Here is a 57,671-nt window from a genome sequence, read left to right on the forward strand (position 1 = left end):
GGTCGGTCACGACAAGCTGCCCGGCCGGACCGATGATGGTGATCTCACCGCGATGGTGCAACCGATGATGAAAAGGACACAACAAGATCAAATTGTCCAGCTCGGTCGCCCCGCCATGCTCCCAATGCACCAGATGATGCGCATGCAACCCACGCGTGGCCCCACACCCAGGCACCCGACACGTCGGGTCCCGATGCTCCAACGCCCGACGCAACCGCCGACTGATCGTGCGCGTGGCCCGACCCGCCCCGATCGGAACACCGTGACGCTGCAACCACACCTCACACGTGGCATCACAAAGCAACAACTGACGCTCCGCATCAGAGAGCACCGGACCCAAATGCAGCGCCGCCGAACGCTTGTCGGCGTCATAATGCACCACCACCGTGGTGCGCGCCCCATGCGGGCGCGCCGCCACATCGGCATCCCAGCCGGCCTCGATCACACTCATGAACGCATCCACATTGTCCGGGAACGGTGCCGCCGGATCGGCCGGCAACCCCGTATCAACCTCGACCCGGTCGGTGGCGGCCTCACGCACCTGCTGGGCCTCGCGGTCGCGCGTCCAGCCCGCCACCAACGCGTCCTTGTGAGGCCAGCGCGGCATCAACCTTGGCCGCCTCCAACTTCGGCAACCGGATCTTGTAGGTGGTGTACCCGTCACGCTCCCAGCTGGAAAACGACCGCTTCGGCTCCCGCTCGGGCTCCTTGTCCGGGCGCGGTTCCTGCCTGACCGCGGTCCGCAACTGCGTCACCGTGGCGGTCTTGGCCAACTCGGCATAGTGATCATCGGAGCCATCGGCGGCATGCTCGGCGATCACCCCGAACTGATCGATCGACAACTGCCCCTCCCGCAGACTCGCAGCCAACCGGGGAAACACCTCCAAACGCTGCGCGATCGCCACCACCACCTCGGCGTTACGCGGTGACATACCGAACCGCCACGCCACCAACTCCCCCAACGACCGACACCCGGTATGACCCCACAGCGAAGGACCCGCCCCGCCATCGATCTCGGCCACGATCTCCACCAACCGGCCATCCACGGCGTTACGTTGGCCGATCAGCTCAGCGGCCTCGTCATACAACCGCAACAACCGATCCGACACCGCATCGACCACATCAGCCGCGTATGGCGTTGTCGGAGGAGGCATATCACCATCCTAAAGAGGAGGTCCGACAAGTAGTCGCGCCGAGAATCCGCCCTGCCAGATGAGAATTCGCTCATCTTCAGCTCCGCACCTTCTCATCTGATCGCGTCAAGGTGGAACCTATCCGAACACGAGGAGACACCATGAAGACCATCGCCAAACTCGCGATCCTGGGCGCCACAGTCGGCGGGATGAGCATCGCCGGTGCTGCGACCGCCGTCGCCGAGCCGAAGACGGTGAACATGACCACCGTCTCGACCGACGCCCCGTTCGACGACTTCGACGATTACGTGCGCGGCGAGATCCACCAGCACATCGCGGGTTGGCCGGGTTGGCACCACAATTGGCATCCCGGCGAGTGGCGCGATGACGACTGGAACGACGACTGGGATGACGACGGCTGGGACGACTAGTGGCGGGAAACCGTCAGTGTCGTCGACGGGATGCCGTCAGCTGGTCGGCGGCTCGTACGGCACCTCGGGGTGCTCGCGATGCCAATCCTGTTCGCGCTCTTTGACCTTGCGGTGTGTGCGGTTCAGCCACGTCAGACCGCCACCGATCAGCAGCAGGGCAAGTATGACCGCGACGATACCGGTGGCGGTGCTCCCGTTGGCGAACGAGAACAGTCCGATCACCATGGCGAGCACGCCCAAGCCCACCGAGACGATGCCCGGCGCGTTCTTCCCGGCTTTCATCGCCTCGCCGGCATGCTGCCGGTAGGTACGAGCGTGATCGACTGGGTCTCCTGAATGGTCAGGCATGACGGCCTCCCTCACGTTATTGATAAGCCGGATACTGGGACTGCTTCAGCACGCGCGCCAGATGCACCGCGTTGCGCGCCGCGGCAGCGGTGGTGGATGCCACCTGTTCGGGGATCTCGTCGAGGTCGTTGAAGTCCTCGGATCCCATTGCCGGGCCGGTCCAATACGTGCAGCCCTGCGCGGGAATGCTGAAGCCCACATCGTTGAGACCCTGGAAGACGTCGGCGACCACCTTGTGCGCGCCGTCCTCGTTACCGACGACGCTGACCAAAGCCACCTTGCCGACCATGGCCGGCCGGCCCTGATCATCGGTGGTGGACAGATCCGCGTCCAGGCGTTCGAGCACCCGCTGCGTCACCGAGGATGGATGCCCCAGCCAGATCGGCGTGCTGAGCAACAGGATGTCGGCCGCGAGGACCTTATCCCGGATCTGCGGCCACTGGTCGCTGTCACCCATATCGACCTCCACACCGGGAGCGATGTGGAAGTCCACGCAGCGCACCAGCTCACATTCGGCGCCCTCTTTGCGCAGGTTCTCGAAGACGTGCTCGGCCATCGCCTGGCTGCTCGACGGTCCCGGGCTGGGTTTCAGGCTGCATACCAGGGCGATCGCGCGAACGGGCGTGGCCTCGACATTGGTCATGGTTGCGAGATACCCGCTGCGGAGCCACCCAAACGGGCGGGACCGTTTCACGGCAGGCGAGGCGGGTATGCCCTCTGACAGCGCGGCCGCACAGCCACGTGCTGCGCACAGCCCAACAAACCACTGCAGTAGGGAGATTCGTCATGACTGCACCTGCCATCAATACCGCCGGCGACGTCGTCGAGTACCTCCGAAGCCAGCACCAGACGATTCGGGACCTGTTCACCGAAACCCTGGACGCCGCGGACGCCGAAACTCGGGAAGCGGCCTTCACCAAGCTGCGCACCATGCTCGCGGTGCACGAGACCGCCGAGGAAATGGTGGTCCACCCCCGTGTCCGTCGCAAGGTCGACGGCGGGGAACAGATCGTCGAGGCGCGGCTGGCCGAAGAGCACGACGCCAAGGTGTTGCTGCGGGATATCGAGGAGCTCCCCCGCGACAGCGCCGAGTTCAGCAAGGCGCTGATCCACCTTCAGGCGGCGGTGCTCAAGCACGCCGAGGCCGAGGAGAAATTGGAGTTCACGGAGCTGGAGGCCGAGCTCGACAAGGAGGAGCTCGCCAAACTGGCCCAGGCCGTCGAGGTCGCCGAGCGCATCGCGCCCACCCACCCGCATCCGGGTGTCGAATCCGGCGCCGCCAACTTCGCCGCGGGCCCGTTCGCCTCGGTCCTGGATCGGGCGCGTGACGCGCTCAGCGGCGCCGTCGGCAACCGGTCCTGACCGCCACCGGCCTCACGCCGTCGGCGCCTCCCAGACCGAGGCGTCGACCGGCGTGCCGGTGACCATCTCGACGGCCTGGAAGATGAACTCGTCCTCGGTCATGCCACCGTCGGTGGCGACCTGCGACAACGCCTCGTTGATCAGCGGAAAACCGGCGGCCAGATCGAATGTCCAGCCCGCCGGGGTCCGGACGAACTCCCAGTCCGCACCGGCGGGCTCGCCTTCCACCAGCATCGGGGCGTACGCCCGGTCGCCTTCGATGCGCACCTCGCCAAGGGTGTTGCCCTCCAGTGCGGCGGCGTCGATCATGCCCTCGTTCACGCCGTAGGACAGCAGCCCGGCCCCGTCCATGGTGTCGAAGTCCGGCGGTGTCTCCACCCGCATCCTGGCGATCATCAGCCGGTCCATCACACCGGCCTGCGCGACCTCCGCGGGCCCCGCGGTACGCGCCAGATTCACCACCGTGTCGTAGTGCTCGATGGTCGCGAGGCTGATCAGGGCCGGCACCGCCGCTCCGTTCTGGGCCCCCGCCTCGACGCGGTACTGCTCGAAGACCGACTTCACGGCCTCGGCGTCGGCCGCGGGATCGACCGCTTGTTCGGTACTGGCGGGACTGACCGGTGCCCCGTCCAGTTCACGCTCCCCTGCACATCCGCTGAGCAGCGCTGTCATTGCCAAGAATCCCGCCGCCAGGTGCAGACGCACCGGATCACCTCCGCGTCACAAAGTCGTTGTCATCGCAAACTGTAACCCGAGGCTCACAGGCGCGCCGGGCCCAGCGTCACCGCCGGCCGGGGCAACCGCCACCGGGCACAACCGTCGTCGAGGGCGTCCTCCACCGCCGAAGCGACCGTGGTCAACTCCTGTTTGTCGCAACGTAACCATGCCGTCGCCGAGCCGCCGACGAGGCCGATCCGCATCACCTCCACACCCTGGCTGCGCATACCGGCGATGCGGCCGAGCAGTCGACCGGTCGCCGCCGCCCACGCCTCGGGTCCCGAATCGCCTACCTCGCAATGCATCCCGACGACGTCCACAGTGGCGGGCTGCGCCGGCGCCCGGCAGGCGAGGTCGACGTGCACCGAAGCCGCGCCGCCGGGGACCGCGGCCAGGTGCCGGAGGTGGTGTTCCTGGGAGACGACGAACCGACTGACCCCATTTGCCAGAGCGCCCGAGATGTTCACCGCGGTCGCTCCGCAGCGCCACACGACCTGTTCGGCGGGCACCCCGCACCCGCGGACGAGTCCCAGCTCGGCGAACCCATCCGCGTGCACCGTCACGCCGTGTGCGCGCACCCACGCCGCCACCATCGGATCGACCAGTACCGCCGCAGGCAGTCCGCATCCGGCCCGCGGCAACACCCTCCGCATCGTCCGCACCGCAGCAGGTAACCGGTGCGGTCGAGTCGTGTGCACATCCAGAACCGTCATGGCTTCCGGTGTACGCACGCAGGCTGGCCGCCACCTGTGCGTAGCCGGAGATCACGTTCAGAAACCTCCTCGCATGGACTCCGTAAAGATGACGTCGATGGGCGTCAAGGAACCATCAACGCCCAGTTCACGGGCCGAATTCGGTCGTAGTTTGGCGTTCGCCACCGCTGCGGAACCGGGCGGGGTGCCAACTTGAGCAGGAGAGCTGATTCCGTCGTGACGACCATCGTGTCCGCCGCCGTCTTCCTCGCGCTGACCATCGCAATCTTCGCGTTGCTCGGCCTGGTGCAGAGGTTGGTCGAGCGGCTGTGAATTTCGCCAACAGTGCCGGCCTCGTGCTGGCCATCCTCATCACGCTGTTCCTGTTCGCTGCGCTGCTGTTCCCGGAGAGGTTCTAGTGTCCGCGACCACCGCGGGGGTTCTGTTCCTCGCCGCACTCGTCACCGCGCTGGCCGTCACCCATGTGCCGCTCGGTGACTACATGTACCGGGTGTACAACGCCCCGAACGACTCTCGCATCGAACGCGGCATCTACCGCCTGATCGGGGCCGATCCGAAGGCCGAACAGAGCTGGGGTTCGTATGCCCGCAGCGTGCTGGCCTTCTCCGCCGTGAGCATCGTGTTCCTGTTCATCTTCCAACTGGTGCAGGGCAAACTACCGCTGCACCTGAACGATCCGGGCACCGAGATGACCCCGGCGCTGGCCTGGAACACCGCCGTCAGCTTCGTGACGAACACCAACTGGCAGGCCTATTCCGGCGAGTCGACCCAGGGCCACCTGGTGCAGATGGCCGGACTGGCGGTGCAGAACTTCGTCTCGGCCGCCGTCGGCATGGCCGTGGCCATCGCGTTCGTGCGGGGTCTGGTCCGGCGCAGCACCGGCGATCTGGGCAACTTCTGGGTCGACCTGGTGCGCGGCTGTCTGCGAATCCTGTTGCCACTGTCGGTCATCGGCGCGATCGTGCTGATCGCCGGCGGGGTGATCCAGAACTTCTCGGTCCACGATCAGGTGATCGACACGATCACCGGTGGCCGGCAGACCCTTCCGGGCGGGCCGGTGGCCAGCCAGGAGGTCATCAAGGAACTGGGCACCAACGGCGGCGGCTTCTACAACGCCAACTCCGCGCATCCGTTCGAGAACCCGACGGCATGGACCAACTGGGTCGAGATCCTGCTCATCTGCCTGATCCCGTTCGCGCTGCCGCGCACCTTCGGCCGGATGGTCGGCAGCAGGCGTCAGGGTTACGCGATCGTCGCCGCGATGACGACGATCGCCACCGTCAGCGTCAGCCTGCTGATGCTGTTCCAGCTGCAGGCCCACGGCACGGTGCCGACCGCGGTGGGATCAGCCATGGAAGGTGTCGAACAGCGCTTCGGCGTGGCCAACTCGGCGGTGTTCGCCGCCGCGACCACGCTGACCTCGACCGGGGCGGTGGACTCGTTCCACGACTCCTACACCAGCCTCGGTGGCCTGATCACGATGTTCAACATGCAACTGGGCGAGGTCGCCCCCGGCGGTGTCGGCTCCGGTCTGTACGGCATGCTGATCCTGGCCATCATCACCGTGTTCGTCGCCGGGCTGATGGTCGGGCGCACCCCGGAGTATCTGGGCAAGAAGATCACCCCGCGCGAGATCAAGTTCGCCGCAACGTACTTCCTGATCACCCCGCTGCTGGTGCTCACCGGGACGGCGACGGCGATGGCCATGCCGGGCCAGCGGGAAAGCATGTTGAACACCGGCCCGCACGGGCTCTCCGAGGTGCTCTACGCGTTCACCTCGGCATCCAACAACAACGGCTCGGCCTTCGCCGGCATCAGCGTCAACACCGAGTGGTACAACACCGCACTCGGGCTGGCCATGGTGTTCGGCCGGTTCCTACCGATCATCCTGGTGCTGGCGCTGGCGGGTTCGTTTGCCGCCCAGCCCAAGACGCCCGAGTCCGTCGGCACACTGCCCACCCACCGCCCGCAGTTCGTCGGGTTGGTCGTCGGGGTCACCGTCGTCCTGGTCGCCCTGACCTTCCTGCCCATGCTCGCGCTCGGTCCACTCGCTGAAGGAATTCACTGATGTCCACCGCCACCGTCGACGCGACTGCCCCCACACAGCCGCGCACCCCGAAGAACACCGTGCAGGGCGGACTGCTGGACCCGCACATGCTGTGGAAGTCCCTGCCCGACGCGCTAAGCAAACTCGATCCCCGCGCGTTGTGGCGCAACCCGGTGGTGTTCATCGTCGAGATCGGCGCCGCCTGGAGCACCGTGCTGGCGGTCACCGACCCGTCGTGGTTCGCCTGGCTGATCGTCGGATGGCTGTGGCTGACCGTCATCTTCGCCAACCTGGCCGAGGCGGTCGCCGAGGGACGGGGCAAGGCGCAGGCCGACAGTCTGCGCAAAGCCAAGACCGACACCATGGCGCGCCGCGTCACCGACTCCGGTGACGAGGAGCAGATCGCCGCACCGCTGCTGCAGCAGGGCGATGTCGTCATCGTCGAAGCGGGACAGACGATCCCCGGTGACGGCGACGTCATCGAGGGCATCGCCTCGGTCGACGAGTCGGCCATCACCGGTGAGTCCGCCCCGGTGGTTCGTGAATCGGGCGGTGACCGCTCGGCGGTCACCGGTGGCACCACCGTGCTGAGTGACCGCATCATCGTCAAGATCACCCAAAAGCCCGGCGAGAGTTTCATCGACCGGATGATCGGCCTCGTCGAGGGCGCCAACCGGCAGAAGACACCCAACGAGGTGGCGCTGAACATCCTGCTCGCCTCGCTGAGCATCATCTTCGTCTTCGCCGTCGCCACCCTGCAGCCATTGGCCATCTTCTCCAAGGCCAACAATCCCGGTGTGCCGGATTCGTTGTCGCTCACCGGCGACGGTGTCACCGGCATCGTGATGGTCGCCCTGCTGGTATGCCTGATCCCGACCACCATCGGCGCGCTGCTGAGCGCCATCGGCATCGCCGGCATGGATCGCCTGGTGCAGCGCAACGTGCTGGCAATGTCGGGCCGTGCGGTCGAGGCCGCCGGTGACGTCAACACGCTGCTGCTCGACAAGACCGGCACCATCACCCTGGGCAACCGGCAGGCCGCGGCGTTCGTCGCGCTGACCGGTGTCGCCGAGGCCGAATTGGCCGACGCCGCACAGCTGTCCAGCCTGGCCGACGAGACCCCCGAGGGCCGCTCCATCGTGGTCTTCGCCAAACAGGCATACGGGTTGCGCGCGCGAACCCCCGGCGAGCTCGGCCACGCGCATTGGGTCGAATTCAGCGCCACCACCAGGATGTCCGGAGTCGATGTCGATGGTCACCGGTTGCGCAAGGGCGCGGCCGGGTCGATCGCCGAGTGGATCCGCTCCGAGGGCGGGATGGTGCCCGCCGAACTCGACGATCTCGTCGGCCAGATCTCCACGGCCGGCGGCACCCCGCTGGCCGTCGGCGAGGTCCGCGACGGTCGCGCCCGCGCACTGGGCGTCATCCACCTCAAGGACGTGGTCAAGCAGGGCATGCGGGAACGCTTCGATGAGATGCGCCGCATGGGGATTCGCACCGTCATGATCACCGGCGACAACCCGATGACCGCCAAGGCGATCGCGGACGAGGCGGGCGTCGACGACTTCCTGGCCGAGGCCACCCCCGAGGACAAGATGGCACTGATCAAAAAGGAACAGGCCGCCGGGTTACTGGTCGCCATGACCGGTGACGGCACCAACGACGCTCCCGCGCTTGCCCAGGCCGATGTCGGCGTGGCGATGAACACCGGCACCTCGGCGGCCAAAGAGGCCGGCAACATGGTCGATCTGGACTCCGACCCGACCAAGTTGATCGAGATCGTCGAGATCGGCAAGCAACTGCTGATCACCCGCGGCGCGCTGACCACCTTCAGCATCGCCAACGACATCGCCAAGTACTTCGCCATCATCCCGGCGCTGTTCGTCGCGTTGTTCCCCGGCCTGGACCTGCTGAACATCATGCGCCTGCACAGCCCCCAGTCGGCGATCCTGTCGGCGGTGATCTTCAACGCGGTGGTGATCGTCGTGCTGATCCCCTTGGCCCTCAAGGGTGTGCGCTACACACCGGCCAGTGCGTCGAAGCTGTTGAGCCGCAACCTGTTCATCTACGGCCTCGGCGGCGTCATCGCACCGTTCGCCGGCATCAAGCTGATCGACCTGGTCGTCCGACTCTTCCCAGGAATGTGACATGAACATCGCCAATCTGCTCCGCCAACACGCCGCGGCATTGCGCGCCCTGCTGGTGCTCACCGTCATCCTCGGGATCGCCTACCCGGTGTTCATCTGGCTGGTGGCCCAACTGCCGGGCCTGCGTGACAACGCCGACGGCTCGCTGATCGAAGCCGACGGGACGGTGGTGGGCAGCAGCCTGATCGGGCAGGCGTTCACCGATGACGCGGGAAACCCGTTGCCGCAGTATTTCCAGCCCCGCCCGGGTGGCTATGACCCGCTGGCCACCGGCGCCTCCAATCTGGGGCCGGAGGACGTCGTCGACACGGCCGATCGGACCAGCCTGCTCACCGACGTGTGCACCCGCAGCCTCGCGGTCGGCGAGTTCAACGGCGCGAGCGGAGCCCGGCCGTTCTGCACGGCCGACGGTGTCGGCGCGGTGCTCTCGGTGATCGGCCCGCGCGACGCACGCGGTGCGGTGACCGCACCCACCGACGTCATCAGCGTCAACCAACTCTGCCCCGCGACGCCGTTCCTCGCCGCCTATGACGGCGTGCGGGTGCGGTGCAATGACGGCAGCGACCACACCAGCGGCCAGATTGTCCCGGTGCACGGGCCGGCCGTCGACCCGCAGGTACCCGCCGATGCCGTCACCGCCAGTGGCAGCGGACTGGACCCGCACATCTCCCCCGCCTACGCCGCACTGCAGGTCGACCGGGTGGCCCGAACCCGCGGCATCAGCCCCGAGCAGGTCCGGGCGCTGGTCGCCGAGCACACCGAGGGCCGCGCGCTCGGGTTCATGGGCGCGCCGCGGGTCGACGTCCTGGCGCTGAATGTGGCGCTGGACGGAGGATGATGGGCTGGTGACCGACCGACCGAAACGCGGGGAGCTGCGCATCTACCTGGGCGCAGCTCCCGGCGTCGGCAAGACCTTCGCCATGCTCGGCGAGGCGCACCGCCGGCTGGAACGCGGCACCGACCTGGTGGCCGCGGTCGTCGAGACGCACGGAAGGACCAAGACCGCCGAGCTGCTCGACGGAATCGAGATCGTGCCGGCGAAGTTCATCGAGTACCGCGGCAGCACATTCGCCGAACTCGACGTCGATGCCGTCCTGGCGCGACGGCCCCAGGTGGTGCTGGTCGACGAGCTGGCCCACACCAACACCCCGGGCAGCGCCAACCCCAAGCGCTGGCAGGACATCGAGCAACTGCTGGCCGCCGGCATCACGGTGATCACCACCGTCAACGTGCAGCACCTGGAAAGCCTCAACGATGTGGTCACCCAGATCACCGGGATCGAACAGCAGGAAAAGGTGCCCGACGAGGTGGTGCGTTCCGCCGATCAGGTCGAGCTGGTCGATATCACCCCGGAAGCGTTGCGGCGCAGGCTTTCTCACGGCAACGTGTACTCCCCCGAGCGTATCGACGCCGCGTTGTCGAACTACTTCCGCCGCGGAAACCTCACCGCGCTTCGGGAACTGGCGCTGCTGTGGCTCGCCGACCAGGTCGACGCGGCGCTGGCCAAGTACCGTTCCGACAACAAGATCACCGCGACCTGGGAGGCCCGCGAACGGGTCGTCGTCGCGGTCACCGGCGGCAAGGAATCCGAGACACTGGTGCGCCGTGCCTCGCGGATCGCCTCGAAATCCAGTGCCGAACTGATGATCGTGCACGTGGTGCGCGGTGACGGCCTGGCCGGGGTGTCCAGCGCCCGTGCCTCGGGCGCGATGGACCGGGTACGCGAGCTCGCCGGCAGTCTCGGGGCCACCCTGCACACGGTCGTCGGCGATGACGTGCCCGCCGCGCTGCTGGATTTCGCGCGCACCATGAACGCCACCCAACTCGTGCTCGGCACCTCGCGGCGCTCGCGCTGGGCGCGCATCTTCGACGAGGGCATCGGCGCCACCGTGGTGCAGCACTCCGAGAGCATCGACGTGCACATGGTCACCCACGACGAGGCGGGCCGCGGGGCGACGCGGCACGCCCCGACACCGTGGCAACACTCGGCGCTGTCGTGGGCGGCGGCGGTGCTGGTGCCGACGGTGCTGTGTGCCCTGACGGTGCTGCTGCTGGATCCGTACCTCGGCCTCAGCGGTGAGAGCGCACTGTTCTTCATCGGCGTGCTCGCCGTGGCGCTGCTGGGCGGCGTGGCGCCGGCCGCGCTGTCGGCGGTGTTGTCGGGTCTGCTGCTCAACTACTTCCTGGCCGAACCGCGGCACACCTTCACGATCTCCGAACCCGACAGCGCCATCACCATCGCCGTGCTGGGACTGATCGCCGTCGCGGTCGCCGCTCTGGTGGACGGGGCCGCGAAACGGGCCCGCGAGGCCCGGCGCGCCTCCCAGGAGGCTGAATTGCTGGCGCATTTCGCCGGTTCGGTGCTGCGCGGCGCGGATCCGACCGCCCTGCTGGAGCGGGTCCGTGAGGTCTACTCGCAGGATTCGGTGAGCCTGCTGCGGAACCGCGAGGACGACACCGAGGTCGTCGCGTGCGCCGGCGCGAACCCGTGCGTGACGGTCGAACGCGCCGACACCGCGATCGAGGCCGGCGACGACGAATTCTGGCTGTTGCTTGCCGGGCGCCGGCTGGCCGCCCGTGATCGCCGGGTGCTCGGCGCCGTCGCCCGCCAGGCCGCCGGACTGGTCCGCCAGCGCGAACTGATCTCAGAGGCCGGCCGCGCCGAGGCGATCGCCCGCGCCGACGAGCTGCGCCGCTCGCTGCTGTCGGCGGTCAGCCACGATCTGCGCACCCCGCTGGCCGCGGCCAAGGCCGCGGTGTCGAGCCTGCGCAGTGACGATGTCGGCTTCTCGCCCGAGGACACCGCCGAACTGCTGGCCACCGTCGAGGAATCCGTCGATCAGTTGACCGCGCTGGTGGGCAATCTGCTGGACTCCTCGCGGCTGGCCGCCGGGGTGGTCAAACCGGAACTGCGCCGGGTCTACCTGGAAGAGGCCGTGCAGCGCGCGTTGCTGGGAATCAGCCGCAGCACCACAGGTTTCGGGCTGGACCGGGTGAAGGTGGAGGTCGGGGACGCGGTCGCGCTGGCCGATGCCGGGCTGTTGGAGCGAGTGCTGGTGAACGTCATCGACAACGCGCTGCGCTACGGCGGCGACGGCCCGGTGCGGGTCACCGCGGGGCGGGTGGGTGACCGCGTGCTGATCAACATCGCCGACGAGGGTCCCGGCATTGCGCGCGGCGCCGAGGATCAGCTGTTCGCACCGTTCCAGCGACTCGGCGATCAGGACAACACCACCGGCGTCGGCCTGGGCCTGTCGGTGGCCAATGGTTTTGTCACCGCCATGGGCGGCACCATCACGGCCACCGACACCCCCGGTGGCGGCCTGACCGTCGTCATCGAGCTCGGAGCAGTCGCGTGACGCGGGTTCTGGTGATCGACGACGAACCGCAGATCCTGCGTGCGTTGCGGATCAACCTGTCGGTGCGCGGTTATGAGGTGAGCACGGCGGCCACCGGGGCGGAGGCGCTGCGCGCGGCCGCCGACCACCGCCCCGACGTGGTGATCCTGGATCTCGGCCTGCCCGATATGTCCGGTATCGACGTGCTGGCCGGACTGCGCGGCTGGCTCACCGCACCGGTGATCGTGCTCTCGGCACGCACCGACTCCTCGGACAAGGTGGAGGCGTTGGACGCCGGCGCCGATGACTATGTCACCAAACCGTTCGGCATGGACGAGTTCCTGGCCCGGCTGCGCGCCGCCGTGCGCCGCGCCAGCACGGCCACCGAGGACGATCAGCCGGTTGTCGAAACATCGTCGTTCACAGTTGATCTGGCCGCGAAGAAGGTCACCAGAAGCGGCACCGAGGTGCACCTGACGCCCACCGAATGGGGCATGCTGGAGATGCTGGTGCGCCACCGCGGCAAGCTGGTCGGCCGCGAGGAACTGCTCAAGGAGGTGTGGGGCCCGGCGTACGCCAAGGAGACCCACTACCTGCGGGTGTACCTCGCGCAGTTGCGCCGCAAGCTGGAGGTGGATCCGTCCCACCCGAAGCACCTGATCACCGAGGCCGGAATGGGATACCGCTTCCAGGAGTAGCGCCACAAGGGATGATGGAGCGGTGAGCATCCTGGGCCGCAAGCGCGCGGATCTGCGCATCTATCTGGGTGCCGCGCCCGGTGTCGGCAAGACGTACTCGATGCTCGGCGAGGCGCAGCGGCGGATGGAACGCGGAACCGATGTCGTGGCGGCGGTGATCGAGACCCACGGCCGCCGCCGGACTGCCCAGCAACTGGCCGGCATCGAGGTGATCCCGCCGACCCAGGTCGAGCACGAGGGCACCCGGTATCCCGAACTCGACGTCCTGGCGGTGCTCGCGCGGCGCCCCCAGGTCGTGCTCGTCGACGAGCTGGCGCACGCCAACACTCCCGGCAGCCGCAATGCCCATCGCTGGCAGGACGTCGAGGAGTTCCTCAACGCGGGCATCACGGTGATCAGCACGGTCAATGTCCAGCACCTGGAGAGCCTGCACGATGTGGTCAGCCACATCACCGGTGTCACCGAAACCCAGCGCATCCCCGACGAGATCGTGCGCGCGGCCGACCAGATCGAGCTGGTGGACATCACCCCGGAAGCATTGCGCCGCAGGATCACTCACGGCAACGTGTTCCCCCGCGAGCAGGCTGACGCGGCGCTGGACGACTACTTCCGCCCCGGCAACCTGTCCGCCCTGCGGCAGCTGGCGCTGCTGTGGCTGGCCGATCAGGTCGATGCCGCGCTGGCCAGGTACCGCACCGACAAGAACATCACCGACACCTGGGAGGCCCGCGAACGCGTGGTCGTCGCGGTGTCGGGCGGCCCGGAGTCCGAGACGCTGGTCCGGCGCGCATCGCGCATCGCGTCGCGATCCGGCGCCGAACTCAAGGTGGTGCACGTCGTGCAGGGCGACGGGCTGATCGCCATCACCCCGCAGCAGAAGAGGGCCGTGCGCGAACTCGCCGCCAGCCTCGGTGCGACCATGCACACCGTCGTCGGTGAGGATGTCGCGATCACCCTGCTGGACTTTGCGCGCAGCGTGAACGCCACCCAGTTGGTGATCGGCACGTCGCGCCGGTCGCGGTTGGCGCGGATGTTCGACGAAGGTATCGGCGCCCAGGTGATCGAACAGTCCGGCAATGTCGACGTGCACATGGTCACCCACCCGGAGGCGCACAGCGGGATGTCGTGGTCGCGGTCGGCCTCGACCCGACGGCGGGCCACCTCGTGGCTGCTGGCCGCGGCCGTCCCGGCGCTGATCTGTGCCGTGACGATGTGGCTGCCGGCCGGCGCCCTGGGTATCGGCGGGCAGAGCGCCCTGTTCTTCACCGGCGTGGTGGCGGTGGCGCTGATCGGCGGTATCGCCGCGGCCGCCGTCTGCGCGGTGATCTCCGGTCTGCTGCTGACGTATTTCCTGGTGAGTCCGGTGCACAGCTTCGCGATCTACGACGCCGACAGTGTCGTCACCATCGCTGTGCTGCTGTTGGTCGCGGTGGCCGTGGCGGTGCTGGTGGACCGCGCCGCGCGCCGCGCCGCCGAGGCCCGCCGGACATCGCGGGAGGCCGAACTGCTGGCGCTGTTCGCCGATTCCGCGTTACGCGATGCCGAACTGGAGGCGCTGCTGGAACGGGTCCGGGAGGCGTATTCGCAACGCGCGGTGAGCATCGTGTCCGCCGATGGTGCCGTGCTGGCCGGGGTCGGCCGGGATCCGTGCGCCGGCGTCGACGCCGCCGACACGGCTATCGACGTGGCCGATCACGACCACTGGTTGCTGCTCTCGGGTAAGCCGTTGACGACCCGGGACCGGCGGGTGCTCAGCGCCGTCGCCGAACAGGCGGTGTCGATGATCCGGCGTCAGTCGGCATAGCGGGCGGCGAACGCACCGGGCGTCACTCCGGTGACGCGCCGGAAGTCATGACTCAGATGCGCCTCGTCGGCGTAGCCGAGGTCGGCGGCCACCGCCGCGATCGTCGTCGCCCCCGTGCGCAGCCGCCACGTCGCGTCCTGGATCCGCCGCCGGCGCACCAGCCACTTGGGGCTCAGCCCGATGCGGTGGCGGCTGAGCCGCTGCAGGGAGCGCTCGCCGATGCCGAAATGCGCACACACGTCGGAGACCCGGCTGATCTTCGGATTGTCCTCGATGAAGGCCACGATGTCGTTGACGGTGCGGCCCTGTTCATCGACCGGCAGGTAGCGGCGCAGGAACTCGGTGTAACAGTCGACGGCGGCCGACTGTGCCTGCGGCGCAGCGGGATCGGCGGCCATGATCGAGCGGATCTGGCCGGCCAACGCGGCTCCGCGCGCACCGAGCAGATCACCCAGTTCGACATGGGTGTCGGTCCACGGCGCGACCGCGCCGCCGGTGATCAACGATCCGGCGGCGGGTTCGAACATCACCCCGACCGCCCAGCCGTTGCCGGCCAGCGGAGTGCCGGCCAGTCCCGAGGCGGGTCCGTAGAAACGGGCGTAGTCGGCGGTGACCACCATCAGGCAGACCGGATACTGCAACACCTTCTGGGTGAACACCTCACCGTCGGGCACCTGCCAGACCGGGATCCAGAACCGCCGCACCAAACCCGCCAGGACCGCGGGCGTCTCCGGTCGTGCCATGTGGATCGCGGCTTGGTGCGACGGGTCGAGCAGATGCGCCGGTTCATCCGCGACGGTGTTGTCGGGTTTGTCCAATCCGCTCGCCATTGCGCTGCCTAACCTGTTGCCCATGACGGATTCCAGTGTCCCAGAGACCTACGCGCACCTGGCCGACGGCATGGCCGCGGTGATCGCCACGCTGACATCACAGCAGTGGGATCGGCCCAGCCCGTGCGACGGGTGGACCGCGCGTGACGTGCTGGCCCATTTGATCGACACCCAGCGCGAGTACTTCGCCGGCCACGAACTACCGCTGGGCGAGCGACCCGATCTGACCGACCCGTCGGCGGCCTGGTCCGCGCACACCGCCGCGGTCCGGGAGATCCTCGCCGACCCGCAGGTGCCGGACCGATCATTCGACGGCCATTTCGGCCCGACGACCGTCGGCGAAGCCCTGCTGCAGTTCTACGGCTTCGACCTGATCGCGCACCGCTGGGATCTGGCCGCGGTGACCGAGAGCCCGTACCGGTTCGGGGCCGACGAACTGGACTGGCTGGAGCGCAGCATCAGCGGCTGGGGCCAGGCGCTCTACATGGAGGGAATCTGCGCGCCGGCGGTCGAGGTGGACGCCGACGCGGACCGGCAGAGCCGGGTGCTGGCCGCGCTGGGCCGCGCCGGTTGAGCGCAGTTGGCCGTTGCAACCGCGTTGCAACGTGACGCAGATTACGGTGCTGAACATGTCCGGCTACCGTGCAATTTTCGACGCCAGCATCTCCGACCCGGAGACGTTCTGGGCTGACGCCGCCAAGGCGGTCACCTGGACCCGGGAACCGCAGCGGGTGCTCGACGACAGCAATCCCCCGTTCTACCGCTGGTTCCCCGACGGCGAACTCAACACCTGCGCCAATGCGCTGGATCGGCATATCGACGAACGTGGTGATCAGGCGGCGTTGATCTACGACTCTCCGGTGACGGGCACGAAGCGCACCTACACCTACCGGGAACTGCTGGATGAGACCGCACGGTTCGCCGGGGTGCTCAGGGGCCTCGGCGTCGGCAAGGGCGACCGGGTGGTCATCTACATGCCGATGGTGCCCGAGGCGGTCATCGCCATGCTGGCCTGCGCGCGCCTCGGAGCGGTGCACTCGGTGGTCTTCGGCGGTTTCGCCGGCCATGAGCTGGCCACCCGCATCGACGATGCCCGGCCCACCGTCGTGGTGTCGGCATCCTGCGGTATCGAGCCGACCCGCACCGTCGAGTACAAGCCGATGCTGGACACCGCGCTGACGCTGGCCGAGCACACCACGCCCAAGTGCGTCATCCTGCAACGCGAGCAGCATCCGTGCGAACTCGTCGAGGGCCGCGACGTGGACTGGGCGCAGGCCATGGCATCGGCCGAACCGGTGGACCCGGTGCCGGTGGCCGCCACCGACCCGTTGTATGTGCTCTACACCTCCGGCACCACCGGCAAGCCCAAGGGCATCGTCCGTGACAACGGCGGGCACGCCGTCGCGCTGCTGTGGACCATGCGCCACATCTACGACCTCAACCCCGGTGAGGTGTTCTGGGCCGCCTCCGATGTCGGCTGGGTCGTCGGGCACTCCTACATCGTCTACGCGCCCCTGCTGCTGGGCGCGACAACCGTTCTGTACGAAGGCAAACCGGTCGGCACCCCGGATGCCGGCGCGTTCTGGCGGGTGGCCGCCGAGCACAACGTGAAGGCGTTGTTCACCGCGCCGACCGCCATCCGGGCCATCAAGAAGGACGATCCGGACGCCGCCAAGCTGGCCGACTACGATCTTTCGGGCCTGAAGTACCTGTTCCAGGCCGGTGAGCGGCTGGACCCAGGCACCTACGAATGGGCCTCGCAGAAGCTCGGCATCCCGATCATCGACCACTGGTGGCAGACCGAGACCGGCTGGGCGATCGCCGCCGACCCGATGGGTATCGAACAGCTACCGGTCAAGCCCGGCTCGGCGACGGTGCCGATGCCCGGCTATGACGTGCGGGTGTTGCGTCCCGATGGCTCGGAATGCGATGCGGGCGAAGAGGGTTCGATCGTCGTCAAGCTGCCGCTGCCGCCGGGCACGCTGCCCACCCTGTGGGGTGAGGACGACCGTTACGTGTCCTCGTACCTGCGCGCCTTCGACGGCTACTACCTGACCGGCGACGGTGGGCACGTCGATTCCGACGGCTACCTGTTCGTCGTCGGGCGCACCGATGACGTCATCAACGTCGCCGGGCACCGGATGTCGACGGGATCCATCGAGGCCGTGCTGGCCACCCATCCCGCGGTGGCCGAGTGTGCGGTGATCGGGGTGTCCGACGATCTCAAGGGTCAGGTCCCGCGCGCGCTGGTGGTGCTGAAATCCGGCTTCACCTCCGATGGTCTGGACGCCGAACTGATCGAGGCCGTCCGCAACGATATCGGCGCCGTCGCGAGCTTCAAGCTGGTGGATGTGGTTCCCGCTCTGCCCAAGACACGTTCGGGCAAGATCCTGCGCAAGACGATGCGCGGGATCGCCGACGGCAAGGATGAGCCGATGCCCTCGACGATCGAGGATCCCTCGGTGCTCGACGCGCTGAAGGCCACGCTGTCACAACGACGAAACTGAACACGATGGCGGGATTCGGCCGGAATCCCGCCATCGCACTCAGGTTCGGCGGAATGACCGGTCGCGCAGCAGCCGCAATCCGTTGAGGGCCACGATGATGGTCGACCCTTCGTGGCCGGCCACGCCCAGCGGCAACGGCAGATGCCAGAACAGATCCCAGGCCACCAGCACGATGATGAAGGTGGCCGCGATCACCAAATTGGCGATCACCATCCGTCGGGCGCGCCGGGCCAGCGCCAGCACCGCCGGGATGGCGGCCAGGTCATCGCGCACGGTGATGGCGTCGGCGGTCTGCAGCGTCAGATCGGATCCGCTGCGGCCCATGGCGATCGAGACATGTGCTGCGGCCATCGCGGGCGCGTCGTTGACGCCGTCACCGACCACCAGCACCCGGCCGGGCAGCGCGCGTACCGCGTCGACTTTCTGATCCGGCAGCAACCCGGCCTGCGCCGTGATGTCCAGTCGCTGCGCCAGAAACGCCGCCGCGCGGTGGTTGTCACCGGTCAACAGCACCGGTTGGTGCGCGGTCATCGCGGCCAGCTCGCGGACGGCCCGTTCGGCCTGCGGTCGCGCGGCATCGCGCAGGCCGAGCACCCCGGTCACCTCGCCGTCGACGACGACCACCACCGCGGTGGCACCGGATTCCTCCAGGTCGCGCACGTGCGGCAGGGCCGGACCGGTCAGTGCGGCCGGACTGAGCACCTCGACCAACCGATGACCCACCGTCGCGCGCACACCGCGCCCGGGAACCGCCGCGAAACCGACCGCCGGGGCGATGTCGAGTCCGCGCTCGGCGGCCGCTGCCACGATCGCCCGCCCCAGCGGGTGCTCGCTGTACTGCTCAGCCGCCGCGGCCAGCCCCAGCACCTCGTCGGATGGCACGGACACCACGCGCGGGCGACCGGTCGTCAGGGTGCCGGTCTTGTCGAATGCCACGGTGTCGATGGTGGCCAGATGTTCCATCGCCACAGCGGACTTCACCAACACGCCGTTGCGTCCGGCGGTGGCGATGGCCGACAGCAGCGGCGGCATGGTGGCCAGCACGACCGCGCACGGCGAGGCGACGATCATCAACGTCATGGCGCGCAACAGCGCACTGCGCAGATCCTCACCGAACAACAGCGGCACGATGAACAACGCCAACGTCGCGCACACCATCCCGACCGAATAGCGCTGCTCGATCTTCTCGATGAACAGCTGGGTGCGGGCCTTGGTCGCGGACGCCTGCTCGACCATCGCGACGATGCGTGCGACCACACTGTCGGCGGGATCGCGGATCACCCTGGCCTGCAGGGCACCGGCACCGTTGAGCGTGCCCGCGAAGACCTCGTCACCGGTATGCACCGACACCGGCAGCGGTTCCCCGGTGATGGTGGATTGATCGACATCGGAGGCGCCGTCGACGACGGTCGCATCGGCGGCGATCCGCTCCCCCGGGCGGACCACGATGAGGTCGCCCACCCGCAGTTCGGCCGCGTCGATCTCGCGCTCGGTGCCACCCTCGATCCGCACGGCACGCTGCGGCGCCAGATCCAGCAGGGCCCGCACGGAGTCCTCGGTGCGCCGGGTGGCGACATCCTCCAGCGCACCGGAGGTGGCGAAGATCAGGATCAGCAGGGCGCCGTCGAAGACCTGACCGATGGCCGCGGCACCGATGGCCGCCAGCACCATGAGCAGATCGACATCGAGGCGACGTTGCGCCAGCTCGGCCAGCCCGTCGCGCGCCGGCTGCCACCCACCGGCGACGTAGCAGGCGAGATATATTGTCCACCAGATGATCTCAGGCGCACCGGCGAGCTGGCACGCCAGGCCGAGCGCGAACAGACCCAGCGCGAGCGCCGCCCACCGCACCGAACTCAACGACCACACCGACCGTCGCGCGACCGTCCGGCTGCGCAGCGTTCGTTCCCTCACCCCGATCATCACCAACACATATAAACATGTAGAATTTTACATGTCTAAAGATCCAGATCAGGCCGTGGTTGAATAGCGGTATGGGACACGGAGTCGAGGGGCGCACCCCGCCCGCGGCGACGCTCGACGCCGCCTCGGCGGTGAAGGTCGCCGAGACGCTGCAGGCCCTTGCCTCGCCGAACCGCCTGCTGATCCTGACCCGATTGCGGCAGTCGCCGTGCACCGTCACCGACCTCTCGGCCGCCGTCGGCATGGAGCAACCCGCAGTGTCCAACCAGCTGCGGCTGCTGCGCGCCCTCGGACTGGTCGCCGGCGACCGCGCCGGCCGCAACATCATCTACCGGCTCTACGACTCCCATGTCGCCCAACTGCTGGACGAGGCCGTGTTCCACATCGAGCATCTGCGACTGGGCGCGCGCGAGGACACCGCCTGATCTGCAGCTCGGTGAGCGAGCCCGGCCGACCAGCCGCGAGTGATCTTGAGCAAATACCGGCAAGTTAGCGCGTCGGCCAACGAACAATGTGCTGACCTTTGTAGCAAACCGCCCCAATACAGATGAATGGTTTGCTGCTGGCCGGTGCCGCGAGTTTGCGACCGCGCTTGCCGCTGCATCGTCGCGCTCGCGAAAGGGCGATCGGCGGTTCCATCACCCCACGCCACCTGCTAACTTCGCACAAGTGTGCACCCCATCGGGGGGACGCCGTCAATCGGACGACTCAGGAGTGAAACACCGTGAAGAATACGAGCATTGCCGCCGCGTTTGCGGCTGCTGCCGTTGCCGCGGCAGGGGCGATCACCGCGTTCAGCGCGCCGGCCGCCATTGCCGACGATCACAACGCCGTCACCACCACCCAGCTGGGCAGCCAGGCCAAGCTGCACGACGGCAACGTCGTGCAGGGTTGGACCGTCACCGGCCTGAAGGTCAGCACCGACACCATCCCCGCGCAGGTGCACGGCACCTTGTGGGAGGCCACCGCGACCGATGAGGCACTGCAGGGCAGCGCCACGCCGATCGTGTCGAACTTGAACGCGCGCGCCCGCAACGGGCAGACCTACCGGGCGCTGTGGGGCGTCGCCACCCCGCAGGGGGTCAACCCGTCCACGCTGGCGCAGGGACAGAAGACCACCGGCAAGGTGTACTTCGACGTCACCGGCGAGGCGCCGGACAGCGTCGTCTACGCCACCAACGCCGCCGATCTGATCGTGTGGGTGACCCCGCCGCCGGCCGCCGGCACGGGCACCGGCTGGGGCACCGGCACCCGCACCTACCAGGCACCCGCCGCGGCCGCCGAGTCGACCGAGACCCCGGAGGCGGGTGAGGCCTCGACCTCGACCACCGAGACCCCGGCACCGGGTGCGCCCACGACCGCAGCCACTCCGGCGCCCGCCATGGCACCGGCGGGTAGCCAGGGCACGCCGCTGCCGGCGGACGCTCCCGGCGCCCCCGCCCCGGCCGCGGTCCCGGCCGGCAGCCAGGGCACCCCGCTGCCCGAGGGTCAGCCCGGCATGACGCCGGCCGGCGTGCAGGAGGTTCCGGCACCCGGTGCGGCCCCCGCGCCTGCCATGGCCCCCGAGGGCACCGTGCCCGTACCGGAAGGCCCCGCCCCGGCCGCCGCGGAGGGCACCCTGCCGGGCGACGAGGCCCGGATCGACGGCGGCAGCCAGGGCACCCCGCTGCCCGCCGGCGCGGCCCCCGTCACCACCCCGGTGATGGCGCCGCCCGCCTGACACCAGGCCCGAAAAAACGGCGCCCCGGTCCGACCGGACCGGGGCGCCGTTTCACGTTCGGGTTGGTTCAGGAGTGCGTGCTCCACCAGGCGTACAGGTTGTCCAGGGTCGGGCCCGCCGGCCTGCCCTGCACCACCGCGAACATCTGGTCGTCGATATTGGTCCAGGCCAGCATCGGATTGTCGTTCTGGATACCGCACACCAGCGTGCCGCTGACCTCGTGCAGTGAGGCGTTGTGCCGCCACGGACCCGGCGACTGGATACGGCCCGGGCAGTCCACGACCGTCGACGTCGACCCCAGGTCGGCGATCGCCGCATCCAGTGCCGGGGTGTCCAGCAGCAGCGAGTAGGTCGCCGACATCGGACCGCCGGGATCCCTGTTCACGGTGCAGGCGATGGTGGCCAGGGCGCCTTCCAACCGAGCGACCGGCTCACAGGCCCCGTCCGGATAGCCCTTGGGCAGCGCCGCCATCAACCGACTGTTGGCATCATCGGCCTGCTCGGGGGTGACCTCGGCCGACGTCTCGGCCACCGAACTCTCCTGCGCGGCAGGCGCATCCGGTGAGGACGGGCGCAGCACCAGGTAGGCGACACCGGCACCGATGGCCACCACACCCACGGCGGCACCGACGATCAGGCCGATATTGGGTCCGCTGCGCGACGGTGGACGCGGGACGATCGGCGGTGGTCCCCCGCCGGAATTCCACGTGCTCACGCCACTGCCTCCTCATGACTCGATCGGTACCACGCTAAGCGATGGATTGGGCAATTCCGTCCAGGATGTCGTGCTCGCTGACGACGAGTTCGTCGATCCCGGCCCGCTCCGCCATCACCCGGGCCAGTTCCTCCACGACGATCGCACCACCGGCGATGACATCGGCGCGGCCCTCGTGCATCGGGCCCAGCGCCAGCCGCTGCTGTGACGTCATCGTCAGCAGTCCGGCGCAGACCGGCAACAGCTCGCCGAACGGCGTGCGCGACAGGTGAATTGCATTGGGGTCATAGACCGGCAACCGGTGAGCCAGCGCGGCCAGCGTCGTGAACGTGCCCGCCACACCCACCCAGGTGCGCGCGCCCGCCACCGGCACCGCCCGCAGCGCCTCGGCCAGGGCCTCACGCACCACCGCGCGGGCGGCCTCGATCTCGTCGGCGATCGGCGGATCCGAGTGCAGGCAGCGTTCCTTGATGCGCACGCACCCGATGTTCGCCGAGAAGGAGGCACTGACTCCGTCCTCGGCCCCCAGCACCAGCTCGGTGGATCCGCCGCCGAGATCGACCACGACGAAAGGGGCTCCGGCGGAATCCAGTTCACCGACAGCCCCGTGGAAGGACAGCTCGGCCTCCTCGGTACCGGTGATCACCTCGGCGACGGCACCGGGTTGCACCGCGCCGAGCAGGCGAGCGGTCATCGCGAAGAACTCGTCGCGGTTGCCCGCATCCCGCGCCGCCGACGTGGCCACCATGCGCACCCGCCGCACGCCGTGCTCCCGCATCAACGCGACGTAGTCGGCCAGCGCGGCTTCGGTGCGCGCCAATGCTTCCGGGGCGAACTCGCCGGTGGCGTCGACACCCTGGCCGAGTCGCACGATGCGCATCTCGCGGTGCACATCGGCACCGGCTTCGCTGATGAGCAGACGGATGGAATTGGTACCGCAGTCGACCGCGCCGACCCTCACGTCCACACCTCACTGTCCAAGATGCCTGCCATCGCCGGCTCACCGGCCAGGATGGCCAGCGCCTCATCGCCGAACGGGTTGACCCCCGGCCCCTTGGCCAGCGAATGCGCCATCACCACATGCAGACATTTGACCCGATCCGGCATGCCGCCGCCGGTGAAGTCGGTGCCCAGCGATTCGATGGCATCACGCTCGGCCAGATACGCCTCGTGCGCCCGCCGGTAGGCCGCTGCCAGTTCCTCGTCCTCGGCCAGCCGCTCGGTCATCTCCCGCATCAGACCCGAGGACTCCAACCGGCTCGCGGCGGCGGTCAGCGCCGGGTGCGTCAGGTAGTACAGCGTCGGGAACGGAGTCCCGTCGGGAAGCCGGGGTGCCGTCTTCACCACGGCCGGTTCACCATTGGGGCACCGGTACGCGATCTCCAGGACGCCGCGCGGCGCACGCCCGAGCTGGCGCGCGACGGCGTCCAGGTCCGCCTGGTCAACCACCGGCGGGCCGGGGGTCTGGTCCGGGCGGGACGACGGGTGCACCGGTGCTCGGCGGCGCCGGCGTGATCCCGTGCGGTGCATCGGCAATGGTGTGCCACAGCGACGTGTACCAGGGATCGGTCGACACCGCGGTGGGCGCGTCGCCTCCGGCGTCCGGTTGCACGACGGCCGACGGGGGCAGCTGCACCTGATAGGGAATGTCACCGGGCATCACGAAGCCCAGCCGCTCGCGCGCCTGCGCCGCGATGTACACCGGGTCGGCGAGCTTGATCTTCTGCTGCTCTAGATCCGCGATCTGTGAACGCAATTGTGCCTCAACCATTTTGAGCTGATTCATCTCGGTGCGCTGGGCGAAGTAGGTGCGCACCGGTCCGGCGATGGTCAGCGTCAGCACGCACACCACCGCCGCCAGGATGGCCGCCCGCCGGGCCGCGGACCCGAAACGCTGATCCGTTTGCGCGTCGGCGGTCTCGGTGACCGACCGGCGGATGGCCTCGGCGACGGTGTCCGGTCCTGCACCGGACGCCTCGTCACGGAGCCGCTCGGCCTCGCGGGCCGCCCTGGCCTCCCGGCTCTCGATCGCCTTCGGTTCCCGACGCGCGGCCGATGATCCACGCGGACGGCCCGATCCGCCAGCCTTGCCCGGCCTGGGGGCAGGGCCGCGGCTCGACTTCCGCTGCGGATCGGGCCGTTTCGCGTCGGGCATGAGCCGCTACTACTGGCTCGCAGGCGCGAACCGCGGGAAGGCGAGGTCGCCGGCGTAGCGGGCGGCGTCGCCGAGGGCCTCCTCGATACGCAGCAGCTGGTTGTACTTGGCCACCCGCTCGCTGCGGGCCGGCGCACCGGTCTTGATCTGACCGCTGCCCACCGCCACCGCCAGATCGGCGATGGTGGTGTCCTCGGTCTCCCCGGAGCGGTGGCTCATCATGGTGCGGTAGCCGCTGTTGTGCGCCAGCGCGACGGCGTCCAGCGTCTCGGTAAGCGTGCCGATCTGGTTGACCTTGACCAGCAGGGCGTTCGCCGCACCCTTCTCGATGCCCTCTTCCAGGCGCTCGGGATTGGTGACGAACAGGTCGTCGCCGACCAGCTGCACCCGGTCACCGATGGCCGCGGTCAGCGCCACCCAGCCGTCCCAGTCGTCCTCGGACAGCGGGTCCTCGATCGATACCAGCGGGTACGCGTCGAGCAGAGCGGCGTAGAACTCGGCCATCTGCTCGGCGGTACGGGTCTCCTTCTCGAAGGCGTAACCCGAACCCTGCGTATAGAACTCGGTCGCGGCGACATCCAGCGCCAGCGCCACGTCGGTGCCGAGCTTGAGGCCGGCGCCCTCGATGGCGGTGCCGATCAGATCCAGCGCGGCCTTGGTTCCCGGCAGGTCCGGGGCAAATCCGCCCTCGTCACCCAGACCGGTGGACAGGCCCTGCTTCTTGAGCACCGACTTCAGCGAGTGGTACACCTCGGCACCCCAGCGCAGCGACTCCTTGAAGGTCGGGGCGCCGATCGGGGCGATCATGAATTCCTGGACGTCCACCCCGGTGTCGGCGTGCGCACCGCCGTTGATGATGTTCATCATCGGCACGGGCAGGATGTGGGCGTTCGGGCCGCCGACGTAGCGGAACAGCGGCAGGCCGGCCGAGTCGGCGGCGGCGCGGGCCACCGCCAGCGACAGGCCCAGGATGGCGTTGGCGCCCAGCCGCGACTTGTCCGGCGTGCCGTCGAGGTCCAGCAATGCCTGGTCGACGAGTCGTTGGTCGTCGGCGGACAGACCGATGACCGCGGGGGCGATCTCGTCGAGGACGGCCTCGACGGCCTTCTCGACGCCCTTGCCGAGGTAGCGGGAGCCGCCGTCACGCAGCTCGACGGCCTCGTGTTCACCGGTGGAGGCGCCCGAGGGCACGGCGGCGCGGGCAACGGTTCCGTCGATCAGGGCCACCTCGACCTCGACGGTCGGGTTGCCACGAGAATCGAGGATCTCGCGGGCTCCGACCTGTTCGATGATGGGCACGGGTTCCTCCTGCAAATCTGGGATGGCTGCGTTCGGGTATGAGCCTAGAGGTTGCGCCTGCACCTGGCGTGCTCTAGGTCGCCCGCCCGTCGGCGTAGGCGGTGGCCCAGTCACGGACACTGCGCGCGTACTGATTGGACAGGTTGTAGGCACGCAACGCCTCCATCCAGCCACGCGGGGTGGACAGGTCCTTACCCCGCCAGCACAGGTAGCCGGCCGCCGACAGTGCGGCATCGTCAAAGTTGTCCGGGCTGATGATGCCGTCGTTGTTGGCATCGACGCCGTACAACCGCCAGGTTTCGGGGATGAACTGCATGGGCCCCATGGCCCGGTCCAGGTTGGGGTCGCCGTCGAGGCGTCCCTGATCGGTGTCCAGGATCTGCATGTTGCCCGCGGTGCCGTCCAGTTGGACACCCCGAATGGGCGGGCGCACATCACCGTTGGGCGCGATGGTGGCGTTCTGATACGTGCCGTGATGGCTTTCGACCATGCCGATACCGGCCAGCGTCGTCCAGGCCAGGTTGCACTTCGGATTGACCACCTCGGCCACCCGCGCGGCGTAGGCGTAGGCCTCCAGCGCCTGCGCCGGGATCCCCACCGCGGGAGCCAGGTCGGCGGCCCATTCGCGCAGCTGGTCGGCGGGGCGGCCGGGGGCGTTGGTGTCGATGGGCGGCACCGGCGCACCGCGCGGCGGCGGGACGCCGTCGGGAATCGGGTCACCGCTGCGCCACGAACAACTGGACGCCAGCAGCAACAGCGCCGCGGTCACCACGAGGGCGACGCGCACCCAGCGGACCCGCCACATACCGGCCAGTCCACGTGCGGGGGCCGGCGGCACAGGGGCGACGGTCGGCGCCGGGGGCGACACACTCCCAGCCCCACTCCGTACGTCCGACAAGGCACTCCCTCAAGGCAACTGGAGGTCTTGACACCCCCGATCAAGAGTAACGGTGGGTAGGACCCGCAATGTCGATCGCTTCAGTTCACTCAGGTATGCCTATCCAACGCTGCTCGAACATGTACTGTGCTCGAAGTCCCCTAGGAGGTCGGATGAGACGGCATTTCGCCTGGCAGATCCCGGTAGTGGCACTGGCCCTCGCTCTCAGCGGGTGTTCGGGCGGTGATTCGAACACCGACAGCGACACGTCGACCGGCAGCGCGTCCTCGGGCGCGTCGACCACCAGCGCAGCGGCCGCGGCACCGAATCCGCTGACCGAGAAGGCGGCGACCGAATACAAGGCCTACGCCACCGCCCAGATCGACGAGCTCGTCGGCGCGGTCAAGGTCTTCACCGACGCGGTGCGGGCCGGGAACCTGCAGGCCGCCCAGGACGCCTACGCCCCGTCGCGCGCCCCGTGGGAGCGCATCGAACCGATCGCCGGCCTGGTCGAGGAGATCGACGGCAAGATCGACGCCCGCGTCGACGACTTCGCGGGTGTCGACGATCCCGAGTTCACCGGCTGGCATCGCCTGGAGTACCTGCTGTTCGAGAAGAACACCACCGAAGGCGGCGCACCGTTCGCCGACCAGCTCGACGCCGATATCGCCGAACTCAAGGCACAGTTCCCCTCCGTCGAGGTCGAACCCGTGGACGTGTCCACCGGGGCGGCCGAACTGATCGAGGAGGTCTCCGAGGGCAAGATCACCGGCGAAGAGGACCGCTACGCCAAGACCGACCTGTGGGATTTCGACGCCAACGTCCAGGGTGCCCGCGACGCCATCGGCAAGCTGAACCCCGCACTGGTGGAGGCCGACCCGGCGCTGCTGGGCAAGATCGAGGCCGGGATCAACTCGGTGTTCGACACCCTGGCCCCGCTGCGCCGCGGTGACGGCTGGGTGCTGTTCTGCACCGAGAACGACCCCTATCCGTCGGCGCGCTGCCCGGAGGTCACGGTGACCCCCGAGGTGATCGACACCCTCAAATCCGAACTCGCCGGCCTGTCGGAGAACCTGTCGCAGGTGTCGGGAGTGCTCAAACTGCAGTGAGCCGGGGTATCTCGCGTCGCGGTTTCGTCACCGGCGCGCTCGGAGCCGGTGCGCTGGGCGTCGGCGCCGGGGCACTGACAGGGTGCGGTCCCGAGCCCCGGGCCGACCGGCCGGCCGAACGGTTCGTCGAGTTCGAGGGCGCCCACCAGACGGGTATCACCGCCCTGCCGATCCCCGAGCAGGGATTGGTGGCGTCGTTCAACGTGCACGCCAAGAACCGGGCGGAGTTGACCTCGACGCTGCGCGAACTCACCGACGAGATCCGCGGCCTGATGGCCGGCCGCCCGCCCGAGCAGCGCGATCCCGCCTATCCGCCGGTGGATTCGGGCATCCTCGGCGAGCAGCCGCCCGCCGACAATCTGTCGATCGTGGTCGGGGTCGGCGCGTCACTGTTCGACGGCCGGTTCGGGCTGGCCGACCGCAAACCCCGCGAGCTGGTCACCATGCCGTTTCTGGCCAACGACCGGCTCGATCCCAAGCTCTCGCACGGTGACCTCTCGATCATTCTGGAGTCCGGACACAGCGACACCATGCAGTTCGCGCTGCGACAGCTGATGCGGCGCACCCGTAGCGATCTGGTGCTGCGCTGGATGATCGATGGATATGCCCGCGGGATCGGGGCGGGCAAGGCATCCACGCCGGACAACAAGGAGGCCGCCACCCCACGCAACCTGCTGGGCTTCAAGGACGGCACGGCCAACCTCGACGTCACCGATGCCGAAGTGATGGACCGGCACGTCTGGGTGGGGCCCGAGGACGGTGAACCGGCATGGGCCGCCGGCGGCACCTATCAGGCCGTGCGGATCATCCGGAACTTCGTCGAGTTCTGGGATCGCACCCAGCTCGTCGAGCAGGAGGCGCTGATCGGGCGTTCCAAGGTCAGCGGCGCTCCGCTGGGCATGTCCGGCGAGTTCGACGACCCGGACTACGCCGCGGACCCCGACGGCCTGCGGATCAAGCTCAACGCCCACATCAGGCTTGCCAATCCGCGCACCCCGGAAACCGAGGAGAACCTGATCCTGCGGCGCGGATTCAACTATTCGCGCGGATTCGACGGTGCCGGGCGGCTGGATCAGGGCCTGGCCTTCGTCGCCTACCAGCGCAGCCTGCAGAAGGGCTTCCTGGCGGTGCAGGAGCGTCTCAGGGGCGAACCGCTGGAGGAGTACATCATGCCGGTGGGCGGTGGTTTCTTCTTCGTGCTGCCCGGTGTGACCGGCGCGGACCGGTTCCTCGGCGACGAACTCGTGGCATGACCTACTAGGTTGCGTAGTAGAGTCCGGCTCGTGACCACGCCGACCGCCCGCGCGCACGGCCTGCGCGCCGCGCTCGTCGGCACCTGCGCCGCGGTCACCACGGTCGGTGCGCACGCCGCCGCCGACGGGACCGTCCCGCACGGCGCCGCCCTGGTCGCCGCACTGCTGGTCTGCGCGACCTCGGGTGCGGCCGCCGCCGGCGTGACCCTGGCCAATCGGCACGCCCAGGCGCTGGTGCTGGCACTGGCCCTGAGCGCCGCCCAACTGCTCAGCCACCTGGTGCTGACCGTCGTCGGCGGCCATCACGGCGATCTGGGCCTGACACCGGCGATGCTGTTCGCGCACGCCGCCGCCGCGGTGGTGCTCGGCATCGCCATCGCCGCGGTCGAGCATCTGTACCGGGTGTGTGCCTCGGTGCTGTGCTGGCTGCGATTGTTCGCCGCCCTGAACCCGCCGCCCGCCCCGCCGCGGGTCCGTCGGCGCACCAACAACGTTGTCGCACAGTCTGTTCTGCTGGCTCCGGGGCTGGGTATGCGAGCCCCTCCGATGGGTGGTGGCGCGACCGCTTGACGGTCGCCGTCCTCTGACGTCCCTGTTCACCGTGACCGGTCCGGTCACGGTGCTGTGTGCGTTTGCACCCACCCATCCATCTGAGCCGAAAGCGCTTTCATGACCCTGCCCGACGACACCGTCGAAAAACCGATATCCACACCCGCACCACCGCAACGAAGTTGGCGACCGTTCGTGTTACGCCTGCACTTCTACGCCGGGATCCTGGTGGCGCCGTTCATCCTCGTCGCCGCGATCACCGGCGGCCTCTACGCCATGGCCCCGACCATCGAGCGCGTCGTCTACGACGACATCCTGACCGTCACACCGGCCGGGCAGGCGCTCGGACTGGCCGAGCAGGTGGCGGCCGCACAGCACGCCTTCCCCACGCTGACCATGACCGGCATGCGACCACCCGCCGGCGCCGGCGACTCGACCCGGGTGGAGTTCGCCGACCCCACCCTCGACGAGGAACTGCTGCGGGCGGTGTTCGTCGATCCCTACACCGGACGCGTGCTCGGCGACGAGGTCACCTGGCTGGGCTACCTGCCGGTCAGCACCTGGCTCGACGGTTTCCACCGGCACCTGCACCTCGGTGAGCCCGGTCGCATCTACAGCGAACTGGCCGCCTCCTGGCTGTGGGTGGTGGCCCTCGGCGGGCTGGCGCTCTGGCTGACCAAGGCCGCCGCCGAACGACGCCGGGGCCGGGCGGGCCGGGTGTGGCGGGTCGACCGCAGCGCCGAGGGCCGAGCCCGCACCAGGAACTGGCACGGCGCCACCGGGGTCTGGCTGCTGGCCGGGCTGCTGTTCCTGTCCGCCACCGGCATCACCTGGTCGACCTACGCCGGCGCACATGTCTCCGATCTGCGCGCCGCCATGGACTGGAACCGGCCGGTGCTGGACACCTCGTTGGGCCACGCCGGGGCCGGTCACGACGGCCATGACGAGCACGGGGAGCACGGTGCACCGGCGGTACCCACGGGCCCCACCGCGATCGACTACGAGGCGGTGCTGCGGGCCGCCGACGAGGCCGGCGTCGAGCTGCCCGTCGAGATGGTCCTACCGGTCGATGCCAACCAGGGCGTGCGGGTCGCCGAGATCGAGAAGCCCTTCCGGATGACCACCGACGTCGCATCGGTCGACCCGGCCACCACCGCCGTCACCGGCGAGATCGACTACTGGCGTGACTATTCGCCGGTCGCGATGCTGGCCGACTGGGGTATCCGCGGGCACATGGGCCTGCTCTTCGGCCTGTTGAATCAGCTGCTGCTGCTCGGTGTGGCCGTGGCTCTGGTCGCGGTGATCATCGGCGGCTACCGGATGTGGTGGCAGCGCCGCCCCACCCGCGGATCGCGATGGGCACTCGGCAGGCCGCCGCTGCGCGGCGGGTGGAAGAGGTTGCCGGCGTGGGCAATCGGCCCGCTGACGGTCTCCGCGGTGGCGGTGGGCTGGTACCTGCCGCTGCTGGGCATCTCATTGGCGGCATTCATGATCGTGGATCTCGCGATCGGATCGGCCAAACTACGTAAGGAGCGCACCGATGCGTAAGATCCTGATACTCGTTGTCGCCATGCTGGTTTCGTCCTGCGGCTCCCCCGCGGCCGACGAACGTACGATGGCCGAGCGGGTGACCATCCACGAACAGTGGGCCGCCGCCACCGACGACGGGATGGCCGCCATGTTCGGCACCCTGTCCAACGACGGGGCCGATGCGCGGATCACCTCGGGTACCTCGCCGGCGGCCGACATCGTCGAACTGCACGAGGTGGTCGGCGATGCCGGCAGCAAGACGATGCGCCCCAAGGACGGTGGCCTGGTCATCCCCGGCGGCGGCAGCCACGAGTTGGCCCCCGGCGCCGATCACGTGATGCTGATGGATCTCACCGGCCCGCTGTCACCGGGCACCGACGTCAGCGTCACGTTGCTGTTCGAGGACGGTTCCACGCTGCCGGTCACGGCGCAGGTGCGTGACTTCCCGGGCGCCAACGAGGAATACCGGCCCGACCACAGCGGCCACGGCAGCCATGGTTGACGTGAACCGGCGGCGCCTCCTGACCGGGGGCGCCGCCGCGCTGGCCGCCGGCGCCGCCTTGACCCAGTGCGGCGCCGCGCAATCGGCGACCGTCCAGGGTTTCGGCGGCGCGATCGAACCGTTTCACGGTGCACACCAAGGCGGTATCGCCACCCCGGCCCAGGCGCATGCGCTGTTCGTCGCGCTGGATCTGCGCCCGGAACCGGGACGCAGCCCACGCGAGGCGCTGACCGCCCTGTTGAAGCTGTGGTCCGCCGACGCCGCCCGGCTCACCCAGGGCCGGCCCGCGCTGGCCGACACCGAACCGGAATTGGCACTGCGCCCGGCTCGGCTGACCGTCGGCGTCGGCCTCGGGCCGGCGGTGTTCGACCGGATCGGCCTGGGCCACAAGCGCCCAGCTACCGCGGTCGAGCTCCCGGCGTTTCGCACCGACCGGCTCGATCCGCGCTTCGGCGGCGGTGATGTGCTGCTGCAGATCTGCGCCGACGACCCGATGGTCGTCGCGCATGCCAGTCGGGTTCTGCTCAAGAACGTCCGGACGATGACCGCGCAACGATGGCGTCAGCGCGGATTCCGCAATGCGCACGGCGCCGACGCGTCGGGGTCGACCATGCGCAATGTGATGGGTCAGGTCGACGGCACCGCGAATCTGCGCACCCCGGCCGAGTTCGACCGCTACGTCTGGGATGACGGTGCAGGGCAGCCATGGTTCGCCGGTGGCACGATCCTGACGCTGCGCCGCATCCGGGCCGAGCTGGACACCTGGGACGAGCTGGACCGGACCAGCAAGGAACTGTCGGTGGGCCGCCGCCTGGACAGCGGCGCACCGCTGACCGGCACCCGCGAGCACGATGCCCCCGATCTGAGCGCACAGGTCAACGGAATCCCGGTGATCCCACCGAATTCGCATATCGCCCTTGCCCATCACCGCAACGATGACGAGCGGTTCCTGCGCAGGCCGTACAATTACGACGACCCGCCGCCGGCCGGGGTGACCACCGACAGCGGTCTGGTGTTCGCGACGTATGCGGCCGACCCGGCGCGGCAGTTCGTCCCGGTGCAGCGGCGGTTGGCCGAGGCGGACGCGATGAATCAGTGGATCACCACGGTCGGGTCCGCAACGTTCGCGATGCTGCCCGGCGTGGCCGAGGGCGACTGGTTGGGGCAGGTTTTGCTGTCCTGATCTTCCCGGCGAAACTCGCGTACCCGGGGTGCTTGGCGCGAGAATAACCCCCGGTACGCGTGTTTCGGCGCAGCGGTCAGGCCGGCCAGTGCGCCCGCCACTGTTCGGCGTCGATGGGTTCGGGCGGGGCGTCGCCGATCGGGTCGGCCCCACGGGCCGCCTTGACCGCCCGTTCGGCGGCGCGCACAGTGTCCATGAACTCCAATGTCGCGGTGCGCAAGGTGTTCTCGGCATCGGAGTCGGCGCTGATCCGCACCTGCTGCAGCGCATCCGGGATCAACTCGTCGGGCAATCCCGCACCGGCAGCGCGTTCGAGCACCTTCTGGGTCAGGGCCAGCGCGGGCTGGCCGGTCGGCACGTCATCCATACAGGACTCCCGTGTCTTCTCGGCCCGCTTGCGCTCCTCCCAGTGCGCCAACTGCTCCTCCAGGGACACCGAATCACCGGCGAGCACACCGGAGGCTCGGTTGCCGAGCTTGCGCACCAGCGCGTCGGCGACATCGTCGATATCGAACGGATGCGCCGGCGCGTCCTGCGCGATGCGGGCGTGAAACAGCACCTGCAGCAACACATCTCCGAGCTCGGTGCGCAACTCGTCGGCGTCACCGCTGCGCACCGCGTCGAACAGTTCGTAGGTCTCCTCGAGCAGATAGCGCCGCAGCGAGTCGTGGGTCTGCTCGGTCTCCCACGGCCCGTCGGTGCGCAACCTGTCCATCACCGCGACGGCGTCGACCAGACGCTCACCGACCTGCGGGCTCGGTGCCGCGATCAGCGTGGCACCGGCCGCCAGACGCGCCCGCACCTCGGGATGATCGGGGTCCGAGGACAACAGCACCGGCGCGGGTTCGGAGCCGTCGGCCAGCACCGGCCGGGCCGACGGCAGCGACCAGGGCACCTTGATCGGCATCTCCTCGGTGTACTGCACATCACCGGCCAGCAGCGCGACGGCCTCCACCGGGACCAGCGACGGCCGGCGCGGATCCACCAGCACGACGGTCATGTCGGGTCCCCGGACGCCGCGGCAGCGCCGGTGATGTCCACCTCGTCGGCGGGCCGGCCGTCCAGCGCGAGCAGCAGTCCCGCCACCGCCTGCAGCAGTTCCAGATCGCGGATCCGCGGCGCCCCGACACCGCTGCCGGACCGCGGGATCGGGATCTGCACCGTCGAGGTGGTCGCCCGGTACGTGGCACCGGGATAGATCCGCTTGAGCCGCAGCTGCCCGGAATCCAACAGGGTCAACGGCGACACCTTCAAGGTGCTGTCGGAGATGGTGGACACCTCGGTGACGCCGTACTCCCGGCACAGCAGCCGCAGCCGGGCCACCGCGACGAGGCGCTGCGCGGCCTCGGGCAGCGGGCCGTAGCGGTCGACGAGTTCGTCGATGACGCGGGCCACCCCGGCGTTGTCGCCGGCCGCGGCCAGTCGCCGGTAGGCCTCCAGCCGCAGCCGGTCGCTGCCGATGTAGTCCGGGGGAAGGTGCGCGTCCACCGGCAGGTCGATGCGCACATCCTTCGGTTCCTCGGACGCCACGACGGTTTTGCCGTCCACCGCCGCCCGGTAGGCCTCGACGGCCTCCCCGACCAGGCGCACGTACAGGTCGAAGCCGACACCGGCGACGTGGCCGGACTGCTCGACACCGAGCACATTGCCCGCGCCGCGGATCTCCAGATCCTTCATCGCCACCGCCATGCCGGCACCCAGATCGTTGTTCTGCGCGATGGTGGCCAACCGGTCGTGTGCGGTCTCGGTGAGCGGAACCTCTGGCGGATACAGGAAATACGCGTAGCCGCGCTCGCGGCTACGCCCGACCCGGCCGCGCAGCTGGTGCAACTGGGACAGGCCGAACGTGTCGGCACGTTCCACGATCAGGGTGTTGGCATTGGAGATGTCCAGGCCGGTCTCGACGATGGTGGTGCACACCAGGATGTCGAAATCGCGGTTCCAGAAACCCTCGACGGTCTTCTCCAGGGTCTCCTCGGCCATCTGACCGTGCGCGACCACCACGCGCGCCTCGGGCACCATCGCCTGCACCCGCGCGGCGGCCTGGTCGATCGACTTGACCCGGTTGTGGATGTAGAAGGCCTGCCCGTCGCGCAGCAACTCGCGGCGCAGCGCGGCGGCGACCTGCTTGTCGTCATGCGGGCCGACGTAGGTCAGCACCGGGAAGCGTTCCTCGGGCGGGGTAAGGATGGTCGACATCTCGCGGATGCCGGCCAGGCTCATCTCCAGGGTGCGCGGGATCGGGGTGGCGCTCATGGTCAGCACATCGACGTGCGTGCGCAGGCTCTTGATGTGTTCCTTGTGCTCCACACCGAAGCGCTGTTCCTCGTCGACGATGACCAGGCCCAGATCCTTCCAGCGCACCGCGGTCTGCAGCAGCCGGTGCGTGCCGATCACGACATCGACCGAGCCGTCGACCATTCCGTCGAGGACGGCCTTGGATTCGCTCCCGTCGGTGAACCGGGACAGTCCCTTGACCGTGACCGGGAATCCGGCCATCCGGGCGGTGAACGTCTGCAGGTGCTGATCGGCCAGCAGCGTGGTAGGTACCAGCACCGCGACCTGCTTACCGTCCTGCACGGCCTTGAACGCCGCGCGCACCGCGATCTCGGTCTTGCCGTAGCCGACGTCACCGCAGATCACCCGGTCCATCGGGACCGGCTTCTCCATATCGGCCTTGACCTCGCTGATCGCGGTCATCTGGTCCATGGTCTCGGTGAAGCCGAAGGCGTCCTCCATCTCGGCCTGCCACGGGGTGTCCGGACCGAACGCGTGCCCGGGTGCGGCCTGCCGCTTCGCGTACAGCGAAACCAGTTCACCGGCGATCTCGCGAACCGCCTTGCGCGCCTTGGTCTTGGTGTTGGTCCAATCGCTGCCGCCGAGCCGGCTCAGGGTGGGGGCCTGCCCACCGACGTAGCGGGACAGCTGATCCAGCGAATCCATCGGCACGTACAGCTTGTCGGTGCCGCCGCCGCGCTTGGCCGAGGCGTACTCCAGCACCAGATACTCGCGCCGCGCGCCGCCGATCACCCGTTCGGTCATCTCGACGAACTTGCCGATGCCGTGCTGATCGTGCACGACGAGGTCACCGGCGGTCAGCGCCAACGGGTCGACGACGTTGCGACGTTTCGCGGCAAGGCGTTTGCCGTCGGTGGCGGCGACCCGGTTGCCGGTCAGATCGGTCTCGGTGATGACGACCAGGTTCGCGCCGGGGATGATCACCCCGTCGTGCAACGGGCCCTTGAGCACCCCGACCACACCGGCGGTCGGCTGCGCGCCGGCCTCCAACATCGTTGCGGGCGTGTCGGCTTCGCCGAGTTGCTCGACGACGCGGTGCGCGGTGCCGGTACCCGGGGTGACAACGACGGCATACCCACCGGTCGCGACGTGAGCGCGCAGCATCGCGAAGATCTCATCGACTGCGTGCTGGGTGCGGGCGCTGGGCGCCGGGCGCACGTCGAGATCGATCGCGCCCTCGTCGGTGAGCTGGCTCAGCGTCCACCATCGCCCGGCGGCGGCGCGCACCTCCTCGAGTTCGCGGAAACCCGAGCCGCCCAGGGCCTCGACGTCGATCGGCGCGTCGCCACCGACGGCGGCCACCGACCAGGACGCCTCCAGGAATTCCCGGCCGGTGCGGATCAGATCCGCGGCGCGCGAGCGCACCTTCTCCGGGTCGCACACCAGCACCGGGGTGCCCTCGGGCAGGTGGCCGGTCAGCAGGGTCAGCTCGTCGGGCTGCAGCACCGGCAGCAACGCCTCCATGCCGTCGACCGGGATGCCCTCGGCCAGCTTGGCCAGCATGTCGCCGATGGACCCGGCGATGGTGTTGTCGGTCTGCGGCTGGGCGTCGACGAGTTGCGCGGCGCGCGCCTTGACGTCCTCGGTGATCAGGATCTCCCGGCAGGCCACCGCGTCCACCCGGTTGATCTCGATCTCGGCGATGGAGCGCTGGTCGGCCACCGAGAACATCCGCATCTCGGAGACCTCGTCACCCCAGAACTCCACGCGCACAGGGTGTTCGGCGGTCGGCGGGAAGACATCCAGGATGCCGCCGCGGACCGCGAACTCACCGCGCTTGGCCACCATGTCCACCCGCGTGTAGGCGAGTTCGACCAGCCGGGCGATGGTGGCGTCGAAATCGGCCTCGTCCCCGACGGTCAACGAGACCGGTTCGATGACGCCCAGGCCGGCCACCATGGGCTGCAGCAGCGAGCGGGCGGTGGTGACCACCACCTGCAGCGGCGGGCCGAGGTGCGCGTCATCGGGGTGCGCCAGCCGGCGCAGCACCAGCATCCGCGCGCCCACCGTCTCCACCCCCGGTGAGAGCCGCTCGTGTGGCAGCGTCTCCCACGACGGGAACAGCGCGACGGCCTCGCCCAGCACCGCCTTCAGTTCGGCGGTCAGATCGTCGGCTTCGCGGCCGGTGGCGGCAACCGCCAGCAGCGGTCCGGTACGGGCCAGCGCGGCCGCGACGAACAGCCGTGCGCTGGCCGGACCGACCACGGCGAGCGTGTCCGGCCGGGCCTGGGCGCGGTCGATCAGGTCAACGAAGGTGGGCGAGGTGAGCGCCAGGTCGACGAGCCCCGCGATCGGGCTCTGGACATGAGTGTGCCCCGGTGCGGTCATGATGCATCCATGGTAGGCGCTGCGGAATTGCCGCACAGCGGGGCGCCGGTGCGGTGTTAGCGTGCTCACTGAGGTACTCGCTCATCGAGGTGCCCGGGGGTTCGGGCGTGCCGGGGTGGCCGTGACGATCCCGGTGGTCGCCGCCAGCAATCCCGCCACGCTCTCCGAGGCCGCCACCGGACTCCGCGACAAGATCGGCCGACTCGACGCCGCCGTCACCGAACAGCAGTACACGCTGACCACGCTGGCCGCGGCCTGGGAAGGCGCCGCCGCCTCCGCGGCCCTCGCCGGCGGCGCAAAGACCGTGCAGCGGCTGACCGAGCTGCGCCCACGGCTGCAGACCATCCAGCGCGCGCTCAGTTCGGGCGGCACCGGCCTGTCCCCGTTGCGCCGGTCCGTCGTCGACCTAGCCATCAGGCGGCCGTGCTGGGCGGCATCGTCGGCGCCGACGGCACGGTGACCGGCCCCGCCGAGGGCGACTATGGCCACGGGGTGCCCGAGGAACTGCAACCCCTGCTCGAGCGCCGCGATGCCGCAGAGGTCATCGCCGAGCGTGACCGCATGATCGACGAGATCACCGCCGAGCTGAGCGGGATCGTGCCGGGATCGCGGTTCGTGCCGCGCCGCGAACCGGGCGAATCGGTGTGTGGCGACTTCGGCTCGACCGACGGCAGCAGCTACTTCAGCCCGCACTACCCCTCGCCGGCCCCGATCTCGGCCGCGCTGTGGGACCGGGGCCGCGCACGCCGTCGTCGACATCGCCGCCCGGTACGGCTATACCGACGCCCAGCGCACCGAGGACGCCACCGATGAGCAGGCCAAGAACATCACCATCACCGACGGTGAGGGCGGCCGCCTGACGCTGAACTCGATGGAAGCCGCCACCTTCTACGTCGGCACCGGCTGCTACCTGACCGCCGAGAAGAAGCAGCGGGCCCGCGACGCGGCGCCGAACTGATCCCCCGGTCGCTGCGCCGCTGCCCGCCGCGCGGCCTGAGTCATTCCTCGTGCAGTTGCGGGTCGGGCTCCAGGTGGGTCAGCCCGTTCCAGACCACGTTGACGACGTGCGCGGCGACCACTTCCTTCTTCGGCTCCCGCACGTCGAGCCACCACTGGGCCGTCATCGACACCGAGCCGACCAGCGCCTGGGCGTACAGCGGGGCCAGATCGGGATCCAGCCCGCGGCGGGAGAAATCCCCGGCCAGGATCGACGCCACCTGGTTCACGGCATCGTTGAGCAGCGTCGCGTAGGTGCCCGAGGTGATGGCCGCGGGCGAATCACGGATCAGGATGCGGAACCCGTCGGTGTGTTCCTCGACATAGGTCAGCAGGGCCAGCGCCACCCGCTCGACACGGACCCGGGACCGGTTGTTGGTCAGCGAGGACGTGATGCCGTCCAGCAGCGCCGACATCTCCCTGTCGACGACGACGGCGTAGAGCCCCTCCTTGCCGCCGAAATGCTCGTACACCACGGGTTTGGACACGTTGGCGCGCTGCGCGATCTCCTCGATGGAGGTGCCGTCGAAACCCCGTTCGGCGAACAACGACTTGGCGATCTCGATGAGCTGCTGACGACGTTCACTGCCGGTCATCCGGGCGCGCGGCGCACGCGCATCTTTCTCGGGTGCTGCCACGCGTCCAGACTAGTCGGCTTGCACTAGAGTCTCGGGTTGATCGATCCGTCGTGGTGTAATCGGCAGCACCTCTGATTTTGGTTCAGATAGTTCAGGTTCGAGTCCTGGCGACGGAGCTCAACTGCCGCGAGCGACCCCCAACTGACAGCGTCGACGGTGTGTCCGCGTACAGACACGGTCGGTCGCGGAGGAGGAAGAAGACGTGTCCACCACCGAAACCGCCGTGATCATCCTGGCCGCGGGCGCGGGCACCCGGATGCGCTCGGCCATCCCGAAGGTGCTGCACCCCCTGGCTGGCCGCAGCATGCTGGCCCACACCCTGCACGCGGTGAACGCCGTGACGCCCCGGCACATCGTGGTGGTCGTCGGGCACGGTCGCGAGCAGGTCAGCGCCGAGGTGGCCCGGGTCAACGACGCCGCCATCGCCGTCGTGCAGGAGGAACAGCTGGGCACCGGTCATGCGGTCGGCGTCGGGCTCGCCGGGCTGCCCGGCGACTTCGCCGGCACCGTCATCGTCACCACCGCCGACGTCCCGTTGCTCGACGGACAGACGCTGGCCGGGCTGGCCGCCACCCACCGGGATGCCGGTGCCACCATCCTGACCACCACGCTGGACGACCCGACCGGCTACGGCCGCATCATCCGCGACGGCGACCATGCGGTGGCCGCGATCGTCGAACACGCCGACGCCGACGAGGCGCAGCGCGCGGTCGCCGAGATCAACTCCGGGGTGTACGCCTTCGACGCGGCCGCGCTGCGCTCGGCGCTGACCCGGTTGCGCACCGACAACGCCCAGGGCGAGCTGTATCTCACCGACGCCATCGCGCTGATCCGCGAGCAGGGTTTGGCGGTCCAGGCCGAACACGTCGCCGACACCGCACTGGTCTCCGGCGTCAACGACCGGGTGCAGCTTTCGGCGCTGGGCGCCGAACTGAACCGGCGCATCATCGAACGCCACCAGCGCGCCGGGGTCACCGTGACCGACCCGGCGACCACTTGGATCGACGTCGACGTCGAGATCGGCCCGGACACCGTCATCGCGCCGGGCACCCAGCTGCTCGGGCCCACCGCGATCGGCGCGAACTGCACCATCGGACCGGACACCACGCTGCGGGCCATGGAGGTCGGCGACGGGGCGACCGTCATCCGCACGCACGGCGAACTGTCGGTGATCGGCGTGGGCGCAACCGTCGGCCCGTTCACCTATCTGCGCCCGGGCACCACGCTGGGCGCCGACGGCAAGCTCGGCGCGTTCGTCGAGACCAAGAACTCGACCATCGGCGCAGGCACCAAGGTGCCGCATCTGACCTATGTCGGGGACGCCGATATCGGCGAGCACAGCAATATCGGCGCCTCCAGCGTCTTCGTCAACTACGACGGAGAGACCAAGCGGCGCACCACCATCGGCTCGCATGTGCGCACCGGTTCGGACACCATGTTCGTCGCGCCGGTGACCGTGGGCGACGGCGCCTACACCGGCGCAGGCACCGTCCTGCGCGACGATGTGCCGCCCGGCGCGCTGGCCGTCTCGGACAACACCCAACGCACCATCGAGGGATGGGTGCTGCGCAAGCGCCCAGCAAGTTCCTCGGCCGAGGCCGCCCGCAAGGCCGGGGCCACCGAACCGGATGCCTGATGTTGGCAATCTGGTAACCCGAGGACGCAGGCGGGTTACCGGCCCGTACGATTGCTCCGTATCGATCCCCGAACGGCTTGAGCCCAAGAACCGCGGAGGCGCAACAGATGAGCCACGACTGGACCGACAACCGCAAGAACCTGATGTTGTTCTCCGGTCGGGCCCACCCCGAATTGGCCGATCAGGTGGCCAAGGAACTCGACGTCCCGGTGACCGCGCAGACCGCGCGGGACTTCGCCAATGGCGAGATCTTCGTCCGCTTCGACGAGTCGGTGCGCGGTTGCGACGCCTTCGTACTGCAGTCCCATCCGGCCCCGCTCAACCAGTGGCTGATGGAACAGCTGATCATGATCGACGCGCTCAAGCGCGGTAGCGCCAAGCGGATCACCGCGATCCTGCCGTTCTACCCGTATGCCCGCCAGGACAAGAAGCACCGCGGCCGCGAACCGATCTCCGCGCGTCTGGTCGCCGATCTGCTCAAGACCGCCGGCGCCGACCGGATCGTCACCGTCGACCTGCACACCGACCAGATCCAGGGCTTCTTCGACGGCCCGGTGGATCACATGCGCGCCCAGAAGCTGCTCACCGGCTATATCGCGGAGAACTACGCCGACGCCGACAAGGTCGTCGTCTCCCCCGACTCGGGCCGCGTGCGGGTCGCCGAGAAGTGGGCCGATTCGCTGGGCGGCGTGCCGCTGGCCTTCATCCACAAGACCCGTGACCCGCTGGTGCCCAACCAGGTCAAGTCCAACCGCGTCGTGGGTGACGTCAAGGGCAAGACATGCATCCTCACCGACGACATGATCGACACCGGCGGCACCATCGCCGGTGCGGTGAACCTGCTGCGTCAGGACGGCGCCAAGGACGTCATCATCGCCGCGACCCACGGTGTGCTCTCGGACCCGGCCGCGCAGCGGTTGGCCGACTGCGGTGCCCGCGAGGTGATCGTCACCAACACCCTGCCGATCGGCGAGGAGAAGCGGTTCCCGGCGCTGACGGTGCTCTCCATCGCGCCGCTGCTGGCCAACACCATCCGGGCCGTGTTCGACAACGGGTCGGTGACCGGGCTGTTCGACGGATCCGCCTAAATGGCCCGCATTCTGCACAATCCGAAGTGCTCGACCTCGCGCAAGACGCTGGATCTGTTGCGCGAGAACGGGATCGAGCCCGAGATCGTGCAGTACCTGAAGACGCCGCCGTCGCGTGACGAGCTGGCCGCCATGATCGCCGCGGCCGGTATCGAGGTCCGCGCCGCGGTGCGCAAGCGTGAATCCCTTTACGGTGAGCTGAATCTGGCCGACGCCTCCGATGACGAACTGCTCGACGCTCTCGCGCAGCATCCGATCCTGATCGAGCGTCCCTTCGTCGTCACCGACAAGGGCACCCGGCTGGCCCGGCCGATCGAGAACGTCCGCGAAATCTTGTGAGAAGGGCGGTCGCGGTTGCCGCCCTGGCGGCGGCGGTACTGACCGGGTGCGGCGAGGCCACACCGGATTACCAGTCGCTGCTGGCCACCACCCCGACCCGGCCGACCACGGCGACCTCGGACACCACCGTCCCGCTGTCGGCGTATCTGGAAAGCGTTGGCGTGCAGGGGAAACCGGTGGCGCCGGAGAAGCTGACCGATCTGCGCGTGACGGTGCCGCGGCCCGAGGGCTGGCAGGACTACACCAACACCAATCTGGCGCCGGGCACCCGGGTGATCGCCGAGGGCGAGACCTACCCGATGGCGATGCTGATGGTGTTCACCCTCGACGGCGACTTCGACGTCGCCGAGGCGCTCAAGCACGCCGACGTCGACGCCGAGGTATCCCCGAACTTCAAGAAGCTCAACGGTTCCCGCGAGGATTTCAAGGGTTTCCCGTCCTCGATGATCGAGGGCACCTACGAGCTCAGCGGGCAGCGGATGCAGAGCTACAACCGGATCGTCTTCGCCACCGGCACGATGCCCGACAAGCCCGCTCCCGGTCAGCTCGAGCCGGTGGCGCAGAAGTACCTGGTGCAATTCACCGTCACGAGCTTCGCCGACGACGCCGCACAGCAGGGCCCTGATATCGAGAAGATCATCTCCGGGTTCGACGTCGCCGCCGTCTGAGGTACCCCGGCCACCGCTAGGGTGACAGCCATGACCTCATGGACCGCCTCCGACCTGCCGTCCTTCGCCGGGCGCACGGTGATCGTCACCGGCGCCAACAGCGGCCTGGGCCTGGTCACCGCGCGCGAACTGGCCCGCGTCGGCGCTGCCGTCACACTGGCCTGCCGCAACACCACCAAGGGTGAGGACGCCGCCGCGCAGATGTCCGGCGACGTGCGCGTGCGCGAACTCGACCTGCAGAGCCTGGACTCGGTGCGGGAGTTCGCCGCCGGCACCGACGCCGTCGACGTCCTGATCAACAATGCCGGGATCATGGCGGTGCCGTACGCGCAGACCGCCGACGGATTCGAGAGCCAGATCGGCACCAACCACCTCGGGCACTTCGCGCTGACGAACCTGCTGCTGCCCAAGATCACCGACCGGGTGGTGACGGTGTCGTCGATGATGCACCTGCTCGGCGTCATCAGCCTGAAGGATCTGAACTGGAGGGCGCGGCCCTACTCGGCGTGGCTGGCCTACGGACAGTCCAAGCTGGCCAACCTGCTGTTCACCACCGAGTTACAGCGCCAGTTGACCGCGGCCGGGTGGCCGGTGCGGGCGGTGGCCGCACACCCCGGCTACTCGGCGACCAATCTGCAGGGCAACACCGGCAACCCGACCGGGGACAAGATCTTCAAGGCCGCGAACAAGATGGCCACCGACGCCGACTTCGGGGCGCGGCAGACGCTGTACGCCGCGGCCGCCGACATCCCCGGCGACAGCTTCGTCGGCCCGCGGTTCGCGATGCGGGGTGCCACCGGGCAGAGCCCGCGCAGCCCGCTGGCCCGCAACACGGTGACGGCCGCGGCGCTGTGGGCGCTGTCCGCGCAGCTCACCGGTACCGAATTTCGGATCTGAGGTGCTCGTCGGCTACCCTTGCTGACGTCACGGCGAGGGTGGCTCTCCTCAAGAGCGGGAGGCCACCGTTATCGACGGGAACCCATTTCGTTGGACCCTGGCCGTGTGTGAACCGGCTACAGGAGAGACAACATGGCCAAGAACTCGGCCCCCAACAAGCTGACCGCCTCCGTGCGTGAGCGCACCGGCAAGGGCGCCTCGCGCCAGGCCCGCCGCGACGGCAAGGTCCCCACCGTGCTCTACGGTCACGGCACCGACCCGCAGCACCTCGAGCTCAACGCGCACGACTTCGCCGCCGTGCTGCGCCACTCGGGCACCAACGCGATCCTGACCCTGGACATCGACGGCACCGAGCAGCTCGCGCTGACCAAGGCGCTGGACATCCACCCGGTGCGTCGCACCATCCAGCACGTCGACCTGCTGGTCGTCAAGCGTGGCGAGAAGGTCCAGGTCGACGTGACCGTCCTCGTCGAGGGTGAGGCCGAGGCCGGCACCCTGGTCACCCAGGACGCCAACACCATCGCCGTCGAGGCCGACGTGCTGTCGATCCCCGAGCAGATCACCGTGTCGGTCGAGGGCGCCGAGGTCGGCACCCAGATCACCGCCGGTCAGCTCGAACTGCCCAAGGGCGTCACCCTGGTCGTCGATGCCGAGACCCTGGTGGTCAACGTTGTCGCCGCCCCGACCGCCGAGGACCTCGAGTCCGAAGGCGCCGGCGAGACCGACGAGGCCGCTTCGGCCGAGGAGCCCGCCGAGGGCGAGGGCGACGCGGAAGCCGAAACCGAAGCTTCCGAGTAACAGCCCGTGGCCGAGCCGCTGTTGGTGGTCGGCCTGGGCAACCCCGGGCCGCGTTACGCCACGACCCGGCACAATCTCGGGTTCATGGTGGCCGACATCCTGGCCGACCGGATCGGCGCAGGCTTCAAGGTGCACAAGAAGTCCGGTGCCGAGGTGACCACAGGTCGCCTCGGCACCCGGGCTGTCGTGTTGGCCAAACCACGCGTGTACATGAACGAATCCGGCCGACAGGTCGGGCCGTTGGCCAACTTCTATTCGGTGGACCCGGCCGATGTGGTGATCCTGCACGACGAACTCGATATCGACTTCGGTCGCATCCGGCTGAAGCTGGGCGGCGGCGAGGGCGGGCACAACGGTCTGCGCTCGGTCGCCGCGGCATTGGGCACCAAGAATTTTCAGCGGGTGCGCATCGGGGTGGGGCGCCCGCCGGGCCGCAAGGATCCCGCGGCGTACGTGCTGGAGCCGTTCAACTCCGTCGAGCGGCCCGAGGTCGGGGTGATCTGCGAGCAGGCCGCCGATGCCACCGAGCTATTGCTGGCGCAGGGTCTGGAGGCCGCGCAGAACACCGTGCACGCCTGGTAGCTCCCCCGGTTTCTCCCCTTCCCGGCGAGCGTGCGTGTCTGCGGCCCGACACACCGGTCTCAAAGGTGAGTTTGCGCACGCTCGGCGCCAACCTGCCCGCGTATCAACCAGATTCCCAACGCGATGACCGCAGCCACCTCGAAGGCGACGATCCCGCGTTCGACGATGCCGAGCGGGATGATGCGGTACCAGCGAAGGTCGGTCACCAAGCTGACGGCGATGGCGCCGAACAATACCGACAGCCAGGCGATGGATCCGTAGGCCAGCCAGATGGCGGGTCGTGCGCCGCGGTGCCGACGCGCGATGGCCAGCACCGCCGCCGGTAGCGACAGGAACGCCAGCAGGGTGGCCACCCGGTGGATGGAACCGCTTGTGCTGGGCCCGATCTCCCAGTTGTGCTTGGGGAAGGCCGCGACCCCGAGCAGGCCGACCACCCACAGCGACATCAGGATCGTGCCGGCCGACAGCGGTTTCACCAGGCCGGCACTGATCAGCCCGATCAGCAGCAGGATCGAACCGGCAGCAAGCGCCAGCACGCCGGTGAGGAAGGCCCACCCGCCGGGGGTGTAGATGTACTCGGAGATGGTGGCCATCCGCAGGGTACGACCGGGCCGGTGCGACTCGCCGCCGAGCACCGCGTCCAGCGTCAGGATGGCGACGACGGAGATGGCGGCCCCCAGCACGCCGAACCAGCCGAGCAAGACGTGCGAAGACCGTTCCATCAGACCAGGATACGGATCACCGCCGTGCGCCGAGACCGACGAAATGGTGGGCCGCACTCGTACTTCTGGGCCCTTTTGTTCGTTTGGGCGAAAGGGGTCAGCCGGTGACGAGGGCGACCGAGTTGGCGCGGCGCAGCTTGCCCGACGGGGTCTTCGGGATGGTGCCCGGCCCCAGCACGACCACGTTGCGCGGGCGCACGTCGACCTCGGTCACCACCTCGTGGGCGACCTGGTGCTCGATGCGACGCACCTCGGCGGGATCCTGGTAGGCATTGGATTCCACTGCCACGGCGAAGGTTTCGCGGGAGTGCCCGGCGTCCAGGCGGACCGCGACGGCGCAGCCGGGGCGCACACCCTCGACGCGGCCGGCGGCGCGCTCGATATCGGTCGGGTAGATGTTGCGCCCGGCCATGATGATCACGTCCTTGACGCGACCACACACGACGACGTTGCCCTCCTCGGTGATGTAGCCGAGGTCGCCGGTGTCATACCAACCGTTCTCATCCTGGGTGGGCAGGAAGCCTGCCATGGTGATGTAGCCCGGGGTCACCGACTCGCCGCGCAGCTGGATGACGCCGACGCCACGGGTCGGCAGCACGGCGCCGTCCTCGTCGACGACGCGTGCGTCCAGGTCGCGCAGCAACGGGCCCAGCGAGGCCAGCCGGCGGGTGTTGCCCTTGCTCGACGGCACCGCGCGGCGCAGCGCGGCCAGCAGGTCGGCGTCGACCTCGTCGACGACCAGGCCGGCGTTGCACGGGGAGAACGACACCGCCAGGCAGGTCTCGGCCATGCCGTAGGCCGGCAGGATCGCCGAGGCCTTGAGGCCGAACGGCTTGCCGGCGTCGATCAGGTCCTCGACGTCGGCGGGCTCCACGGGCTCGGCGCCCGACAGCGCGAAGCGCAGCGTGGACAGGTCGAACTCGCCCGGCTTGGCCTGCCGGCGCAGCCGCTTGGCGAACAGCGCGTAGGCGAAGTTCGGGGCGGCGGTCATGGTGCCCTTGTACTTGTCGATCAGGCGCGCCCAGAGCAGGGTGTCGCGCAGGAAGTCCATCGGGGTGACCTTGACCAACTCGGCACCGAAGTACATCGGGATGGTCAGGAAGCCGACCATGCCCATGTCGTGGAAGCAGGGCAGCCAGCTGACCATGACGTCCTTGTCGACGTCGTACTCGGCGCCGATGAACATGGCCTCGGCGTTGGAGTGGATGTTGCGGTGGGTGATCTGGACCGCCTTCGGTGATCCAGTGGACCCGGACGTCAGCTGCATCAGCGCCAGGTCGTCCTCGCCGGTCTCGACGGGGTCGATCGGGTCGGCGGCCAGCAGGTCGGCCACCTTGAGGACCTTGATGCCCTTCTCCTCGAGCACCGGGATGGCGACGATGAAGGGTTCGGAGACGATGACGGCCTTGAGTTCGATCATGCCGATGACGGTCATGGTGTCCTCGGCCCACACCGCGAGGTCGGTGCGCGGGGTCGGCTGGTGCAGCATGGTCAGGCTGCCGCCGCGCATCCACACGCCCTGGGCGGTGGGCGCGATCTCGACCGGGAAACCGGCCAGCACACCGACGGAGTCACCGTGCCCGATACCGGCCGCGGCCAGGCCGCCGGCCACCCGGCGGGCGCGCTCGTGCACCTCGGCCCAGGTGTGGCGCACCGGCTCATAGGGTTCGCCGGTGACCATGCCCCGCGTGCTCTCCCTGGCACTGCGGTACATCTTGTCGGTAAAGCGGCTCACGGCAACCTCCTGGGTGTCTGGGGCCGGATCGACGACGACGTCGGCTCCAGGATCCTCGCGCGTTTCCCTATATTCCGCCTGCAGGTGCACTCTTCAGGAGAGGCGCGCACACACAATTGGGAAGCAGTTGTGTCTCAATTCGGTGGTCACCGGCCCTTTGCCCGCTGGCCAGTCTCCACCGAGCCCATCTTAAAGAACCCTTAAGTAACTGCCAAACCCTTGCGTCGATTGAGGCATGTGTCACACGAATCGCAGGTTTGGTTTTCGCGCCGGTCCGTCAGCGCACGGGCTCGGGCACCACCCGGGCGCCGGGCACCGGACCGCTGGCAACCCGCACCGTGCGGCACACCCCGGCCCCCGACAGCGCGGTGCCGACGTCGACGGCGTCGGGCGCCGACGCGCACAGGAAGGCACAGGTAGGGCCGGACCCGGAGACGATGCCGGCCAGCGCCCCGGCCTCGCGGCCGGCCCGCAGCGTGCGTCGCAGATCCGAACGCAGGCTCAGCGCCGCGGGTTGCAGGTCGTTGCCGAGCAGCGGTGCGAGCACATGCGGGTCGCCGGAGGCCAAGGCGGCCAGCACGGGTTCGGCGTCGTCCAATCGCGGCGGTCCGCCCCACTGCGGGTCCGACCGCAGCCGATCGATCTCACCGAACACCGCGGGCGTGGAGAGCCCGTCGTGGGCGAAGGCGAAGACCCAGTGGAAGGTGCTGCGGGCCAGCACGGTCGCCAGTTCCTCACCGCGACCGGTGCCCAGCGCCGTGCCGCCGTGCAGGGCGAACGGCACGTCGCTGCCCAGTTGCGCGGCCAGCGCGTGCAGATCGCGACGCGGCACACCCAACTCCCACAGCGTGTTGATGGCGACGAGCACGGCCGCGGCGTCAGCGCTGCCGCCGGCCATCCCGCCCGCGATGGGAATGGACTTGGTGATCGAGATCGCGACATCGGGGGCCCGACCGACATGTTCGGCCATCAATTCGGCGGCCCGCCAGGCCAGATTGCGGTCGTCGACCGGCAGCGACTCGGCACCTTCCCCGGACATCTCCAGCGACAACAGATCGGCGTTGCGCACGGTCACCTCGTCGAACAGCGACACGGCGTGGAACACCGTCGTCAGTTCGTGGTAGCCGTCTTCGCGGCAATCGCCGACAGCCAGATACAGGTTGACCTTGCCGGGCACCCGCACCGTGACCGAACCGGTGGGGACCCATTCGGTGGCGGCATCTCCGTCAGAAGCAGACACCGCACGACACTACCGCTGCGCCGCCCCGGTAGACACCGGCACCGACTAACCAAGTGGTGAGATACCCCTCGTCGATCCCGCCGCTATCACCGAGACTAATGTTTGCCAGCGTGATGTGTCAAGGATCACATTCGGGCGATCCTGACGCGCTTCACCCGCACAAGATCGATGTGTCGGAGCGTCGTCAGCTCTGAACGGAGTTAGCCGACGACGGCTCGGCCTGGACCACCGGGGCCGGCGACTCGACCGGTTCACGGGCCTCGGTGAACTCACCGGAGCGCTGCAGCAGCCGGACGAAATCGGCGGTGCTCAGCGTCTCGCCGCGACGGGCCGGGGCGATGCTGGCCGCGAGCAGACGCTCGGCGGACTCGTTACCGGAGCCGGCCCACTCGGCGAAGGCGTTGCGGGAGGTCTTGCGACGTTGCGCGAAGCCGATGTCGATCAGCTCGAAGACCTGCTCGCGGAAGGCCGCGTCGGTCGGCCACGGGGACGTCTCGTAGCGGTCGATGCGAACCAGACCCGAGTACACCCGCGGGATCGGCCAGAACACCGTCGGCGACACCATGCCGTACCGGCGCACCTCGCCGTAGAAGCGCACCTTGGCGCTCGGCACGCCGTAGTCCTTGCCGCCGGGCTCGGCGGCCAGCCGCTCGGCGACCTCGGCCTGCACCATGACCATGACGGTCTTGATGGACGGGAACTCGGCCAGCAGATGCAGCAGCGCGGGCACCGCGATGTTGTACGGGAGGTTCGCGACCAGCGCGGTGGGCTGCTCGTCGAGGTCACCGGCCTTCAGCGTGAGGATGTCGCGGTTGAGCACGGTCAACCGGCCGATCTCGCTGTGCGAGTGGTTGGCGATGGTCTTGGGCAGCTGCCGGGCCAGCACGGGATCGATCTCGACCGCGGTGACGCGGGCGCCGCGGTCCAGCAGCCCGAGGGTCAGCGACCCCAGACCCGGTCCGACCTCGACCACACAGTCCTGCCGGTGGATACCGGAGGCGGACACGATACGACGCACGGTGTTCGCGTCGTGGACGAAGTTCTGTCCGAACGCCTTCCTGGGCCGGAAGTCGATCTCCCGCGCCAGGTGCCTGATCTCGGTACGCCCGAGCAGTCGGATGGTCACCTTGACCCCAATCTCGCGCTACATGTCGGCCAGGCGCCCCAACCCTGACGCGCCCTCGTTACTTCAGCAATCGCGATCTGCTCTTCTCGAGTCGCCAGATCCGCCCGCTGAGCATACCTCAGACCGCCCTGACGCTCCCAGGTGTTTTGATCAAATTGAACACCGCCGAAATATCCGTTGCCGGTGTTGATGGCCCAATTACCTCCCGATTCGCATCGGGCGAGCGCGTCCCAGACGTGGCCGTTGGAGACCGGCGGCACCTCGGTACCCGGCTTCGTGCCGACTCTCAGCACAGCTCCGCGCGCCGGGTTCACGACGACATTGGCTACTGGCAACCTTCCGGTCTCCCGGCCGTTGACGCGCGCGACAGCAAAGGTCACGTCCTGCAGGCCCGGCGTGCCCGGATCCTCGACGATCTGACGGCTCTGATTCAGGGTCGGATCCTCGATGCGATTGCTGGTCGGGGGCAGCGGCACCTGCTGGGTGACCTTCTCGATGCGCACCCGGGTCACATCGATGTGCATACCGTCGACGACCGGCGCAGACGGCGCGGGAACCACGGTGTCACGTTGCTGCAGCGGCACCCCGGCGGCGTCGAGCAGGCCGGCGACGGTCGGGGCGGCCAGCCGCAGGGTGCTGACCTTGCCACCGTCGTTGAGGTGCACGGTCTTGGCGCTGACGACGGGCAATGACATCCCGGCCAACGGAACACGGCTACCGCGGGAGGCCGCCGCGGGTGCGGTGTCGGTCATCGACAGCTGCGCCAGCGCCTCCTGGACGGTTGCTGCGGTCGTCCACACCTCGGTGCTGTTCCGGCCGTCCATCGAGATCTGCAGAGGACGGCTGCGACGCAGCACGATGGTGTCGGCGTCGTGCACCTGGGCATCTGCGGCCGGATACAGGTCATCGCGGTCGCCGACGGTGAACCCGTTCTCCTCGACGACGTCGATGACCCGGGTCTTCATCGTCGCCACGGTCAGCGGCGACCCGTCCACGTTGAGCGTCACCGTCTTGTGCGAGGCCACCGCCACGCCGCCGGCAAACACCAAGGTGAGCAGCAGTGCGCCGACCAACACCCGCAGCGCGGTCGAGCGCGTTTCATGGATTCTGTTCAAGACGTTCACGAGCCTGGATCCCCGTACTGTTGAGTGCGGCACCTAGGGCGTCGAAGAGACCGTCCGCAATCGAATAACAGGACGGTAACGAAATTGGGTCTGAGGTGCCAACTCGCCGCGCTCCGTCAGTCGCTGTCGAGTCCATAGGTCCGCAGCGCGTTCGCGTAGGTGGCCTCGGCGACATCGGTCGCCGGGCGGTCCAGGATCTCGGCGAGCGCTCGCACGGTGTAGGGCAGGCAGTAGGACTCGTTCGGTGCGCCGCGGAACGGGTGTGGGGTGAGAAACGGCGCATCGGTCTCGACCAGCAGCAGCTCGGGCGGGATCACCGTGGCGGCCTCGCGCAGTGCGTGCGAGTTCTTGAAGCTCACCGTCCCCGACAGGCTCAGCAGCCAGCCGTTGCCGACGCAGGTGCGCGCCATCTGCGCATCCGAGGAGAAGCAGTGGAAGATCACCGTGTCCGGGGCGCCCTCGGCGGCCAGCACGTCGAGCACCTCGGCGTCACCGTCGCGGTTGTGGATCATCAGCGGTTTACCGGTGCGTTTGGCCAGGTCGATATGCCAGGCGAACGCCTCCCGCTGCGTGCCCGGGTCGGCACAGCCGTCCAGCTTTCCCGGCCAGTACATGTCGATGCCGGTCTCCCCCACCGCCACCACCCGCGGGTGGGCGGACAACGCCTCCAGCTCGGCCTTGGCCGCGTCATCGAGTGCGCCCGCGCGGGTCGGGTGCAGCGCCACGGCGGCGTAGACGCGCGGGTCCCAGTCGGCGGCCTGCGCGGCCCAGCGGGCGGCGTCCAGATCGTCGGCGATGGTGACGACGGCCCGCACGCCCACGGCCTCGGCGCGATCCAGGATGGCGGTGACGTCCTCGGCCGTTTGCGCACCGCAGGCGTCGAGGTGGGTGTGGGCGTCGATCAGCGGGGTCAGCGGCTCGGGCGCGGGCGGCTTCTCTCTCTTGGCGCTCAAGCGGTTGCCTCGCAGGCTCGGCTCCCGCGTGATGGTCCGATTGTTCGCTCGCAAGCTTCGCTCACGACACACACCCTAAGGTGAGAGCCAAATGAGCAAGCCTGCGTACTACATCACCACGGCCATCGCCTACCCCAACGGCGACCCCCACATCGGACACGCCTACGAGTACATCGCCACCGACGCCATCGCCCGGTTCAAGCGCCTCGACGGCTACGACGTGCGCTACCTCACCGGCACCGACGTGCACGGGCTCAAGATGGCCGAGACCGCCGCAAAACTCGGCATCACCGCCGCCGAGCTGGCCAAGCGCAACTCCGATGTGTTCGAGCGCATGCAGGAACGCCTCGGCGCCTCCTACGACCGGTTCATCCGCACCTCCGACGCCGATCACTACGAGGCGTCCAAGGAGATCTGGCGCGCCATGAATGCGGCCGGCGACATCTACCTGGGCAGCTATCAGGGCTGGTACTCGGTGCGCGATGAGCGCTTCTTCGCCGAGGACGAGACCGAGGAGCGCGACGGCGGCCGCTACGCCATCGAGACCGGCACCGAGGTCACCTGGACCGAGGAGCAGACCTACTTCTTCAAGCTGTCCGAGTACACCGACCGGTTGCTGGCCCACTACGAGGAGCATCCCGAGTTCATCGGGCCCGATGTGCGCCGCAACGAGATCGTCAGCTTCGTCTCCGGCGGGCTGCGCGACCTGTCGATCTCACGCACCACCTTCGACTGGGGTGTGCCGGTACCCGATCACCCCGACCACGTCATGTACGTCTGGGTGGACGCGCTGACCAATTACCTGACCGGCGTGGGCTTCCCGGACACCGCCGCCGAGGCGTTCGGCAAGTACTGGCCGGCCGATCTGCACATGATCGGCAAGGACATCATCCGGTTCCACACGGTGTACTGGCCGGCGTTTCTGATGTCGGCCGGAATCGAGCTGCCCCGAAGGGTTTTCGCGCACGGCTTCATCAACGTCAAGGGCGAGAAAATGAGCAAGTCGCTGGGCAACGTGGTCGACCCGCTGGTGCTGGTCGACGAGTTCGGGCTGGACCAGGTGCGCTATTTCTTCCTGCGCGAGGTGCCGTTCGGACAGGACGGCAGCTACAGCGAGGAGGCCATCATCGGGCGCATTAACGCCGATTTGGCCAACGAGCTGGGCAATCTGGCGCAGCGCTCGCTGTCGATGGTGAACAAGAACCTCGACGCCCAGGTGCCGACCCCGGGTGCATTCACACCGGCGGACAACGAACTGCTGGCGGCCGCCGACGCGCTGCTGGAGCGGGTCCGGCAGAACTTCGACGACCAGGCGATGCACCTCGCGCTGGACGCGATCTGGTCGGTGCTCGGCGCGGCCAACCGGTATTTCTCGGCCCAGGAACCGTGGGTGCTGCGCAAGACCGAGACCACCGAGGCGCAGGAACGGTTCGCCACCGTGCTGTACACGACGCTGGAGACCGTGCGCATCGCCGCGCTGCTGGCGCAGCCGGTGATGCCGACGGCGTGCGCCAAGCTGCTCGATCTGCTGGGCCAGCCGGCCGAGGCCCGCGCGTTCAGCGCCATCGCCACCCGGCTCACGCCGGGCACCGCACTGCCCAAACCCGAGGGTGTGTTCCCGAGATATCAGACGGAGTGAGATGACCGGCCTGCACGAGAAGCTGCATGACATCTATGACGAAGTGGCTCAACGCAATTCGGGTGAACACGAGTTCCACCAGGCGGTTTACGAGGTACTGACCAGCCTCGGCCCCGTCGTCGCCAAACATCCGGAGTACGCCGACAGCGCGGTGATCCGGCGGCTGTGCGAGCCCGAACGCCAGATCATCTTCCGGGTGCCCTGGATCGACGATTCCGGTGCAGTGCAGATCAACCGGGGCTTCCGGGTCGAGTTCAACTCCGCGCTCGGACCATACAAGGGCGGCCTACGCTTCCACCCGTCGGTCTACCTGGGCATCGTCAAATTCCTCGGCTTCGAACAGATCTTCAAGAACTCGCTGACCGGTCTGCCCATCGGTGGCGGCAAGGGCGGGTCGGATTTCGATCCGAAGGGCCGCTCCGACAACGAGATCATGCGGTTCTGCCAGTCCTTCATGACCGAGCTCTACCGGCACATCGGTGAGCACACCGACGTCCCGGCCGGTGATATCGGCGTCGGGTCGCGCGAGATCGGCTTCCTGTTCGGCCAGTACAAGCGCATCACCAATCGCTGGGAGGCCGGGGTCCTCACCGGCAAGGGCTTGACGTGGGGCGGCTCGCAGGTGCGCACCGAGGCCACCGGATACGGCACGGTCTTCTTCGTCGACGAGATCCTGCGGGCCAACGCCGACTCGTTCGACGGCAAGCGGGTCGTGGTGTCCGGGTCGGGCAACGTCGCCATCTACGCCATCGAGAAGGTGCAGGCACGTGGCGGCACCGTGGTGGCCTGCTCGGATTCCGGCGGCTACGTCGTCGACGAGAAGGGCATCGACCTCGCGCTGATCAAGGAGATCAAGGAGGTCCGCCGGGGCCGCATCAGCGAGTACGTCGACGCCCGCGGCGGGGTCGCCCAGTTCGTCGCGGGCCGCGGCATCTGGGAGGTGCCCTGCGATATCGCGCTGCCCTGCGCCACCCAGAACGAACTGTCCGGACGCGACGCCACCGCGCTCATCGAATCCGGGTGCCGCATCGTCGCCGAGGGCGCCAACATGCCGTGCACGCCCGATGCGGTGCGGCTGTTCGGGGAAGCCGGGGTGATCTTCGCGCCCGGTAAGGCCGCCAACGCCGGTGGTGTGGCGACCAGCGCGCTGGAGATGCAGCAGAACGCCTCCCGCGACTCCTGGACCTTCGAGGAGACCGAGGCCAGGCTGGCCGGGATCATGGGGCGCATCCACGATGTCTGTCTGACCACGGCCGAGGACTACGGCCAGCCGGGCAACTACGCCGCCGGCGCCAATATCGCCGGGTTCATCCGGGTGGCCGACGCGATGTTGGCGCTGGGCTTGATCTAGTGATCTGAGCCACACTTGTGGCGGCGATGTCACACTGCGCGGCGCGCCGGTGTCTTGAGGGCACAACCCTCGTCAGACAGGAGAGCACCGTGAGTGATCACAAAACCCACGTCGTCGTCATCGGTGGCGGATATGCCGGTGTGCTGGCCGCCAACCATCTGTTGCAGCGCGATGACGTCGACATCACGCTGATCAATGCCCGGCCGCAGTTCGTCGAACGGATCCGGCTGCACCAGCTGGCGGCGGGCAACGACGACGCCGTCGCCGACTACGCCGACCTGCTCGGTGAGCGGGTGCGGCTGGTGGTCGAGCGTGCCGAGTGCATCGACACCGACGGACGCCGAGTGCATCTGGCCTCCGGCGCCGCGCTGGACTACGACTACCTGATCTACGCCGTCGGCAGCACCGGTGGCACCGCGCCCCGATCCGCCTACCGCCTCGGCGAACTGGAGGATGCGCAACGGCTGGCGGCGCGATTGCAGGACGTGGCGACCTCGGCGCCCGTCGTGGTCGTCGGCGGCGGGCTCACCGGCATCGAGGCCGCCTCGGAGTTCGCCGAATCAGGTCGCCCGGTGACCTTGGTGACCGGTCCGGTGCTGGGCCCCTCGCTGAGCGTGCCGGGCCGCCGATCGGTGGCCAAGCAACTCACCAAGCTCGGCGTGACGGTGATCGAGGGACCGACCGTCACCGCCGTCAGCGACCACGATGTCACGCTGTCCGACGGACGCACCGTGGCCGCCGCGGCGACGGTATGGACGGCCGGTTTCGGCGTGCCCGCGCTGGCCGCGGCCAGCGGTCTGCGCACCGACGAGCTGGGCCGGCTGCTCACCGATGAGACGCTGACCAGCATCGACGACGACCGGGTGTTCGCCGCCGGGGACGCGGCCGCGCCCTCGGGGGTGCCGCTGCGGATGAGCTGCCAGGCCGCGCTGCCGCTGGGCGCCCAGGCCGCCAACACCGTGCTGGCCCGCATCGCGGGCACCGCCGCCGCACCGATCAATCAGGCCTTCACCGGCCAGTGCATCAGCGTCGGCCGCACCGGTGGCACGATCCAGATCGCCCGCACCGACGACACCCCGATCCGGGTGTACATCGGCGGCCGCACGGCGGCACTGATCAAGGAGCAGGTCTGCAGGGGCACGTTGTCGTTTCTGCGCAAGGAGGCCCGCAAGCCCGGCGCCTACTTCTGGCTCAAGGGCGGCAAGCGCGCGCAGAAGCTCGAGACGGCTCGCGCATGACGGCCAGCGAGCACGCCGAACGGTTCACCGCGCTGCGGCCACTGCTGTTCACCATCGCTTACGAAATCCTGGGCTCGGCAACAGAATCCGATGACGTGCTGCAGGAAAGCTATTTGCGCTGGGCCGAGGTGGACCTGGATACGGTGCGTGACACCAAGTCCTATCTGGCCCAGCTGGTGACCCGGCAGTCGCTCAACGCGCTACGGGCGCAGGCCCGTCGGCGCGAGGAGTATGTCGGGCCGTGGCTTCCTGAACCGCTACTGGTCGAATCCGGAGATGCGGCAAGCGATCTGGTGCTGGCCGAGTCGGTGTCGATGGCGATGATGGTGGTTTTGGAGACGCTGTCCCCGGACGAGCGCGCGGTCTTCGTGCTGCGTGAGGTCTTCGGCTTCGGCCACGACGAGATCGCCGCCGCGGTGGGTAAGTCGACGGCCGCGGTGCGCCAGTTGGCGCACCGCGCACGCGAACACGTGCACGCCCGGCGCAAACGTTACGAGCCGGTCGACCTGACCGCCAGCGAGCAGCTGACCACCCAGTTCCTGATCTCGGCCGCCACCGGTGATGTCGCCGGGCTGGTCGAATTGCTGGCGCCCGACGTGGTGTGGACCGCCGACAGCGCGGGCAAGGTCAGCGCCGCCCGGCGACCGGTGCACGGTGCCGACCGGGTCGCGCGGCTCATCATCGGCCTGTTCCGGATGTCCGGTGATGCCGGCCGCGTCGAGTTCACCACCTACAATAACGCCCCGGCGCTCAACCTGTACCTGGGCGAGCGCTTCGAGGGCGTCATCACCGTCGAGTTCACCGAGGGTCGGATCTCGCACTTCTACGCGATGCGCAACCCGGACAAGCTGACCACCGCCGCCATCCCGCGCGCGATCGGCCGCTGACTTCTGCAAAGCTGGGCCGGTGCGTATCGACCCGCTCGGCTCACTGGGCGACGCCCCCGGGGTGTTGCGCTGGGTTGCCGACGCCGCGGCCCGGCACGGCCTGGCACCACCGGCGGCGCTGATCGGCGACTGGTTCGGTTCCCGGGCGGTGATCGCTCCCTCACTGGCCGCCGACCCCGTCGGCGCCGACGAGGTCTTCCCGGCGACACCGGGATCGGCGGCCGCCGTCGGCGGCGGCTGGTTCGGGTACCTGTCCTACCCGGACGGTCCCGACCCTGCCCGCATCCCACCGGCCGCGGGCGGCTGGTCCGACACGGTGTTGCGCCAGGACACCGACGGCCTGTGGTGGCATGAAAGCCTCACCGGCGCAGCACTTCCCGACTGGCTGGCCGGATTGTCGGCCGCGAGCGCGCGCGCGTACTCGATGACCTGGACCGCACCGGATCGCGACCGGCATCTCGCGGCGGTGGCGTCCTGCCTGGAGGCGATCGCCGCCGG

General features: G+C 68.8%; 54 protein-coding genes, 1 tRNA gene and 2 pseudogenes (2 of these 57 running past the window's edge). 35 read left to right on the forward strand and 22 right to left on the reverse strand.

Features of this window, described 5'->3' with window-relative positions:
• A pseudogene (locus tag ACWDUN_RS08145) lies at positions 1-1,154 on the reverse strand (DUF222 domain-containing protein) (it extends 155 nt beyond the left edge of the window).
• Positions 1,155-1,294: 140 nt separating this feature from the next.
• Between ACWDUN_RS08145 and ACWDUN_RS08150 the strand changes: the two are divergent.
• Positions 1,295-1,564 carry a hypothetical protein gene (locus tag ACWDUN_RS08150; protein ID WP_449927084.1) on the forward strand — a complete coding sequence of 90 codons (270 nt, stop codon included), beginning with the start codon at positions 1,295-1,297 and terminating at the stop codon, positions 1,562-1,564.
• 36 nt (positions 1,565-1,600) lie between these two features.
• Here ACWDUN_RS08150 and ACWDUN_RS08155 read toward each other — a convergent pair whose 3' ends face one another.
• Positions 1,601-1,912 (reverse strand): hypothetical protein, encoded by a 312-nt coding sequence (locus ACWDUN_RS08155; protein ID WP_449927087.1) that lies wholly within the window; start codon positions 1,910-1,912, stop codon positions 1,601-1,603.
• Between the two features lie 16 nt (positions 1,913-1,928).
• Entirely contained in the window at positions 1,929-2,555 is a 627-nt protein-coding gene (locus tag ACWDUN_RS08160) for a flavodoxin family protein (RefSeq protein ID WP_449927090.1), read from the reverse strand.
• 143 nt (positions 2,556-2,698) lie between these two features.
• On the opposite strand from ACWDUN_RS08160, the gene ACWDUN_RS08165 reads away from it, so the two are divergent.
• Positions 2,699-3,274 (forward strand): hemerythrin domain-containing protein, encoded by a 576-nt coding sequence (locus ACWDUN_RS08165; protein WP_449927092.1) that lies wholly within the window; start codon positions 2,699-2,701, stop codon positions 3,272-3,274.
• A gap of 12 nt (positions 3,275-3,286) precedes the next feature.
• Here ACWDUN_RS08165 and ACWDUN_RS08170 read toward each other — a convergent pair whose 3' ends face one another.
• Together ACWDUN_RS08170 and ACWDUN_RS08175 are read right to left on the reverse strand one after the other, a co-directional pair.
• The gene (locus tag ACWDUN_RS08170) at positions 3,287-3,979 is read right to left on the reverse strand and encodes a hypothetical protein (protein WP_449927094.1); all 693 of its coding nucleotides are present in this window, start codon (positions 3,977-3,979) and stop codon (positions 3,287-3,289) included.
• A gap of 53 nt (positions 3,980-4,032) precedes the next feature.
• Positions 4,033-4,704, reverse strand: a complete 672-nt coding sequence (locus tag ACWDUN_RS08175; RefSeq protein ID WP_449927097.1) for a hypothetical protein — start codon at positions 4,702-4,704, stop codon at positions 4,033-4,035.
• Positions 4,705-4,920: 216 nt separating this feature from the next.
• Between ACWDUN_RS08175 and ACWDUN_RS08180 the strand changes: the two genes are divergently transcribed.
• The 8 genes and pseudogenes from ACWDUN_RS08180 to ACWDUN_RS08215 all read left to right on the forward strand — a co-directional run.
• Entirely contained in the window at positions 4,921-5,016 is a 96-nt protein-coding gene (locus tag ACWDUN_RS08180; RefSeq protein WP_449927100.1) for a potassium-transporting ATPase, read from the forward strand.
• Complete coding sequence (locus ACWDUN_RS08185) at positions 5,013-5,102, forward strand: potassium-transporting ATPase subunit F (protein WP_449927103.1); 90 nt, start codon at positions 5,013-5,015, stop codon at positions 5,100-5,102. Before ACWDUN_RS08180 ends, ACWDUN_RS08185 begins: the two co-directional genes overlap by 4 nt.
• Positions 5,102-6,772 (forward strand): potassium-transporting ATPase subunit KdpA, encoded by a 1,671-nt coding sequence (gene kdpA, locus ACWDUN_RS08190; protein ID WP_449927106.1) that lies wholly within the window; start codon positions 5,102-5,104, stop codon positions 6,770-6,772. The genes ACWDUN_RS08185 and kdpA overlap by 1 nt, the downstream gene beginning before the upstream one ends.
• Positions 6,772-8,898: a potassium-transporting ATPase subunit KdpB gene (kdpB, locus tag ACWDUN_RS08195; protein WP_449927108.1), complete on the forward strand. Its 2,127-nt coding sequence runs from the start codon at positions 6,772-6,774 to the stop codon at positions 8,896-8,898. Before kdpA ends, kdpB begins: the two co-directional genes overlap by 1 nt.
• Position 8,899: 1 nt before the next feature.
• A complete protein-coding gene (locus ACWDUN_RS08200) occupies positions 8,900-9,736 on the forward strand; it encodes a potassium-transporting ATPase subunit C (RefSeq protein ID WP_449927111.1) in 837 nt (278 codons plus the stop codon).
• Complete coding sequence (locus tag ACWDUN_RS08205; RefSeq protein WP_449927114.1) at positions 9,714-12,257, forward strand: DUF4118 domain-containing protein; 2,544 nt, start codon at positions 9,714-9,716, stop codon at positions 12,255-12,257. Before ACWDUN_RS08200 ends, ACWDUN_RS08205 begins: the two co-directional genes overlap by 23 nt.
• Positions 12,254-12,934: a response regulator gene (locus ACWDUN_RS08210; protein WP_449927117.1), complete on the forward strand. Its 681-nt coding sequence runs from the start codon at positions 12,254-12,256 to the stop codon at positions 12,932-12,934. Before ACWDUN_RS08205 ends, ACWDUN_RS08210 begins: the two co-directional genes overlap by 4 nt.
• A gap of 22 nt (positions 12,935-12,956) precedes the next feature.
• Positions 12,957-14,729 (forward strand): annotated as a pseudogene (locus ACWDUN_RS08215) (DUF4118 domain-containing protein); the annotation flags it as partial.
• On the opposite strand, the gene ACWDUN_RS08220 reads toward ACWDUN_RS08215, so the two are convergent.
• Positions 14,726-15,568, reverse strand: a complete 843-nt coding sequence (locus ACWDUN_RS08220) for a helix-turn-helix domain-containing protein (protein WP_449927120.1) — start codon at positions 15,566-15,568, stop codon at positions 14,726-14,728. The pseudogene ACWDUN_RS08215 and the gene ACWDUN_RS08220 overlap by 4 nt on opposite strands.
• Positions 15,569-15,590: 22 nt before the next feature.
• Here ACWDUN_RS08220 and ACWDUN_RS08225 point away from each other — a divergent pair, with 22 nt between their 5' ends.
• Positions 15,591-16,142 carry a TIGR03086 family metal-binding protein gene (locus ACWDUN_RS08225; protein ID WP_449927122.1) on the forward strand — a complete coding sequence of 184 codons (552 nt, stop codon included), beginning with the start codon at positions 15,591-15,593 and terminating at the stop codon, positions 16,140-16,142.
• A gap of 31 nt (positions 16,143-16,173) precedes the next feature.
• A complete protein-coding gene (locus tag ACWDUN_RS08230) occupies positions 16,174-18,075 on the forward strand; it encodes a propionyl-CoA synthetase (RefSeq protein ID WP_449927124.1) in 1,902 nt (633 codons plus the stop codon).
• Between the two features lie 39 nt (positions 18,076-18,114).
• Here ACWDUN_RS08230 and ACWDUN_RS08235 read toward each other — a convergent pair whose 3' ends face one another.
• Positions 18,115-19,989 carry a heavy metal translocating P-type ATPase gene (locus tag ACWDUN_RS08235; RefSeq protein ID WP_449927127.1) on the reverse strand — a complete coding sequence of 625 codons (1,875 nt, stop codon included), beginning with the start codon at positions 19,987-19,989 and terminating at the stop codon, positions 18,115-18,117.
• Positions 19,990-20,069: 80 nt separating this feature from the next.
• Between ACWDUN_RS08235 and ACWDUN_RS08240 the strand changes: the two genes are divergently transcribed.
• Positions 20,070-20,423, forward strand: coding sequence for an ArsR/SmtB family transcription factor (locus ACWDUN_RS08240; protein WP_449927130.1), 354 nt, complete (start codon positions 20,070-20,072; stop codon positions 20,421-20,423).
• Between the two features lie 299 nt (positions 20,424-20,722).
• The gene (locus ACWDUN_RS08245; protein ID WP_449927132.1) at positions 20,723-21,718 is read left to right on the forward strand and encodes an MPT63 family protein; all 996 of its coding nucleotides are present in this window, start codon (positions 20,723-20,725) and stop codon (positions 21,716-21,718) included.
• A 67-nt stretch (positions 21,719-21,785) separates the two neighbouring features.
• Here the strand turns inward: ACWDUN_RS08245 and ACWDUN_RS08250 are convergent, their stop codons facing one another.
• From ACWDUN_RS08250 to ACWDUN_RS08275, 6 genes are all read right to left on the reverse strand, one after another.
• Positions 21,786-22,433 carry a hypothetical protein gene (locus ACWDUN_RS08250; protein WP_449927135.1) on the reverse strand — a complete coding sequence of 216 codons (648 nt, stop codon included), beginning with the start codon at positions 22,431-22,433 and terminating at the stop codon, positions 21,786-21,788.
• A 34-nt stretch (positions 22,434-22,467) separates the two neighbouring features.
• The gene (locus ACWDUN_RS08255) at positions 22,468-23,394 is read right to left on the reverse strand and encodes a Ppx/GppA phosphatase family protein (protein WP_449927137.1); all 927 of its coding nucleotides are present in this window, start codon (positions 23,392-23,394) and stop codon (positions 22,468-22,470) included.
• Positions 23,391-23,882, reverse strand: a complete 492-nt coding sequence (locus ACWDUN_RS08260; RefSeq protein ID WP_449927139.1) for a DUF501 domain-containing protein — start codon at positions 23,880-23,882, stop codon at positions 23,391-23,393. The genes ACWDUN_RS08255 and ACWDUN_RS08260 overlap by 4 nt, the downstream gene beginning before the upstream one ends.
• On the reverse strand, positions 23,875-24,588 hold the full coding sequence (locus ACWDUN_RS08265; protein WP_449927142.1) for an FtsB family cell division protein: 714 nt from the start codon (positions 24,586-24,588) through the stop codon (positions 23,875-23,877). Before ACWDUN_RS08265 ends, ACWDUN_RS08260 begins: the two co-directional genes overlap by 8 nt.
• 9 nt (positions 24,589-24,597) lie before the next feature.
• Positions 24,598-25,887, reverse strand: coding sequence for a phosphopyruvate hydratase (gene eno, locus ACWDUN_RS08270; protein WP_449927145.1), 1,290 nt, complete (start codon positions 25,885-25,887; stop codon positions 24,598-24,600).
• A gap of 73 nt (positions 25,888-25,960) precedes the next feature.
• On the reverse strand, positions 25,961-26,692 hold the full coding sequence (locus ACWDUN_RS08275; RefSeq protein WP_449927782.1) for a lytic transglycosylase domain-containing protein: 732 nt from the start codon (positions 26,690-26,692) through the stop codon (positions 25,961-25,963).
• Positions 26,693-26,937: 245 nt separating this feature from the next.
• Here ACWDUN_RS08275 and ACWDUN_RS08280 point away from each other — a divergent pair, with 245 nt between their 5' ends.
• The 6 genes from ACWDUN_RS08280 to ACWDUN_RS08305 all read left to right on the forward strand — a co-directional run bounded on the left by ACWDUN_RS08280 (position 26,938) and on the right by ACWDUN_RS08305 (position 32,890).
• Positions 26,938-27,873, forward strand: a complete 936-nt coding sequence (locus ACWDUN_RS08280; RefSeq protein WP_449927148.1) for an EfeM/EfeO family lipoprotein — start codon at positions 26,938-26,940, stop codon at positions 27,871-27,873.
• Positions 27,870-29,126: a Dyp-type peroxidase gene (locus ACWDUN_RS08285; RefSeq protein WP_449927150.1), complete on the forward strand. Its 1,257-nt coding sequence runs from the start codon at positions 27,870-27,872 to the stop codon at positions 29,124-29,126. Before ACWDUN_RS08280 ends, ACWDUN_RS08285 begins: the two co-directional genes overlap by 4 nt.
• A 30-nt stretch (positions 29,127-29,156) precedes the next feature.
• On the forward strand, positions 29,157-29,696 hold the full coding sequence (locus tag ACWDUN_RS08290; RefSeq protein ID WP_449927153.1) for a hypothetical protein: 540 nt from the start codon (positions 29,157-29,159) through the stop codon (positions 29,694-29,696).
• A gap of 99 nt (positions 29,697-29,795) precedes the next feature.
• A complete protein-coding gene (locus ACWDUN_RS08295; RefSeq protein ID WP_449927156.1) occupies positions 29,796-31,223 on the forward strand; it encodes a PepSY-associated TM helix domain-containing protein in 1,428 nt (475 codons plus the stop codon).
• Positions 31,216-31,707 carry a copper chaperone PCu(A)C gene (locus ACWDUN_RS08300; protein ID WP_449927159.1) on the forward strand — a complete coding sequence of 164 codons (492 nt, stop codon included), beginning with the start codon at positions 31,216-31,218 and terminating at the stop codon, positions 31,705-31,707. Before ACWDUN_RS08295 ends, ACWDUN_RS08300 begins: the two co-directional genes overlap by 8 nt.
• Positions 31,700-32,890, forward strand: coding sequence for a Dyp-type peroxidase (locus ACWDUN_RS08305; RefSeq protein ID WP_449927162.1), 1,191 nt, complete (start codon positions 31,700-31,702; stop codon positions 32,888-32,890). The genes ACWDUN_RS08300 and ACWDUN_RS08305 overlap by 8 nt, the downstream gene beginning before the upstream one ends.
• A 76-nt stretch (positions 32,891-32,966) precedes the next feature.
• Here the strand turns inward: ACWDUN_RS08305 and ACWDUN_RS08310 are convergent, their stop codons facing one another.
• Positions 32,967-33,890, reverse strand: coding sequence for a nucleoside triphosphate pyrophosphohydrolase (locus ACWDUN_RS08310; RefSeq protein WP_449927165.1), 924 nt, complete (start codon positions 33,888-33,890; stop codon positions 32,967-32,969).
• A complete protein-coding gene (mfd, locus tag ACWDUN_RS08315; protein ID WP_449927168.1) occupies positions 33,887-37,516 on the reverse strand; it encodes a transcription-repair coupling factor in 3,630 nt (1,209 codons plus the stop codon). Before mfd ends, ACWDUN_RS08310 begins: the two co-directional genes overlap by 4 nt.
• A 61-nt stretch (positions 37,517-37,577) precedes the next feature.
• Between mfd and ACWDUN_RS08320 the strand changes: the two genes are divergently transcribed.
• Together ACWDUN_RS08320 and ACWDUN_RS08325 are read left to right on the forward strand one after the other, a co-directional pair.
• Entirely contained in the window at positions 37,578-37,976 is a 399-nt protein-coding gene (locus ACWDUN_RS08320) for a hypothetical protein (RefSeq protein WP_449927171.1), read from the forward strand.
• Between the two features lie 186 nt (positions 37,977-38,162).
• Positions 38,163-38,474, forward strand: coding sequence for a hypothetical protein (locus ACWDUN_RS08325; protein WP_449927174.1), 312 nt, complete (start codon positions 38,163-38,165; stop codon positions 38,472-38,474).
• A 40-nt stretch (positions 38,475-38,514) separates the two neighbouring features.
• Here the strand turns inward: ACWDUN_RS08325 and ACWDUN_RS08330 are convergent, their stop codons facing one another.
• Positions 38,515-39,108 (reverse strand): TetR/AcrR family transcriptional regulator, encoded by a 594-nt coding sequence (locus ACWDUN_RS08330; RefSeq protein ID WP_449927784.1) that lies wholly within the window; start codon positions 39,106-39,108, stop codon positions 38,515-38,517.
• Between the two features lie 86 nt (positions 39,109-39,194).
• Here ACWDUN_RS08330 and ACWDUN_RS08335 point away from each other — a divergent pair.
• The 8 genes from ACWDUN_RS08335 (at position 39,195) to pth (ending at position 45,158) form a co-directional block, all read left to right on the forward strand.
• Positions 39,195-39,266, forward strand: a tRNA-Gln gene (locus ACWDUN_RS08335).
• Between the two features lie 140 nt (positions 39,267-39,406).
• Complete coding sequence (glmU, locus tag ACWDUN_RS08340) at positions 39,407-40,786, forward strand: bifunctional UDP-N-acetylglucosamine diphosphorylase/glucosamine-1-phosphate N-acetyltransferase GlmU (protein WP_449927785.1); 1,380 nt, start codon at positions 39,407-39,409, stop codon at positions 40,784-40,786.
• 107 nt (positions 40,787-40,893) lie between these two features.
• Positions 40,894-41,874: a ribose-phosphate diphosphokinase gene (locus tag ACWDUN_RS08345; RefSeq protein ID WP_449927177.1), complete on the forward strand. Its 981-nt coding sequence runs from the start codon at positions 40,894-40,896 to the stop codon at positions 41,872-41,874.
• Positions 41,875-42,213 carry an arsenate reductase (glutaredoxin) gene (gene arsC, locus ACWDUN_RS08350; RefSeq protein ID WP_449927180.1) on the forward strand — a complete coding sequence of 113 codons (339 nt, stop codon included), beginning with the start codon at positions 41,875-41,877 and terminating at the stop codon, positions 42,211-42,213.
• A complete protein-coding gene (locus tag ACWDUN_RS08355; RefSeq protein WP_449927183.1) occupies positions 42,210-42,881 on the forward strand; it encodes an LpqN/LpqT family lipoprotein in 672 nt (223 codons plus the stop codon). Before arsC ends, ACWDUN_RS08355 begins: the two co-directional genes overlap by 4 nt.
• Positions 42,882-42,911: 30 nt before the next feature.
• A complete protein-coding gene (locus ACWDUN_RS08360) occupies positions 42,912-43,778 on the forward strand; it encodes an oxidoreductase (protein ID WP_449927186.1) in 867 nt (288 codons plus the stop codon).
• Between the two features lie 132 nt (positions 43,779-43,910).
• Complete coding sequence (locus ACWDUN_RS08365; RefSeq protein ID WP_449927189.1) at positions 43,911-44,576, forward strand: 50S ribosomal protein L25/general stress protein Ctc; 666 nt, start codon at positions 43,911-43,913, stop codon at positions 44,574-44,576.
• A gap of 6 nt (positions 44,577-44,582) precedes the next feature.
• Positions 44,583-45,158 carry an aminoacyl-tRNA hydrolase gene (gene pth / locus ACWDUN_RS08370; protein ID WP_449927192.1) on the forward strand — a complete coding sequence of 192 codons (576 nt, stop codon included), beginning with the start codon at positions 44,583-44,585 and terminating at the stop codon, positions 45,156-45,158.
• A gap of 59 nt (positions 45,159-45,217) precedes the next feature.
• On the opposite strand, the gene ACWDUN_RS08375 is transcribed toward pth, so the two are convergent.
• The 6 genes from ACWDUN_RS08375 to ACWDUN_RS08400 form a co-directional block, all read right to left on the reverse strand.
• Positions 45,218-45,880, reverse strand: a complete 663-nt coding sequence (locus tag ACWDUN_RS08375; RefSeq protein WP_449927195.1) for a DUF998 domain-containing protein — start codon at positions 45,878-45,880, stop codon at positions 45,218-45,220.
• A 97-nt stretch (positions 45,881-45,977) separates the two neighbouring features.
• Complete coding sequence (locus ACWDUN_RS08380) at positions 45,978-47,615, reverse strand: fatty acyl-AMP ligase (RefSeq protein ID WP_449927198.1); 1,638 nt, start codon at positions 47,613-47,615, stop codon at positions 45,978-45,980.
• A gap of 277 nt (positions 47,616-47,892) precedes the next feature.
• Complete coding sequence (locus ACWDUN_RS08385) at positions 47,893-48,855, reverse strand: 4-(cytidine 5'-diphospho)-2-C-methyl-D-erythritol kinase (protein ID WP_449927201.1); 963 nt, start codon at positions 48,853-48,855, stop codon at positions 47,893-47,895.
• 184 nt (positions 48,856-49,039) lie between these two features.
• Positions 49,040-49,981: a 16S rRNA (adenine(1518)-N(6)/adenine(1519)-N(6))-dimethyltransferase RsmA gene (gene rsmA / locus ACWDUN_RS08390; protein WP_449927203.1), complete on the reverse strand. Its 942-nt coding sequence runs from the start codon at positions 49,979-49,981 to the stop codon at positions 49,040-49,042.
• Complete coding sequence (locus ACWDUN_RS08395; protein ID WP_449927207.1) at positions 49,978-51,105, reverse strand: transglycosylase family protein; 1,128 nt, start codon at positions 51,103-51,105, stop codon at positions 49,978-49,980. The genes rsmA and ACWDUN_RS08395 overlap by 4 nt, the downstream gene beginning before the upstream one ends.
• Before the next feature lie 116 nt (positions 51,106-51,221).
• On the reverse strand, positions 51,222-52,058 hold the full coding sequence (locus ACWDUN_RS08400; RefSeq protein WP_449927210.1) for a TatD family hydrolase: 837 nt from the start codon (positions 52,056-52,058) through the stop codon (positions 51,222-51,224).
• A gap of 91 nt (positions 52,059-52,149) precedes the next feature.
• Between ACWDUN_RS08400 and metG the strand changes: the two genes are divergently transcribed.
• The 5 genes from metG to ACWDUN_RS08425 all read left to right on the forward strand — a co-directional run.
• Positions 52,150-53,697: a methionine--tRNA ligase gene (gene metG, locus ACWDUN_RS08405; protein ID WP_449927213.1), complete on the forward strand. Its 1,548-nt coding sequence runs from the start codon at positions 52,150-52,152 to the stop codon at positions 53,695-53,697.
• A gap of 1 nt (position 53,698) precedes the next feature.
• Entirely contained in the window at positions 53,699-55,048 is a 1,350-nt protein-coding gene (gene gdhA / locus ACWDUN_RS08410; protein WP_449927216.1) for an NADP-specific glutamate dehydrogenase, read from the forward strand.
• 89 nt (positions 55,049-55,137) lie between these two features.
• Positions 55,138-56,286 carry an NAD(P)/FAD-dependent oxidoreductase gene (locus ACWDUN_RS08415; RefSeq protein ID WP_449927219.1) on the forward strand — a complete coding sequence of 383 codons (1,149 nt, stop codon included), beginning with the start codon at positions 55,138-55,140 and terminating at the stop codon, positions 56,284-56,286.
• Positions 56,283-57,173 (forward strand): RNA polymerase sigma-70 factor, encoded by an 891-nt coding sequence (locus tag ACWDUN_RS08420; RefSeq protein WP_449927222.1) that lies wholly within the window; start codon positions 56,283-56,285, stop codon positions 57,171-57,173. Before ACWDUN_RS08415 ends, ACWDUN_RS08420 begins: the two co-directional genes overlap by 4 nt.
• Positions 57,174-57,192: 19 nt before the next feature.
• On the forward strand, positions 57,193-57,671 hold the 5' end (the start) of the coding sequence (locus ACWDUN_RS08425) for an aminodeoxychorismate synthase component I (RefSeq protein ID WP_449927225.1). It continues 766 nt past the right edge of the window; the window shows 479 of its 1,245 coding nt (coding positions 1-479); the start codon lies at positions 57,193-57,195; its stop codon lies off the right edge, out of view.

This window comes from Mycobacterium sp. NPDC003323, assembly GCF_053589535.1.

Coding starts and splice junctions, on each gene's coding strand:
- ACWDUN_RS08150 (WP_449927084.1), top strand. CDS start 1,295: ATGAAGACCATCGCCAAACTCGCGATCCTGGGCGCCACAGTCGGCGGG.
- ACWDUN_RS08155 (WP_449927087.1), bottom strand. CDS start 1,912: ATGCCTGACCATTCAGGAGACCCAGTCGATCACGCTCGTACCTACCGG.
- ACWDUN_RS08160 (WP_449927090.1), bottom strand. CDS start 2,555: ATGACCAATGTCGAGGCCACGCCCGTTCGCGCGATCGCCCTGGTATGC.
- ACWDUN_RS08165 (WP_449927092.1), top strand. CDS start 2,699: ATGACTGCACCTGCCATCAATACCGCCGGCGACGTCGTCGAGTACCTC.
- ACWDUN_RS08175 (WP_449927097.1), bottom strand. CDS start 4,704: ATGACGGTTCTGGATGTGCACACGACTCGACCGCACCGGTTACCTGCT.
- kdpB (WP_449927108.1), top strand. CDS start 6,772: ATGTCCACCGCCACCGTCGACGCGACTGCCCCCACACAGCCGCGCACC.
- ACWDUN_RS08200 (WP_449927111.1), top strand. CDS start 8,900: ATGAACATCGCCAATCTGCTCCGCCAACACGCCGCGGCATTGCGCGCC.
- ACWDUN_RS08205 (WP_449927114.1), top strand. CDS start 9,714: ATGTGGCGCTGGACGGAGGATGATGGGCTGGTGACCGACCGACCGAAA.
- ACWDUN_RS08220 (WP_449927120.1), bottom strand. CDS start 15,568: ATGGCGAGCGGATTGGACAAACCCGACAACACCGTCGCGGATGAACCG.
- ACWDUN_RS08225 (WP_449927122.1), top strand. CDS start 15,591: ATGACGGATTCCAGTGTCCCAGAGACCTACGCGCACCTGGCCGACGGC.
- ACWDUN_RS08240 (WP_449927130.1), top strand. CDS start 20,070: ATGGGACACGGAGTCGAGGGGCGCACCCCGCCCGCGGCGACGCTCGAC.
- ACWDUN_RS08265 (WP_449927142.1), bottom strand. CDS start 24,588: ATGCCCGACGCGAAACGGCCCGATCCGCAGCGGAAGTCGAGCCGCGGC.
- ACWDUN_RS08275 (WP_449927782.1), bottom strand. CDS start 26,692: ATGTGGCGGGTCCGCTGGGTGCGCGTCGCCCTCGTGGTGACCGCGGCG.
- ACWDUN_RS08280 (WP_449927148.1), top strand. CDS start 26,938: ATGAGACGGCATTTCGCCTGGCAGATCCCGGTAGTGGCACTGGCCCTC.
- ACWDUN_RS08295 (WP_449927156.1), top strand. CDS start 29,796: ATGACCCTGCCCGACGACACCGTCGAAAAACCGATATCCACACCCGCA.
- ACWDUN_RS08300 (WP_449927159.1), top strand. CDS start 31,216: ATGCGTAAGATCCTGATACTCGTTGTCGCCATGCTGGTTTCGTCCTGC.
- ACWDUN_RS08305 (WP_449927162.1), top strand. CDS start 31,700: ATGGTTGACGTGAACCGGCGGCGCCTCCTGACCGGGGGCGCCGCCGCG.
- ACWDUN_RS08310 (WP_449927165.1), bottom strand. CDS start 33,890: ATGACCGTCGTGCTGGTGGATCCGCGCCGGCCGTCGCTGGTCCCGGTG.
- mfd (WP_449927168.1), bottom strand. CDS start 37,516: ATGACCGCACCGGGGCACACTCATGTCCAGAGCCCGATCGCGGGGCTC.
- ACWDUN_RS08330 (WP_449927784.1), bottom strand. CDS start 39,108: ATGACCGGCAGTGAACGTCGTCAGCAGCTCATCGAGATCGCCAAGTCG.
- glmU (WP_449927785.1), top strand. CDS start 39,407: ATGCGCTCGGCCATCCCGAAGGTGCTGCACCCCCTGGCTGGCCGCAGC.
- ACWDUN_RS08345 (WP_449927177.1), top strand. CDS start 40,894: ATGAGCCACGACTGGACCGACAACCGCAAGAACCTGATGTTGTTCTCC.
- arsC (WP_449927180.1), top strand. CDS start 41,875: ATGGCCCGCATTCTGCACAATCCGAAGTGCTCGACCTCGCGCAAGACG.
- ACWDUN_RS08360 (WP_449927186.1), top strand. CDS start 42,912: ATGACCTCATGGACCGCCTCCGACCTGCCGTCCTTCGCCGGGCGCACG.
- ACWDUN_RS08365 (WP_449927189.1), top strand. CDS start 43,911: ATGGCCAAGAACTCGGCCCCCAACAAGCTGACCGCCTCCGTGCGTGAG.
- ACWDUN_RS08375 (WP_449927195.1), bottom strand. CDS start 45,880: ATGGAACGGTCTTCGCACGTCTTGCTCGGCTGGTTCGGCGTGCTGGGG.
- metG (WP_449927213.1), top strand. CDS start 52,150: ATGAGCAAGCCTGCGTACTACATCACCACGGCCATCGCCTACCCCAAC.
- gdhA (WP_449927216.1), top strand. CDS start 53,699: ATGACCGGCCTGCACGAGAAGCTGCATGACATCTATGACGAAGTGGCT.
- ACWDUN_RS08420 (WP_449927222.1), top strand. CDS start 56,283: ATGACGGCCAGCGAGCACGCCGAACGGTTCACCGCGCTGCGGCCACTG.